The organism is Lentibacillus sp. L22, assembly GCF_040812445.1.
GTDB classification, from domain to species: Bacteria; Bacillota; Bacilli; order Bacillales; family Amphibacillaceae; genus Lentibacillus_C; species Lentibacillus_C daqui.
Genome location: NZ_JBFNXI010000021.1, coordinates 1 through 53,332, shown reverse-complemented (window position 1 = coordinate 53,332; position 53,332 = coordinate 1). Strand labels below are relative to the sequence as shown.

Below are 53,332 nucleotides of genomic sequence, written 5' to 3'. Positions count from 1 at the left end.
GCTACCTTTAAACCCTCGTTGTTCTTTTTTAATTTTATAGAAGGAATATATGACAGAATATTCACCCGATTAAGTCGGGTAGCTAATCAAGATGATTGACTTTCAGAAATGGTTTTAATGCAACGCTAGTGAGGAAATTATAAATATTAAATGCTGTGAATAACTTTGTAATCGGATGAGCCCCGTCCGGCTCCAGCGCCTGAGCGCAAGCCCGTTTTTAGTCGGCCTTCATTTAAAGAACTCGTTGGCTTGCTTTTCCGCTCCTCATGTACCTCTTACGTACACTCCGGTGCTCAAAGCTACGCCGCCTAGAACTTCGACGCACTCAGACATGCTAGTGCCGGCGTTGCAACAGGACGTTGCGAACTTAGCCGACCTCGGTCCTTTTTATCCTCCTTTTGAACACGCACTTTTAAAATGGCAAGATAATGGCGGAAACTTTTTTGCAACTGACATGTTTACTGTTTAAAACATGTGACAATTTAGGTAACTTTTTTTAATACTCCCATATAGAAGTTTTAGCCCGGAGAAATAGGGTAACATTTTTATAAAGGGAGGCTAACCATGGAACGAAAAACATACTTTGTAACAGTTGATACGGGGGAAATCCGCGATGTTTCGCTGCCTAAAAACGGTATTGAATATGAAATATATGCTACACCAGAAGAGGTAGAAGAAATCGAAATTCTATTTACAAAAAAAGGTGAAAATGCAAATGATGCAGTTAAATTTTTGGGGAAACCATTTGATGAGTGGGGTGTCGATGCGAAACGAAATAACTATGATGCGTATCTGGTTGCCATTTATCGCAAATTATACGAACTAGGCACCGATGAAACGAAGAAAAAAATAAAAAAACTACATCTGTTTTAAAAGACAAGCTGATTACATTCAATGCTGATTTTGTGGCAAATAAGTGTAAATTTGCGTCTTTCATACTTGTTTGTTGACTATTCGATTCGTAACAGCTATAATTATCACTTGGTAAGCTAAATTACTTGACAGTACTATCAACCAGGATTATGATTCATTAGGCAGGACTAAGCTCAATTCAGAATCTTGCTGCTATTTTGTTAAATCTATTGCTTTCCAGAATGTTATATGATATGATTTATTCGCTGTTCAGAAATGATGGAATCATGGGCTTGTATGACTAACAATTTCGCGCTTTTCGTTTTTGATAGAGGGTGAAGTTTTGAATAGGTTTTCCGAAAGTAGCGAGGCATTTGTCGAGTATTTGCAAATTGAGAAAAATGCCTCGCCATATACTGTGAAGTATTATCTGAATGATCTGGAAACGTTTTTTCAATTTTTACATCGCGAAGGAATAGATAACCTGAGCGACGTCGATACTCAAATTGTACGACTTTTTCTAACCATGCTGTATGATAGCAATTTGAGCCGACGATCTGTGTCCAGAATAATATCCGGTTTGCGCACGTTTTATAAATTTTTGGATCGTGAAGAGGAAGTGGAAGATAACCCCTTTATCCATGTTTCCTTGCCAAAAGCAGCCAAACCCATTCCGGATTTTTTGTATGAAGAAGAACTGGAAAAGTTATTTGCAGTCAATGATACAACAGACCCATTGGGCCAACGCAATCAGGCACTGCTTGAGTTGCTTTATGCAACTGGAATGCGGGTTAGCGAGTGCCAGCAGTTACGAATACAAGATATCGACTTTTCTTTGGGGACTGCATTTGTCAAAGGCAAGGGTCGAAAAGAACGCTATATTCCTTTTGGGCGATTTGCCGAAATCGCGTTGGAGACGTATATCAGCGAGGGGCGAATAGTACTTCTTGACAAAGCGAAGACAAACACCGATCGCATTTTTTTAAATGCTAGAGGAGCCCCGATAACTACGCGAGGCATCCGAACTGTTCTGGATAAAATGATGAACAAAACGGCGTTAACTGTAAATATTCACCCGCATAAACTCAGGCATACTTTTGCTACACATATGCTAAACGCAGGGGCAGATCTTCGTACTGTACAGGAACTGTTAGGACATGAAAATTTATCGACGACACAGATTTATACACACGTTACCAAGGAACAGTTGCGTAACGTGTATATGAACAGCCACCCTAGAGCTTCTGAACGAAAATTAAAGTCAAGAGGTGATGATCGTGAATCATGAGATGCATGCAACAACAATATTTGCTATCATCCATAATGGCCAATGTGCGATGAGTGGTGATGGGCAAGTAACGTTAGGGAATGCGGTAGTCATGAAACATAACGCCAAAAAAGTTCGCACATTATACAAGGGTCAAGTATTGGCTGGATTTGCCGGATCTGTCGCTGATGCGTTTACATTGTATGAAAAATTCGAGGGAAAGCTGGAGACATTTGACGGAAATCTGCAGCGTGCAGCCGTGGAGTTGGCTCAGGAATGGCGGAGTGATAAGGTACTGCGCAAATTGGAAGCGATGCTGATTGTCATGGATAAGGAGAAGATGTTTTTGCTTTCAGGTACCGGAGAAGTGATAGAACCGGACGATGGGATGCTGGCAATCGGCTCAGGCGGTAATTATGCATTAAGTGCCGGTCGGGCATTACGCAAACATGCAAGTAATCTGACGGCTAAAGAAATCGCACAGTCGGCATTGGAAATTGCAGGTGAAATATGCGTTTATACGAATGATCATATCACATTGGAAGTACTTGACTAATGAGGAGGCCGCTTTATGGGAATCGATTTAACCCCTAAGCAAATTGTTGACCAGCTGAATAACTATATCATCGGACAGCGTCAGGCTAAAAAGTCGGTTGCAGTTGCACTCCGAAATCGTTATCGCCGCATGAAGCTCGATGAATCGATTAAAGACGAAATTGTACCAAAAAATATCCTGATGATTGGTCCAACAGGGGTTGGGAAAACAGAAATTGCCAGAAGACTGGCGAAACTTGTCGGGGCACCGTTTGTCAAAGTGGAAGCAACAAAGTTTACCGAAGTGGGTTATGTTGGCCGTGATGTGGAATCCATGGTTCGTGATTTGGTAGAAATGTCAGTAAGGATGGTAAAAGAAGAAAAAATGGCTGAGGTAAAGGGCAAGGCTGAGGTTGAAGCAAATAAGAAGCTTGTTCAGTTATTAATGCCCCAGGCCAAGAAACAATCAGGGGTGAAAAATCCGTTCGAGATGCTGTTTGCAGGCGGGTCAGAGGATGACGATGATGAAAAGGATACGGATAAAACCGAGGAAATACACAATAAACGCAAACGAATAGAGCATCAACTCGCTTTGGGAGAGTTGGAAGATCATATCGTAACAGTAGAGATTGAAGAACCAACACCTTCCATGTTTGATATGCTGCAAGGCTCCGGAATGGAACAAATGGGAATGAACATGCAGGATGCGCTGGGGCAGTTCATGCCAAAGAAAAAGAAGAAGCGAAAATTGCCGGTTTCAGAAGCGAGAAATGTTTTGACCATGCAGGAAGCACAGAAACTCGTAGATATGGAAGAAGCCGCACAGGAAGCAATTGAACGTGCCGAACAATCCGGTATCCTGTTTATTGATGAGATCGATAAGGTAGCAGCCAAACAGGACAATTCCGCCAATGTATCACGAGAAGGCGTACAACGTGATATTTTGCCAATTGTCGAAGGTTCTACCGTTGTGACCAAACATGGCCCCGTAAAAACCGATCATATGCTGTTTATTGCTGCAGGGGCATTTCATATGTCAAAACCGTCAGATCTGATTCCTGAACTACAAGGAAGATTCCCGATCCGGGTGGAGCTGGAGAAATTAACAGTTGAGGATTTTCAGCGTATTTTGCAAGAGCCTTCTAATGCACTTTTGAAACAATATCGTGCATTATTAAAAACAGAAGGTATAAATGTTGAATTTACTGACAATGCTGTAATTAGGATTGCCGAAATTGCTTACCAGGTAAATCAGGAAACGGATAACATTGGAGCGCGCAGATTGCATACAATTTTGGAAAAACTCCTGGAAGACCTGTCATTTGAGGCGCCGGAAGTGATGATGGAGACTGTCGAAATCACCCAGGAATATGTCGATAAAAAATTAAGTACGATTGTAAAAGATAAAGATTTAAGTCAATTTATATTGTAATACAAACAATTGAATGGAGGATTATCATGGAACTTTTAGATCGAGCAAGAAAAATCAATGCAATGTTACAGAAAGCTGGAGCAAAACCGGTAAACTTCAACGACATGTCTGCAACTTTACGGGATGTGATCAACAGTAACGTATTTATCGTAAGCAGGCGTGGTAAGTTATTAGGAATTGCAATCAACCAGGAAATTGAAAACGACCGAATGAAATCAATGTTGGAGGAACGTCAATTTCCGGAAGAGTACACGCAAGGGCTATTTGCAATTTCTGAAACAACATCAAACCTGGATATTGACAGTCAGTTCTCTGCATTCCCTGTTGAGAATAAGGACTTGTTCCAAAATGGCTTAACAACGATTGTACCGATTGTTGGCGGTGGTGATCGTCTCGGAACACTCGTTTTAAGTAGATTAAGTGATCGTTTTAACAATGACGATCTTTTGCTGGCTGAATATGGTGCCACTGTTGTCGGTATGGAAATTCTTCATGAGAAGTCTGAAGAAATTGAAACAGAGGCCAGAAGTAAGGCAGTAGTTCAGATGGCCATCAGTTCCCTTTCCTATAGTGAACTGGAAGCAATCGATCATATCTTTGAAGAACTTAATGGCAAGGAAGGTTTACTTGTAGCAAGTAAGATTGCTGACCGGGTTGGAATTACCAGATCGGTTATTGTTAATGCGCTACGTAAATTGGAAAGTGCTGGTGTAATTGAATCACGCTCATTAGGAATGAAAGGGACATATATTAAAGTCCTTAATGATAAATTCCTGGTAGAACTTGATAAGTTACGTTCAAGATAAGATATGAACTTTTGCCCAGGAAATAAAACATGAACAACATAGATTGTTCATTAAATCGAAAGACCTAGCATGTTATTTGTTAGGTCTTTTTATCGTGGATTTAACATATCTTTGTCGAAATATGTATTCAGCCTTTTAAAATAAGGATACATACCCGATAAATTAACTTTAAAATGAAAATAACGGCATGAAAATAGGCATAAAGAGATAGGGAACTTGAGTTTTTAAATATTTTTCAGGATATTTTGTCAAAAACGGATCGAAACATCATACATCATATAACCATAATCATAACAATGTTGATATGGAGAAAGAAATGACGAAACTTGCGAAAAATCAACTCTATTATCAAGGGTTGCCAGATCTTATCAATAATAAAAGAGAGGGTTGATTTAATGAGTGCAACCAGATCATACGAAGCATTAGTTTTATATTACATCTCGTTACCCTAATTGCATCTATCAACTCGTAAAACAGATGAAATCCTCACACCAAAACAATACAGAGGACGTAATGGAACTTTTGGAAACTTATTTACAGGAAATCAAACAGGAAAACCGTATGTTAGAGGATAGATTTGCCAATACTGGTACAACAGAGCCTGCCGCTGAAAAGAAAACGAAACAGAAAACAAAGACAAATCAGGAGAAGGATAATATCCTGTTACCAGATGTGGCTCTGAAAAATATCAATGATACCTTTGAAACATCGATGCAAGCAAGAATTCTTGAACTTTACAAAAAGGGATTTTCCTATGAACATATTGCCAGTACAATTCATTGTGGAAAAACCGAGGTCGAGCTTGCCATAAAAATTCATGAAAAAACATATATTAACGCTTGATTGCTTGGGTACCATATGATATATTTATTTTTGGTGTAAGGTCATGGTTAACGACACGTAATCATGTTTTATCACACACGTTTGCTGATTTGCCAAAGTGGTGCCATAGTAGAGGTTGAATGTAAGAATTCTGAGGTTGGTTCGAACATTTCCACTTTTGCGATGGTCCTTGTGCAAAGAGGATGCAAACGGAGGAAAAAACCATAGGAGGTAATTTTAATGTCAGTAATTTCAATGAAGCAGTTACTTGAAGCTGGTGTGCATTTTGGCCATCAGACTCGCCGTTGGAACCCAAAGATGAAAAAATATATCTTTACAGAGCGTAACGGCATCTACATCATCGACTTACAAAAAACGGTGAAAAAAGTTGATGAAGCATACAAATATGTGAAAGATCTTGTTGCAGATGGCGGAACGATTCTGTTCGTCGGTACCAAAAAACAAGCACAGGATTCTGTCCGTGATGAAGCAACACGTTCAGGCATGTTCTATGTTAACCAACGCTGGTTAGGTGGTACATTAACCAACTTCCAAACAATCCGTAAACGTATCAACCGGTTAAAAGATATTGAGCGTATGGAAGAAGATGGAACGTTCGATGTACTTCCAAAAAAAGAAGTAGTTGGACTGTTGAAAGAAAAAGACCGTCTGGTGAAATTCCTTGGCGGTATTAAGGAAATGAACAAGCTTCCAGATGCAATGTTTGTTATTGACCCTCGTAAAGAACGAATTGCTATTGCTGAAGCGCACAAATTGAACATTCCGATCATCGGGATTGTTGATACGAACTGTGATCCGGATGAAATTGATCATGTCATTCCGGCAAATGATGATGCAATCCGCGCAGTTAAACTGCTAACGTCAAAAATGGCTGACGCTGTCCTTGAAGTAAAACAAGGAGAAGAAGTTGAAGAAATCGGCGAAGTGGAAGCAGAAGAAAACGTAAAAGTAGAAGAAACTGCAGACACAATCGAGGAATAATTTTTTAAAAAGGACAGGTGATAAGAGGATAAGCCTTTTATCACCTTTTTTAGAGAATAGGAAATATTTCAGGAAGATAACGTTATAAGGAGGATGTAACATGGCAATTTCTGCAAAAATGGTTAAAGAACTTCGTGAAAAAACGGGTGCAGGTATGATGGATTGTAAAAAAGCACTCCAGGAAACTGATGGTGACATCGATAAAGCAATCGACTATTTACGTGAAAAAGGGATTTCCAAAGCTGCCAAAAAAGCTGACCGTATTGCTGCTGAAGGCTCGACATACATCGCAATGGATGGAAATACAGCAGCTCTATTGGAAGTGAACTGTGAAACAGACTTTGTAACAAAAAACGACCAGTTTAAACAGCTGCTAGCTGAACTTGGAAAACATATTGTTGAAGCAAAACCGGCAGCTGTTGAGGAAGCATTACAACAAAAGTTACATGGCGAAGGTGACACAGTGGAAACTTACATTAACTCGGCCATTGCAAAAATTGGTGAAAAAATTTCTTTGCGCCGTTTTACACTGCTGGAAAAAACAGATAACGATGTGTTTGGCGCTTACCTTCATATGGGCGGACGCATTGGTGTGTTAACCCTGTTGGAAGGTACAAACGATGAAACAGTGGCAAAAGGTATTGCCATGCATGCTGCTGCTGTCAGCCCTCGTTATGTTTCCCGTGATGATGTCGCAAAAGCAGATGTCGATCACGAACGAGAAGTATTGAAATCACAAGCATTAAACGAAGGAAAACCAGAAAAAATTGTAGAAAAAATGGTAGAAGGTCGTTTAGGAAAGTTCTTCCAGGAAATTTGCTTGCTGGAACAAGATTTTGTTAAAGATCCAGACCAAAAAGTGGGAAAATATGTTGCCGATAAAGGTGCAACCGTTAAAACTTTTGTTCGTTATGAAGTTGGCGAAGGAATGGAAAAACGGGAAGAAAACTTTGCTGAAGAAGTTATGAGCCAAATCAAAAAATAACCAATGGGCTAGTGCAATTGGTTTTAAAAGGGGACACAGCTGTTGTTCCCTTTCTCATAACTTTAAGTGTGTGTTCAAAAAGGAGGATAAAAAGGACCGAGAAGTTCTAGGCGGCGTAGCTTTGAGCACCGGAGTGTACATAAAAGGTACATGAGGAGCGGAAAAACAAGCCAACGAGTTCTTCAAACGAAGGCCGACTAAAAACGGGCTTGCGCTCAGGCGTCGGCATACCCCTTTTGCAGGGACATGTCATTTTTACCGGACTTTTTGAACATCCTCTTTAAAGCAAATCCGGCAAACTAATTTCTATGGAGGTTACTATGACAACAGCACGTTACCGTCGAGTAGTATTAAAATTAAGCGGTGAAGCATTAAGTGGCAAACAAGGCTATGGTATTGAACCGGCAGTAATCCAATCTATAGCATCACAAGTAAAAGAAGTCGCCGAGTTAGGTGTTGAAGTCGCCGTTGTTGTTGGCGGTGGAAACATCTGGCGTGGCAAGGTTGGCAGTGAAATGGGCATGGATCGTGCAACTGCTGACTATATGGGGATGCTGGCAACGATTATGAATTCTCTTGCACTTCAAGACAGCTTAGAAAATATTGGCATACCAACTCGTGTGCAAACATCGATCGAGATGCGTCAGGTTGCTGAGCCTTATATACGGCGTAAAGCAATTCGCCATTTGGAGAAAAAACGTGTTGTGATCTTTGCTGCGGGAACCGGGAATCCTTACTTTTCAACGGATACAACAGCAGCTTTACGTGCGGCTGAGATTGAAGCAGAAGTAATTTTAATGGCAAAAAATAATGTCGATGGCGTATATACGGATGACCCAAAAGTAAATAAAGATGCCGAAAAATATGAAATTCTTTCCTATCTTGAAATGTTAAATGCCGGACTCGGAGTAATGGATTCCACTGCGTCTTCGCTATGTATGGATAACGATATACCATTAATTGTATTCTCGATAACTGAGGAAGGAAACATAAAAAGGGTTGTTCTTGGTGAAACCATTGGTACAACAATAAGGGGGAAATAAGTGATGTCAGATGATGTTCTAAAGGAAATGCGTGAGAAAATGGTCCAGGCTGTCCAGGCTTTTTCAAAAAGTTTGGCTACAGTACGTGCCGGCCGTGCCAATCCATCTTTGTTAGATAGTATTTATGTCGATTATTATGGAGCTTCAACACCGTTGAACCAATTAGCTTCCATTTCCGCACCAGAGGCTAGATTGCTGGTGATTTCACCATTTGATAAATCATCTGTTGGCGATGTGGAAAAAGCCATTCAAAAGGCTGATTTAGGTCTGTCTCCGTCCAATGATGGTCAAGTTATCCGGATTAATATCCCGGCACTTACGGAAGAACGACGCAAGGAATTGGTTAAAGTAGTTGGAAAGTATTTGGAAGATGCCCGTGTGCAGGTTCGTAACATTCGTCGTGATGCCAATGATCAATTAAAAAAAGCAGAAAAAAATGGTGATCTAACCGAAGATGAACTGCGCGCAGAACAAGATAAAGTCCAAAAGGAAACAGACAAGCATATAGCTAAATTGGATCAGCTTGCGAAAAAGAAAGAAGAAGAGATCATGGAAGTTTAAGTCAATTATTGGCTATCGATTTTTTGAACCAATAAGAAGCATTGCCCTCTTGTTTAAGGGGGTTTTTGTTTTTTGGAAGGGAATGTCTCACCTGTCCTGTTCCCCGTTTCTAAACAATACGAATCAAATTCGTGATATAATGAATGCATCGATAAAATAAACAACCATAAAGTACCATTTTGAACGTCTGCACAATCATATAATTCTTTTTTCCTTCTATTGATTATAGTTGAAGAACGTGTTCAAAAAGGGGGACAACTGTGCGATGTTTCATTTTTACCGGACTTTTTGAACATCCTCTTGAAAGGATTGTATAAGATATTCAACATACGCGGAGGACAAAAAATGTCATTGAAACTTCCTTTTTTTAAAAGTAAACAAAACGATGCAAATGAACAATATAGGACCGAACAAGAAAATATACCAAAACATGTTGCCATCATCATGGACGGAAATGGAAGATGGGCAAAAAAACGAGGGCTTCCCCGGATAGCTGGCCATAAAGAAGGGATGGATGTCGTAAAGGAAATCGTTAAAGTTGCCAGCGCATGTAAGGTAGAAATCTTAACATTATATGCATTCTCAACAGAAAACTGGAAACGCCCAAAATCAGAAGTCGACTTTTTAATGAAACTGCCAAAGGAATTTTTACATATTTATTTACCCGAGTTGATGGAAAATAACGTAAGAATTGAAACGATTGGTAATTTTGATGGACTTCCTGATCATACAAAAAAAGCTATTCAATATGCCAAAAAGAAAACGTGTAACAATAATGGATTATTATTAAATTTTGCTTTAAACTATGGTAGCAGAAATGAAATTATGCGGGCAATTAAGGACATTATGACAGATATTGACGATAAGAAGATATCGATTGATTCCCTGGACGAACAGATCTTTTCCGATTATCTATACACAAACGGTTTAACCGATCCTGATTTATTAATTCGTACAAGTGGTGAACAACGGCTGAGTAATTTTCTGCTTTGGCAAGTTGCCTATTCCGAGTTCTGGTTTACAGATGTGCTTTGGCCCGACTTCAATGAGGAAATATTTCGAAAGGCTCTCCATGACTATCAGCAGCGCAAACGACGCTATGGAGGTATATAGGTGTTGAGACGAAAATGAAACAACGAATTTTGACAGCGATAGTTGCATTAATTATATTTGTGCCCTTTGTCTTATATGGTAAACTGCCATTCACCTTTTTGGTCTATTTATTGGCTGCCATTGGTATAGCAGAACTGGTTAAGATGCGAAAAATGGAGAAAAAACTTATTCCGGCTATTCTCGCTGTTCTTTATGTTTGGGCAGTATTGGCAGACTTTATTATCGGAGAAACGGGATTAATTGGCTTGACAAAACATGCGTTGACCATAATTTTTGTTATACTATTATTAACATATATTGTATTGGTGAAGAATAAGTTTAATTTTGATGATGCTGCGTTTGTCGTACTGACAGCCATTTATGTAGGTATGGGTTTTTACTTCCTGATCGCTGCCAGAGAAAATGGTCTGGATTACATCCTTTACGTATTGTTTGTCATTTGGGCGACGGATACAGGGGCCTATTTTGTTGGCCGGGCATTGGGAAAGCATAAATTGTGGCCGAAAATCAGTCCTAACAAAACGATCGAAGGGGCTGTCGGTGGAATTGTTCTTGCCTGTATTGTCGGGATCATTTTTCAACTGGCTCATCCGTTCCCGTTTGCGATGATCGCCATGATTGGGATTACGATCCTCGTGTCTGTTTTTGGACAAATTGGTGATCTGGTTGAATCTGCCTACAAACGCCATTATGATGTAAAAGACTCGGGTAATATCCTGCCGGGTCATGGCGGAATTTTAGACAGGCTGGATAGTTTATTGTTTGTTCTGCCCATCTTGTACTTGCTCGGATTCATATAAGCATTAGATGATTTGAATTGGCGGTATGAACAGAGTAGAATAATGACAGTGAATAACTAAAAAGGCGTGTTCAAAAGGAGGATAAAAAGGATCGAGAAGTTCGAGGCGGCGTAGCTTTGAGCACCGGAGTGTACATAAAAGGTACATGAGGAGCGGAAAAGCAAGCCAACGAAGAAATTCGAAGTGTTATTTTTACCGGACTTTTTGAACATCCTCTAAAACGACGCTTCACTTATATAAAGGAAGGTGCCTCATTTGACGACAGTTATTGCGTTTATAATCATGTTTGGCTTACTTGTATTCATTCACGAATTTGGTCATTTGATTTTTGCCAAACGTGCAGGAATGTTAGCACGGGAATTTGCCATTGGTTTTGGACCAAAGATATTTGACTTTACGAGGAATGAAACAGTCTATACAATCCGTCTGCTTCCTATTGGCGGATACGTCCGGGTTGCCGGTGACGATCCGGAAATGGTTGAACTTAAGCCAGGTCATCATATTGGTCTGGAGTTTAATGATGCCGGTAAAGTAAACAAAATTATCGTTAATAACAAGTCCAAACATCCAAACGCGCGTGTGATTGAGGTGGAACATGCGGATCTCGATCATGAGTTAGTGATTAAAGGCTACGAACTTGACGATGAAGATCATCAATTGCAGTTTGCTGTTGATGAAAAAGCGTTGATGGTTGTTGATGAAAAAGCGACACAAATCGCCCCATATGATCGGCAGTTTGCATCCAAGAGTGTTGGTAAACGGGCAATGCAATTGTTTGCTGGGCCGATGATGAATTTTGTGTTGGCGATCGTGATCTTCATTATTCTTGGTTTGATTCAAGGTGTGCCAACCGAGCAGGCAATCATTGATGAAGCACAACCGAATTCGCCTGCTGCAGAAGCCGGGTTGCAGCATGGTGATGAAATTATCCAAATCGAAGGGAAGACCATCTCGACATGGGAAGATTTTACAAAAACTATCCAGGATCACCCGGAAGAAGAGTTAAGCATGAAGGTGAAACGAGAAAACGGGAACACGGACGATATTACAGTAACACCGGCAAAACAGGAAGAACGGGGAATAACATTCGGACAGCTGGGTGTTACCCATTTGTTTGAAAAATCGTTCTTTGGAACATTTAAATATGGATTTATGGAAACGTACCATACTACCCAAACAATCTTAACCAACTTGTTTATGTTGATTACCGGTCAGCTTTCAATTGAGATGTTATCTGGGCCGGTTGGCATTTATGATGTAACCAATCAAGCAGTTCAGAACGGATTCAACACCTTTTTGATGTGGACGGCAATGCTTAGTGTAAACTTGGGAATCGTGAACCTTGTCCCACTGCCCGCGCTTGATGGTGGCCGACTGCTGTTTGTCGGCATTGAAGCAGTACGTGGCAAGCCGGTTGATCCGCAAAAAGAAGGAATTGTGCATTTCATTGGCTTTGCACTACTGATGCTATTAATGATTGTTGTAACATGGAATGATATTCAGCGGTTGTTTTTATAATAAAAAGAATCAGTAGTCTGTAAAATAACTAAGAACCCTTGGCATTGTCTGAGGGTTCTTAGTATAATTGTATAAGAAGATGTTACGTACAATAGGTTATTTTTAGTTACGGGAGAGAGAGTCATGGCTATTACCAGCGCTGAAAAAATGAATGTATTATTAAACCAGCTTGACATGCCTGCAGAATATATGGATTATTTTCAGGATAGTGAACTGCTAAGGCTTGAAGTGTATAAAAAAACGCAAACATGGCACTTTCACATCCAAATTAAACAGGTATTGCCCAGTCAGGTGTATCAATTAATGACCGTCAAATTGCAGGACGCATTTAAGCAAATTGCCAATGTTGATATGACTTTGTATGCAACTGATAAACAATGTGATGACCAAACAATATGTGGATACTGGAAACACTTTATTCAATCACAAACCAACTTATCTCCAGCATACCGGGATTTAGTACATAAACAAACACCAAGGGTTAACAATAATAATATTATGTTAACTGCAAGAAATGAAGCAGAGGCCAATGCACTGAAACGACGTCTTGAAGAAGGATTCCGGGCCTATTGCAAAAAAATCGGTGCTCCCGCCTATACACTGGCTATCGATGTAAAAACTGAAGAACTGGATATGCAAAAATTCCGTGAACAAAAAGCACTGGAAGATCAGCAAATCATTATGAAAACCGTTCAGGAGAAGGAAAAACGAGAGAAAAATAAGGGACAAGCAGAAACCAATCAACCGTTTGCGATCGGATATCCGATTAAGGATGAAGCTTTAAGCATGGAAGACATCCTGGAAGAAGAACGTCGGGTCACTGTCCAGGGTTATGTTTTTGCAGTAGAGGTTCGTAAACTGCGATCAGGCAGAAGTCTATTAATTGCTAAAGCTACCGATTATACCGATTCCTTACAGATTAAAATGTTTTCCAAAGGTGACGAAGATGCACTCATTTTTGAGCAATTAAAACAAGGCATGTGGATTAAAGCCAGAGGCAGTATCCAAACCGACATGTATACGAACGAACTAGCGATGATGGCCAATGACATGCATGAAGTCCAGGTAGAAACCCGAAAAGATACTGCACCTGAGGATGAAAAACGGGTTGAATTGCATGCCCATACAACGATGAGCCAGATGGATGCGGTTGTATCGCCCACCCGCTTGGTGGAACAAGCAGCGAAATGGGGGCATAAAGCCATTACAATCACCGATCATGCAGGTGTTCAGGGCTTTCCTGAAGCACATCTGGCAGGGCAAAAGCATGGCATTAAAGTATTGTATGGGGTAGAGGCAAATCTTGTCGATGATGGTGTACCGATAGCATATAATGAACAGGATCGGGATCTGGCTGATGGGACATATATTGTGTTTGATGTGGAAACAACTGGTCTCTCCGCGGTGTATGATACCATTATCGAACTGGCAGCTGTTAAGGTGCACCAGGGAGAAATTGTCGATCGTTTTGAATCGTTTGCCAATCCACATCATCCATTATCGCAAACAACGACCGATTTAACTGGAATCACGGACGAAATGGTAGAAAATGCGCCAGAAATTGGTGATGTGCTGAAAGATTTTTATACCTGGTGCGAAGATGGAATACTCGTCGCTCATAATGCAAGTTTTGATATCGGGTTTCTAAATGCTGGTTATAAGCGGATTGATTATCCTAAGGTTATCAATCCTGTTATCGATACGCTGGAACTGGCGCGGTTCTTGTTTCCGCAGTTGAAGAATCATCGTTTAAATACGATGTGTAAACATTTGGATATTGAGTTAACCCAGCATCACCGGGCGATCTATGATGCTGAAGCGACAGGATATTTACTCTGGAAACTTGTCCAGCGTCTACTAAAACAAGATATTACGAATCATGCCCATTTAAATAATCATATGGGTGAAGGAAATGCCTACCAGCGGTCACGTCCTTTTCATTGCACACTACTTGCCCAAAATCAGGAAGGGTTGAAAAATATCTATAAAATTGTTTCCCTGGCACATGTAGATTATTTTTACCGGGCTCCCCGTGTTCCACGCTCGAAATTGCAAAAGTATCGTGATGGTATTTTAGTAGGAACAGCCTGTGACCAAGGGGAAGTTTTCGAAACGATGATGCAAAAGTCGGAGGAAGAGGCAGAAAAAGTCGCGGAATTCTATGATTATATAGAAGTCCAGCCACCAACCAATTATGTTCATTTAATTGAAAAGGAGCTTGTGCAAAATGAAGCACAAGTATTAGATATTATTTCGAAATTGGTAGCTTTGGGCAAACGAATGGGAAAACCAGTGGTGGCAACTGGTAACGTGCATTATATTGAAGATCATGAAAAATTGTACCGGCAAATATTGATTGCTTCACAGGCAGGTAATCCGTTAAATCGGCAAACACTGCCGGATACACCATTTAGAACAACAACTGAAATGCTTACGTGCTTTCAATTTTTGGGTGAAGAAACGGCCCGGGAAATCGTTGTCACAAACACCCAAAAACTTGCTGATGAAATAGACGAGGTTTCCCCAGTAAAAGATGGATTGTTCACCCCGACGATTGAAGGGGCTGAAGAGGAAATGCGCAGTCTCTGTTACACTAAAGCAGAGCAAATCTATGGCAATCCGATTCCGGAAATCGTTACGGAACGGTTGGAAAAGGAATTGAGCAGTATTATTGGGCATGGTTTTGCTGTTATTTATTTAATTGCCCATAAACTGGTTAAAAAATCCCTGGATGATGGTTACTTGGTTGGTTCAAGGGGTTCTGTCGGTTCTTCTCTGGTTGCAACGATGTCTGATATAACCGAGGTTAACCCATTACCACCGCACTATGTTTGTTTGAACTGTCATTACCACGAATTTATAACGGATGGTTCTGTCGGCAGTGGCTTTGATTTACCTGACAAACAATGTCCAAACTGTGATACGCCCTTAACAAAGGATGGACAGGACATTCCGTTTGAAACATTCCTTGGTTTTAAAGGGGACAAGGTACCAGACATTGATTTGAACTTCTCTGGTGACTATCAGCCAAAGGCTCATAATTATACGAAAGTATTGTTTGGTGAAGATAACGTATATCGTGCGGGAACCATTGGCACGATCGCGGACAAAACAGCTTATGGATATGTGAAGGGGTATGCCTCCGATAAGTCGCTCGTGTTTAAAAATGCCGAGGTGGACCGGCTTGTTCAAGGATGTACGGGTGTGAAGCGGACGACCGGGCAGCATCCAGGTGGGATTATTGTCGTTCCTGATGATAAGGAAATTTATGATTTCACACCAATTCAATTCCCGGCGGATGATCGAAATAGTGAATGGCGAACCACCCATTTTGACTTCCATTCGATTCATGATAACTTATTGAAGCTGGATATCCTTGGTCACGATGATCCAACCGTTATCCGGATGTTGCAGGATTTAAGCGGGATTGATCCGAAAACAGTTCCGACTGATGATGATGAAGTGATGAAAATCTTTTCTGGTCCCGAACCACTTGGGGTTACCGCAGAGCAAATCAATTGTAAAACCGGAACATTAGGTGTACCTGAATTTGGAACAAAATTTGTTCGCCAAATGCTGGAGGATACGAAACCGACAACGTTTGCCGAGCTCGTGATTATTTCCGGTCTTTCCCATGGAACCGATGTCTGGCTGGGTAACGCCCAAGAACTAATCAATGACGGTATTTGCGAACTGCCCGATGTTATTGGCTGCCGGGACGATATTATGGTCTATCTGATGCACAAAGGTTTAGAGGCATCACTGGCATTTAAAATTATGGAGTTTGTCCGTAAAGGCAAAGGGCTGCAGGATGAATGGATCGTGGAAATGAAGAAACATGATGTGCCAGACTGGTATATTGAATCATGTAAAAAGATCAAATATATGTTTCCGAAAGCACACGCCGCGGCTTATGTATTAATGGCAATCCGGATCGCTTATTTCAAAGTTCATCATCCGATTCTTTTTTATGCCGCATACTTCTCGGTTCGAGCGGATGATTTTGAGCTGGACACGATGATTAAAGGGTCAAATGCGATTAGGAAGCGGATCGAAGGCATTGTGGCTAAAGGAAACGATGCATCACCAAAAGAAAAAAGTTTATTAACCGTATTGGAACTCTCGCTGGAAATGTGTGAACGTGGATTTTCGTTTGAAAAGGTTGATCTTTATCAATCTAGTGCAACTGATTTTATCGTAAATGGTGATTCATTAATTCCGCCGTTTAATGCAGTCGATGGTTTGGGGACAAACGCTGCACTAAATATTGTCAAAGCACGTGAGGAAGGCGAGTTTCTTTCAAAAGAAGATCTTCGCGAACGCAGCAAGATCTCGAAAACGGTTTTGGAATATCTGGATAATCACGGATGTTTAGAAGGAATGGCAGCAGAAAATCAGTTGTCTTTGTTCTAGAATAGGAAGCGGCTGACACGATTGTTTTGCCAGCCGCTTTTTTAGGTTCATACATTGTGATACTAATACAAAAATAATAATCGCTCATTTTTAAATTTTAGTTGATTTGAACCCCACGATCCGCATCATTTTCAAGTGATATACGATGGACTATATATGAAAATAGGTTGAAATGGAATTCATATCCTTGCAAGAATATTTTTCTTATGGTATAGTTTTACTGGTAAGTCATGATACGAACGGTCAAAAGAGTGGGTCTTCCCACTCTTTCTTCTTACTGGAAAATCTTTTTCACCAACTTCTCCCTTGCCACAACTCCCGGCAAGGGTTTTATATTGATGGAAAAGCGCAGGCGATCAGGGGATTGTTCGACTACGAATGCCCTGTGGCAACATTGAATTGATCTGCATCCAGCATGCCTAATGGAAATGAAAATAATTGACTATAATAAGGAAAAAGGATAATCGAATAAAGGAGGATATGGCTTGAGTTCACAGGTAGTAAAAACAACTGAAGAATTGATTCAGCCAATCTTGCAAGAAAATAATCTTGAACTGGTCGATATTGAATATGTAAAAGAAGGAAAAGACTGGTTTTTGCGTGTGTATATTGATAAGGATGGCGGTGTAGATATTGATGAGTGTGGAAAAGTGTCGGAACAGTTAAGTGGGAAATTGGATAAACTGGATCCGATCAAAGAGGCTTATTTTCTTGAGGTATCATCGCCTGGTGTGGAGCGTCCGTTAAAAACAATTGAAGATTTTACGAAGCATATTAATCATAATGTTTATGTGAAACTCTATGAACCGATTGACGGGGAAAAAGAGTACGAAGGTATTTTAACAGCATTTCAGGACGATACTGCAACGATCGAGTACAAGGTTAAAACACGAAAAAAACAGGTGGAAATTCCATACAAAAAAATAGCGAAGGCAAGGCTCGCTGTAACACTATAAAGGGGGAGAAGACGTGAGCAGTCAGTTGTTTGACGCCATAAATTATTTGGAAAAAGAAAAAGGTATCGATAAGGACATATTGTTGGAGGCTTTGGAAGCAGCACTGATTTCTGCGTATAAGAAAAATTTCAAGTCAGCTACGAATGTCCGGGTTGATCTTGACGAAGATGCTGGTACAATGCGTGTCTTTGCCAGAAAGACGATCGTTGATGATGTGGAAGATTCCCAACAGGAAATAGGGTTGGAAGAAGCCAAAAAAATTGATCCGAATTATGAAGTCGATGATGTTATTGAGGTTGAGGTTACACCGAAAAACTTTGGCCGGATTGCTGCACAGGCAGCCAAACAGGTAGTTACACAACGAATCCGCGAGGCAGAACGCGGTGTTATTTTTAACGAATATGTTGACAGGGAAGACGATGTCATGACCGGGATTATTCAGCGTATGGATTCCCGCTTCATCTATGTTAATGTTGGCAAGATTGAAGCAAAATTATCAGAACAGGAACAAATGGCTGCAGATGATTACCATGTTCACGATCGTTTGAAGGTATACGTTACAAAGGTTGAAAATACAAGTAAAGGCCCACAGGTTTATGTATCACGATCCCATCCAGGCCTGTTGAAACGGTTGTTCGAAATGGAAGTTCCAGAAATTTATGATGGCATTGTAGAAATCAAATCCGTTTCTCGTGAAGCTGGTGACCGTTCGAAAATTTCAGTTCATGCAGAGGATCCGGAAATTGACCCTGTTGGCTCTTGTGTCGGTCAAAAAGGGCAACGGGTTCAGGCGATTGTCAATGAGCTAAAAGGCGAAAAAATTGATATCGTTGAATGGTCGGAGGATCCGGTTATCTACGTCTCCAATGCATTAAGTCCGTCAAAAGTAATTGATGTGCTTGTTGATGAAGAGGATAAAGCAACAACGGTAATTGTTCCGGATTATCAATTATCGCTGGCTATCGGAAAACGCGGGCAGAATGCAAGACTTGCTGCCAAACTTACCGGCTGGAAAATTGATATTAAGAGTGAATCCGAAGCAAGGGATGAAGGGTTGATTACTGATAATTTCACTCTGGATGATGATGAAGACAATGATACTTTTGAAACCTATTCCGACAATGTCGATGATTTGTTTGAATAAGGGGGACACACCTGATGGCACAAAAAAGGAAAATTCCGCAACGAAAATGTATTGTAACAAATGAAATGCGACCTAAAAAAGAATTGATTCGGATTGTCCGCACCAAAGATGGTGATGTGTTTGTCGATGAAACCGGCAAGAAAAACGGGCGTGGTGCATATTTATCCAGGGACAAAAGCGTTATTGACAAAGCGGAGAAAACAAATGCACTAAGTCGTCAATTTAATGGTGAAGTAGGACCAGAAATCTATGATCAACTAAGACAAATCGTTGATGGTAAGCAACATGAAAAAAAGTAATTATTTAAATATCATCGGTTTGGCTTACCGGGCGAGAAAATGCTCTCTAGGTGAAGACACAATTGTCAAGGATATTCAGCAAAAACGAGCGAAACTGGTTCTTTTGGCCAATGATACGGGTCCGCAAACAAGAAAAAAAATAATGAATAAATGTAAAACCTATGATATACCTTTTCGAATAGTTGACGACCGTCAAACATTGTCACATGCTATTGGAAAAACACAAAGAGTAGCAATTGCCATCTTAGATGCAGGATTTGCCGCTAAGATTGAATCGTTACTCGGGTAAATAAATTCGGGGGTGAACGTATGACGAAAATGCGTATATATGAATATGCCAAAAAAAATAATACAACTAGCAAAGATGTGATCGGACACTTGAAAAAACTGAATATAGAAGTTTCGAATCATATGTCAACAATATCTGATGATGTAATTGCCAAACTGGATTCACGATTTTCTGCAAAGCCGGCAACAGGTAAGAAAAAGATGAATAAACCTAATCAAAAATCAAATCAAAACCCAAATCAAAATCAAAAACAAAATGAAACTGCAAATAAACAAACAAGCACTACGAACAATAAGAAGGATGCAAATAGGAAACCCAACAGAAACCAGGGGCATAACAATGGGAATCGATCACATGCTTCACAGACAAAACCAAATAAGAAAAACACGCAAATGAGACAACAAAAAAATAAAAAAGGAAGACCTAATCAGAAACCTGCGCATGTGCAACCAACCCAAAAACAGCCGGTAAAGGAAACGCCAAAAGAAATTAAATATAGTGGAACATTGACGGTGAGTGACCTTGCCGAAAAATTGCATAAAGAGTCATCCGAAGTCATTAAAAAGCTGATGTTTCTCGGGGTTATGGCGACGAAAAACCAGGATCTTGACGACGAGGCTGTGGAATTGATTTGCGATGAATATAATGTGGCAGTTGAAAAAGAGGTTATTTTAGAAGATACGGATTTTGATAAATACCGGAAAGAAGACAGTGAGAAGGATCTGATCGAACGTCCTGCTGTGGTAACGATTATGGGACATGTTGATCACGGAAAAACAACATTGCTTGATTCGATTCGTCATACCAAGGTACAGGCTGGAGAAGCCGGTGGTATTACCCAGCATATCGGTGCCTATCAAGTAGAGAATAATGGTAAGAAAATCACTTTCCTTGATACACCTGGTCATGCTGCATTTACAAGCATGCGCTCAAGAGGTGCTCAAGTTACTGATATCGCTGTTTTAGTTGTTGCTGCTGATGATGGTGTTATGCCACAAACAGTTGAGGCGATCAATCATGCGAAGGCTGCAGAAGTTCCAATCATCGTTGCCGTCAATAAAATTGATAAAGAAGGTGCCAACCCCGACCGGGTTATGCAGGAACTGACCGAATATGAGTTGATTCCTGAGGATTGGGGCGGCGATACAATTTTCGTGCACCTGTCTGCCTTTAAGAATGAGGGTATTGATGACCTGCTGGAAATGATTTTACTTGTTTCTGAAGTAGAGGAACTAAAAGCAAATCCAGATACAGATGCGTTTGGTACGGTAATTGATGCCCAGCTTGATAAAGGAAAAGGACCGGTTGCCACCTTACTTGTTCAAAATGGCACACTGCATGTCAGTGATTCAGTTGTTGTAGGTAATACATTTGGGCGTGTTCGGGCAATGGTAAACGATATCGGTAAACGTGTAAAACAAGCAGGACCTTCTACACCAGTGGAAATTACCGGCCTACACGATGTACCACAAGCAGGCGATCAGTTCTTGGTATTTGCCGATGAGAAAAAAGCACGGCAAATCGGGGAAGCACGCCAGCAAAAACACATTCAGGAGAATCGATCCGAACAAACAAAAGTAAGTCTTGATGACTTGTTTGAGAAAATTAAACAAGGGGAAATGAAAGAAATTAATATCATTATCAAGGCTGATGTGCAAGGATCCGCCGAGGCATTGGCATCCTCTTTACGTAAGATAGAAGTAGAAGGGGTAAAAATTAAAATCATCCATACGGGTGTTGGCGCTATTACGGAATCGGATATTATTTTAGCGTCCGCTTCAAACGCGATTGTCATTGGATTTAATGTCCGGCCTGATGCAAATGCCAAGAAAGCCGCTGAATCGGAAAAGGTGGATGTTCGTTTGCATCGAGTAATTTACAAGGTAATTGAGGAAATTGAAGCAGCAATGAAAGGTATGCTTGACCCGGAATATGAAGAAAAAATCATTGGTCAGGCCGAGGTACGTGAAACCTTCAAAGTATCACGAATTGGTACAATTGCTGGTTCGTATGTAACCGACGGGAAAATCACTCGTAATGCCGGTGTTCGGCTAATACGGGAAGGCATTGTCCAATTTGAAGGGGAAATCGATACCTTAAAACGCTATAAAGACGATGTGAAGGAAGTCGCCCAAGGTTATGAATGTGGGATAACAATTGTAAATTTCAATGATATTAAGGAAGGCGATACAATCGAAGCGTTTGTTATGGAGGAAATTGAGCGCAAATGATTGTCTATGCAGAAGTTGAATGTATGCTGTATGATGGGCATTCACTGAAACAAAAGCGTTCGGTTCTAAAACGATTGATCAAGAGGCTCCAACAGGATTTTAATGTCGCTGTGACAGAATTAGACTACCATGATCTGTGGCAGCGGACAAAACTGGGAATTGTGACTATTTCCAGGGAAACGGCATATGCGGAACAAGTCATTCAAGCCGTATTAAAAGTAATCGATACATTTACGGAACTGGAGCGAACCATAACAAATGTTGACCATCGATAGTTGTTCTCGCAAAGAGGTGAAAATGAATGAGTGATTTACGAGCAAATCGTGTTGCAGAACAAATGAAGAAGGAACTTGGCGATATTCTCAGTCGCAAGATAAAGGACCCGCGCGTTGGTTTTGTAACAGTTACAGATGTTGAGGTAACAGGGGATCTGCAACAGGCGAAAATATTTATATCCGTCCTTGGCGGTGAACAGCAAAAACATGATACACTTGTTGGTCTTGCCAAAGCAAAAGGATTTATCCGAACAGAAATTGGACACCGAATTCGTCTGCGCAAAACACCAGAAATAGCATTTGAGTTCGATAAAGCCTTAGAAAAAGGTAATCGGATCGAAACGATTTTGCGCGACTTAAATAACAAGTAATAGAGAGGTAAAAAATCTGACCCGGAAGAATGATGGAGTCGGATTTTTTACCATATGTTTACATATAATTTGTTCAAAAAAAGGATCGAGGTCAAGGTGCATTGTTTTGAACTTCCTCTTTAATAACAAGATTATAGGTTGGAGGCAACAGGTATGGACGGAATCATTCCATTATGGAAGCCAAAAGGGTTAACCTCACATGATTGTGTCATTAAAATAAGAAAGCTGCTACGCACAAAAAAAGCGGGTCATACTGGCACACTTGACCCGGAGGCGGAAGGGGTGTTGCCAATCTGTCTTGGGAAAGCGACAAAGATTGTTCCATTTTTAACAGAAACAACTAAAACATATATCGCTGAAGTATCTTTGGGCACAGCAACGGAAACAGAGGATGCAACAGGTCATGTAGTGGAGCAGCGACCAGTTAACAACCGTCCGTCCCAACAGGAAGTTGAAACTGTATTGTCTTCATTTACCGGTGACATTACGCAAATTCCGCCAATGTATTCGGCTGTGAAAGTTAACGGCAAGAAATTGTATGAATATGCACGGGCCAATCAACCGGTCGAACGCCCGGAGCGAACTATAACGATTATCAAATTGGACTTTTTGGGTTTTACCGGGGAGAGTTCATTCCGAATTCGGGTTATTTGTTCCAAGGGGACGTATATCCGGACTTTGTGTGTTGACATTGGAAAGCAATTGGGCTATCCGGCACATATGTCTGATCTAACCAGAACAGCAACAGGTTCGATTGAAAAACAGGACACGGTTACATTTCAGGACATTGCCAATGCAGCCGAAAAAAAAGAGATTGAAAAAATATTATTGCCTATTACTAGGGGATTGACCCATTTGGATAGTATAATAGTAGATGGCAAAATGAAAGAACGCGTATTGTTTGGACAAAAGCTGGCAAAACCGGATAACAAACCTAAAACAGACCCGTTTGTGATGATGTACCAGGGGCAGGTTTTAGCCATTTATCAAATCCATCCGGAAAATGATAAACAAATCAAACCAGTTCGTGTTTTCTCGTAAAATTAGCAGAAAAAAGTGTAGGTGAAAAATGTTGCGAACAATTGAATTAACGTACCCTCATTCTTTAACAATGGATCAACTTCCTGAAACGGTAGCCGCAATTGGTTTTTTTGACGGTATCCATCTGGGACATCAAAAAGTGATTAACCATGCCATATCAGAGGCGAAAAAGCGAGATATGGAAAGTGCTGTTATTACGTTTCATCCGCATCCTTCTGTTGTGTTGAAAAAGGATGTACAACATGTGCAATATATCACACCATTAAAAGAAAAGCAGGAAATATTAGAAAAACTTGATGTTGATCGACTATACATTATTACGTTTAACAAGGAGTTATCATCGCTGTCACCACAACAGTTTATCGATGATTTTATCATTGGACTGAATATCAAGCATTTGGTAGCAGGATTTGATTACTCGTTTGGTTTCAAAGGAAAAGGAAACATGAAAAATATAGCCGAATATACCAGGGACAAATTTACTTTTACGACGATTGACAAGGTAGAAATGGATAATGAAAAGGTTAGTTCAACGAAAATTAGAGGATTGCTTCAAGTCGGAAATGTCGAAGAAGTTCAAAGACTACTTGGAAGGCCTTTAATAGTAAGCGGCACAGTAGTAGAAGGAGACAAACGTGGCAAAAAACTTGGCTATCCGACTGCTAACTTACATATCCATCCGGATGCATTATTACCGAAACCGGGTATTTATGCGGTTAAGGTTAGGTATAAACAGGAATACCTAGAAGGGATGGCAAGTTTAGGCTATAATTCTACGTTTACAGCAGATCGATCTGATTTGTCGATGGAAGTAAACATTTTTGATTATAAAAATAATTTATATGGTCAACAATTACAAGTAGAATGGTGGAAATATGTGCGGGAAGAGATCAAATTTGACCATGTAGAGGCACTAATTGATCAAATGGCTGATGACGAACGTGAGATTCGCGAATTTTTCTCTAACACAAAATAGGATTCAAGCAGAATGATGATTATCAATAATCCTTGCAATTCAGCACAGAAAGTAGTATTCTTGTAAACGTAAAACCATCGCTTGGCAAATCGAGACTCCGACGTTTGCTAGGGGATAGGGGTTTTGAATAAAATAGGAGGTGAACAGGATGGCTATCACAAAAGAACGTAAAAATGAAATTATTTCCGAGTTCAAGGTTCATGATACAGATACCGGATCACCGGAAGTACAAATTGCTGTCCTTACAGAGGAAATCACGAAGTTAAATGAGCATTTACGCGTTCATAAAAAAGACCATCATTCTCGTCGCGGTCTATTAAAAATGGTTGGTAAACGCCGTAATTTGCTTAACTATTTACGTAACAAAGATGTTACACGCTATCGTGACTTGATTAAGAAACTCGGTTTACGCCGATAATTGCCAGAAAAAAGCAGGAGTAATCCTGCTTTTTTTGCAGTTAAGAAAGGAGAACGTTGGCCTGTTTCGATTGCAATAAAAAGGTTCGTATCCGGCCCAGTACCTGCTTATCTGCAGCAAAAATTTACATTTACCACCATAAATTATAAAATGAAGGTAGTTGTGCATATGCAAGTGGTTCTGTTAATGGGTAATGATAAAGAAAGTCCCCATATATGGTTATGCCACTAGCATGTGATTGAAAGGAGTACTAGTACTAATGGCAGAAGAAAAACAAGTTTTCTCCACGGAAATAGCCGGTAAACCATTTATCGTAGAAGTTGGAGAATTAGCGAAACAGGCCAATGGTGCATGTATGATTCGCTACGGGGATACCTCAGTATTGTCTGTAGCAACTGCATCACAAGAGCCAAAAGATTTACCGTTCTTTCCGTTGACTGTTAATTATGAAGAACGGTTGTACGCAGTCGGGAAAATTCCCGGAGGCTTTATCAAACGTGAAGGCCGGCCAAGTGAAAAGGCAATCCTTGCTTCCCGGTTAATTGACCGGCCTATCCGGCCACTGTTTCCGGATGGCTTCCGTAATGAAGTACAGGTAATCAGCACTGTTATGAGTGTTGATCAGGATTGTTCCACAGAAATTGCTGCCATGATTGGTTCATCCATCGCCTTGAGCGTATCTGATATTCCCTTTGAAGAACCAATAGCCGGTGTTCACGTTGGCCGGGTCGATGGTGAATTTGTTATTAATCCATCTGTTGAACAGGAAGAAAAAAGTGATATTGATCTGACAGTTGCGGGTACGAAGGATGCCATCAATATGGTAGAGGCAGGTGCCAATGAAGTACCGGAAGAAGTAATGCTTGAAGCAATTATGTTCGGTCATGAAGAAATTAAACGGCTGGTACAGTTTCAAGAGGAAATTGTAAAAGCTGCCGGCATGGAAAAGAAAGAAGTTGCATTATTTCAGATTGATGAGTCACTGGCAGAACAAGTTACTAACCAGGCGAAAGATAAATTAATTGCCGCCATTCAGGTTAAAGAAAAACTTGCCCGGGAACAAGCCATTGATCAGGTGAAAGAAGAAATTACCGCTTTGTATGAGGAAGAAGACGAAGAAGTTGTAAAACAAGTGAAGTCTATGCTTGACAAAATGGTTAAAGAGGAAGTACGCCGTTTAATCACTAAAGAAAAAGTGCGTCCGGATGGTCGTAAAATTGATGAAATCAGGCCACTGTCATCTCGCATTGGTGTACTGCCAAGAACACATGGATCCGGATTGTTCACCCGTGGACAAACACAGGCTCTAAGCATTTGTACCCTTGGTGCATTAGGAGATGTACAAATTTTGGATGGACTTGATTTGGAAGAGTCGAAACGATTCATGCATCACTACAACTTTCCACAATACAGTGTCGGTGCAACAGGGCCGATTCGTGGACCTGGACGCCGGGAAATTGGTCACGGAGCATTGGGTGAACGGGCATTGGAAAAAGTGGTTCCATCAGAAAAAGTATTCCCATACACCATTCGCCTTGTCTCCGAGGTATTGGAGTCAAATGGCTCAACATCACAGGCAAGTATTTGTGCAAGTACAATGGCCATGATGGATGCTGGAGTACCAATTAAAGCACCAGTTGCCGGAATTGCCATGGGACTTGTGAAATCTGGTGATGACTATACGATCTTAACGGATATTCAAGGAATGGAAGATGCCTTGGGCGACATGGACTTTAAAGTTGCTGGCACAGAACAAGGGGTTACTGCCCTGCAAATGGATATCAAAATTGATGGATTATCACGGGAAATTCTTTCAGAAGCATTAACACAAGCGAAAAAAGGGCGCATGCAAATATTGGATCACATGCTCGCGACAATCAAAGAACCAAAACAGGAGCTTTCCGAATACGCACCGAAAATTGTAACCATGAAAATTAACCCGGATAAAATTCGTGATGTGATTGGTCCAAGTGGTAAACAAATCAATCAAATTATTGATGAAACAGGTGTTAAAATCGATATCGAACAAGATGGCAGTGTATTTATTTCATCGACTGATATGAAGATGAATGAGCGTGCTAAACAAATTATAGAAGATCTTGTTCGGGAAGTCGAAGTAGGACAAATTTATTTGGGGACTGTAAAACGGATTGAGAAATTTGGCGCGTTTGTGGAATTATTTAAAGGAAAAGACGGGCTTGTGCATATTTCCGAATTGGCGGAAGAACGGACCAATAAAGTGGAAGACGTGGTATCAATCGGTGATCAAATCATGGTGAAGGTAAAAGAAATTGATAATCATGGCCGCATTAACCTTTCCCGAAAAGCGGTGTTAAAAGAAGAACGGGAAAAAGCAAAATCGAAATAAAACACAAGAAGCTGGAAAAACCAGTTTCTTTTTTTATCCTTCAAAAACAGAAATCACCTGTTAACTTTTTCTGAGCATACCTTGTCCTTGCCGGTCATATAGATGATTGAGGAGGGATTTGGATGTATCGGAAGCAGCTTATCCATGTCATTGTATTTGTCATCATCGTGGCAATTTCCTTTCAAAATAGCTATAATCCATTTGAAACGAATGATGTTACGACTTTTTCTAATGAAGTTCAGCAAGTATCGAAAAAAGAAGACGCACTCTATAGGGAGATCCAAACAAAAAGCGCTCAATTTGCAAAGGATCCGCAGAATGCTGTGATTGACCGAGTTTGGAAGAAAACCCCCGGAAGAAATGGATTAAAAGTGAACGTGGACAAATCCTATGAGCAAATGAAGAAAAAAGGGGCATTTGACAAAACATTACTTGTATATGATGAAATTGCCCCCGAGGTCACGTTAGCCGATTTGCCCCCAGCTCCAATATACCGTGGTCATCCGGAAAAACAAATGACTGCATTAATGATAAATGTTTCCTGGGGAACGGAATATATCCCGACTATTTTAAACGTATTGAAAGAAAATAATGTCAAAGCAACCTTTTTCATTGAAGGAAAGTGGGCAAAAGAAAATAGTGATTTCGTGAAAATGATTGCTGAACAAGGGCATGTTATTGGTAATCATGCATATAACCATCCAGACATGGCTCATCTCTCAAAAACAGAAATGACAGAACAAATTCAAAAGACCAATGATATTATTAAAGCCATTACAGGTAAAGCGCCAACACTTTTTGCACCACCCAGCGGAAGTTTTAATGATCAGGTGGTAGATGTTGCTGATGAAATGGACATGGAAACAATCCTATGGACAGTGGATACAATTGATTGGCAGAATCCGACTGTTTCTGTTATGGTGAATAGGGTGAGTAGCAAGATTCATCCTGGTGCAATGGTACTCATGCATCCAACCTCACCGACAGCCCAGGGACTCGACTCGTTGATAACTGTTATCAAAGATAAGGGATATAAACTTGGCACTGTTGATACATTATTAAGTGAGGAACGATAAAACGCATCAGTCGCTAAACGTTGGATTTGAACAGGGAACATAGGAGGATTAAAACTTGATTGATAAACATACATGCAAGAATGGATTAAGGGTTGTTATGGAACAGGTTCCCGCCGTCCGTTCCGTAACAATCGGGATTTGGGTGTTAACCGGATCCCGCAATGAAAATGAACAAAATAACGGGATTTCCCACTTTTTAGAGCATATGTTTTTTAAAGGTACCAGGGAGCGTTCGGCTAAAGATATTGCCGAAGCATTTGATGCAATTGGCGGACAGGTTAATGCCTTTACGTCCAAAGAGTATACCTGTTTTTATGCAAAGGTATTGGATACACATAAAGAATTGGCACTAGACATTTTAGCTGATATGTTCTTTAACTCTTCTTTCGATAAAGAAGAAATGGAACGTGAGAAAAAGGTAGTGCTGGAAGAAATAAAAATGTACGAGGATACACCAGATGATATTGTCCATGATTTATTGGCGCGCGCTTCATACGGAAACCATCCATTGGGTTATCCTATCCTGGGAACGCAAGAACATCTAGCATCATTTACCCCGGAAACACTGCGGGATTATATACAGGAACAGTATACACCAGATAATGTTGTTGTCTCGGTTGCCGGGAATGTGGATCAAGCTTTTGTCAACAAAGTGGATCATTATTTTGGTACATACGGGTCTGCAAATAAACGGGAAACGATAGAGAAACCAGTCTTTATTGCCGATAGTATTGAACGGAACAAGGATACGGAACAAGCGCATTTATGCTTGGGTTTCGATGGATTAGCGATCGATGATGAACATATGTACAGTTTAATTATTATGAACAATGTTCTTGGCGGCAGCATGAGTTCACGTCTGTTTCAGGATGTTCGCGAACAGCAAGGATTGGCCTATGCTGTGTTTTCGTACCATTCTTCTTTTCTGGATAATGGCTTATTAACAATCTATGCTGGCACCGGAAAGGAACAGCTGCCACAGTTGCAGGATACAATGCAAAAAACAATCGATACATTGGTTACAGGCGGGCTGACGGATAAAGAATTAACAAATAGCAAGGAACAATTAAAGGGTAATCTGGTACTTGGTTTGGAAAGTACGAATAGCCGTATGAGTCGTAATGGAAGAAATGAGTTATTATTGCATCGTCACCGTTCACTGGATGAAATGATTCGGGAAATTGATGCTGTCAATCATGACTCTATAAAAACCGTTATTGATCGGGTTTTTAAACAATCAACTTCCAAGGCACTTATCGCACCCAAGATCATGTAGGTCACTTTCGTATTGTTTTCTTACGTTATACGTTTATGAACATCAGTTAGCATATCCGGTTATCTAAGGCATAGGATGACAATACGGAGGTGGTGTGATGCGTTATAAGGATATAAGCAGCAAAGAGATCGTTAACATCAGCCAAGGGTCAAGACTTGGTGTTCTTGGTCAAACCGATTTGGAAATTAATGAACACACAGGTCAAATTGAAGCATTTATTATTCCGAATTACAAATGGTTTGGTTTAAAAAAAGAAGGAGCAGAAACAAAAATCCACTGGAAATCCATCAAAAAAATTGGCGAAGATATGATTATGATTGAATGGAATGAATAAAGTGAGCCGGTGAAAGTTTCAGGAAAGAGCGCACCTTACTTGGAAGACAACAACAAGAAGTCAATCCATTTACTTGAAAATAACGTCGGGAAATCAAAGTGATATAAAAAGCCAGCATTATTATTAAAATAGTGCTGGCTTTTTTGTGTTTTACACGAAACACTTATCACTAAGATACATTACCTACATAAGCTGTAAAAGGAAGTATTAAATAGCGTGTATTTATATGATGAGGGGTGTAGAACTTACATGGATCAATTCATAGCCGTATTGGGTGGAGATGGCAGGTATTTGGAGTTGATACGTCAATTACAGCAATTGCCCGATACAACCATTTCTTTGGTGGGTTTTGACAAACTGGAACAAGGATTCACCGGCTTAAAGCAAGTGGATTTTAACGAATTGGAACCAAAAAATTTGGATGTGGTAATTTTACCAATTACGGGTACTAATCCTGAAGGTGAGATAGAAACTGTGTTTTCCGATCAGCAAATCACACTATCAAGAGATTGGTTTGCACAGTTACGACCAAACACGCTCGTTTTCACCGGGATCACCAATGATTATTTGACGAAAATGGCAAATGAACTGAATTTGGTAGCCTTGTTTGATCGTGATGATGTAGCTATTTATAATTCAATTCCAACCGCAGAAGGCACGATAATGATGGCCATTGAACATACTGATTATACGATTCATTCATCGCGGGTCATTGTTGTTGGTTTTGGCCGGGTCGGCAGTACTGTAGCAAATAAATTTTCTGCATTGGGGGCAAAAGTTTCTGTTTGTGCCCGCAGTATTAAAGACCTCGCCCGGATAACCGAAATGGGGCTGACGGCAATCCCTTTGGATGAACTTGCCTATCATACAGAAGACTGTGATTTACTCATTAATACCATTCCAGCGTTTGTTATTAAAAAGGAATCCATTCAACAATTACCGTCCCACGCGCTAATCTATGATTTGGCTTCCAAGCCCGGTGGAACCGACTTTGATTACGCGGAAAAACGTGGAATTAAAGCAATATTGGCTCGCAGTTTGCCTGGAATTGTTGCACCGAAAACATCGGGAAAAATTCTGGCAGATGTAATTAAACAATTTTTACAAGAAAGAAAGGAGCAAGCATAAAATGACACTGGAAGGAAAGCGAATCGGATTCGGCATCACCGCCTCACATTGTACGTATGAAAAGGTATTCCCCCAATTGGAAAAACTAATGGAAGAAAAGGCCGACGTTATTCCAATTGTGACATATACTGTAAGAACAACCGACACAAAATTCGGCAAGGCAGCTGATCATATAGACAGGATTGAGTCAATCACCGGTAAACAAGTAATTACAACAATGCCGGAAGCGGAGCCGCTTGGCCCAAAAGAACCACTGGATTGTATGGTGATTGCACCGCTAACAGGCAATTCGTTAAGTAAGCTCGCCAATGGACTGACAGATTCTCCCGTTTTAATGGCCGCAAAAGCAACGATGCGAAACCAATCGCCGGTCGTATTGGGTATTTCCACAAATGATGCACTTGGATTGAATGGCGTCAATTTAATGCGGCTGATGGCAAGCAAATTTATTTATTTCATTCCATATGGCCAGGATGACCCCTACAAAAAACCAAATTCTCTTGTTGCAAATATGGATTATTTATCCGCTACCATCGAAAAAGCACTCGATTATCAGCAGATTCAACCGGTAATTATACCTTATGAGGGTTAAAGTGTGTTAAAATAAATAACAATAATAGAGGTTATACAGGAGGTACTGACTTCTGCTAAAGTCGCCCACAGGACGTGGGCAACTTTAGCAGAAGATCCCCTATCTGAGGTCATTTTACCGGACTTTTTGAACATCCTCTAGCTTTAAAGAAATGAAGGGAGAACTTTAAATGGCTAAGAAAACAGTTTATAATGTAGCAGTGGTAGGAGCAACAGGAGCCGTTGGTCAAAAAATAGTAAAGTTGCTGGAAGATAAAAACTTTCCGGTAGAACAATTAAAGCTATTATCATCGTCAAGATCAGCTGGTAAGAAAGTGTTATTTCATGATCAGGAAGTAACTGTAGAGGAAGCAACTCCGGATAGTTTCGCTGGTGTTGATATTGCTTTGTTTTCGGCTGGTGGATCTGTTTCAAAAAAACTTGCACCAGAGGCAGTGAAGCACGGTGCAGTTGTGATAGATAACACGAGTGCATTTCGCATGGCAGAAGATGTTCCGCTTGTTGTTCCGGAAGTTAATGAAGCAGACTTGCAACAACATCAAGGCATCATTGCCAACCCAAATTGTTCGACCATCCAAATGGTTGCAGCCTTAAAACCGATTCAGGAGGCATTCGGTCTTCGTCGGGTGATTGTTTCCACCTATCAGGCAGTTTCCGGGTCTGGTACAAAAGCATGCGATGAATTGGAGCAGCAAACGAAACAATTTATCGAAAACAAGGAAATGACGGCGGAAATTTTGCCGGTAAAAAGTGAACAAAAACATTATCCAATTGCTTTTAATGCCTTACCACAAATTGATGTGTTCCAAGAGAATGGCTATACATTTGAAGAAATGAAAATGATTAACGAAACCAAAAAAATCATGCATACACCTGAATTACCTGTTGCAGCAACGTGTGTACGCCTCCCGTTTTTCACATCCCATGCCGAGAGTGTATACGTTGAAGTGGAACAGGACGGTGTAGAAGTGGCTGACCTGTGGAAGGCATTGGATCAAGCTGATGGTGTCATACTGGAGGACGATCCAAATACACAAACTTACCCAACTCCGCTAAGTGCTTCTGATAAAGAAGATGTGTTTGTCGGCCGGGTCAGAAAAGACTTGGACACACCGAATGGCTTTCATTTATGGGTTGTTTCCGACAATTTACTAAAAGGCGCTGCATGGAATACTGTACAAATTGCTAAATGTTTGATTCAGCATAACTTAATTGGAAAGTAATTAATTTGATCTTATGTAAGAGGTGTAATAATTGCAGATATTAGTTCAAAAGTTTGGCGGCACATCTGTTCAAACAAAAGAAAATAGAAACTATGTTATCCGACATATTAAAGAAGCACTAATAAATGATTATAAACTAGTTGTTGTTGTATCTGCATTAGGGAGGAAACCGGATCCATATGCAACAGATACACTCCTGGATCTTGTCGGGTTCCCGGCTAATCATAATTCTGCCCAGGAGTTGGATTTATTAATGTCATGCGGGGAAACAATTGCGTCGGTGGTTTTATCGAATGAGTTGCAGCGTCATCATATTTCTGCCACGGCCTTGACTGGTGCACAGGCTGGCTTTGTTACAAACAATGACTTTACCCAAGCCAAGATTAAAAAAGTCAACCCCAAACGTATCCTGGAAGAGTTCGAGCAGAATGATGTCGTGGTTATCGCAGGATTTCAAGGACAAACGGAAACCGGGGAAGTCACTACAATTGGCAGAGGTGGTAGTGATACCAGTGCAGCGGCATTAGGTGCAGCACTCCAAGCGGATGAAATACAAATTTTTACCGATGTTAATGGTATTATGACCGCAGATCCTCGTGTTGTTAAGGGTGCACGTCCATTAGATGTTGTCACTTATACGGAAATTTGCAATTTAGCCTATCAGGGAGCAAAGGTTGTTCATCCCCGTGCGGTAGAAATTGCGATGCAGGCAAAAATTCCAATGCGGGTCAGATCTACCTATTCCAATGGCCAGGGTACATTGGTGACGACATCAAGAATCCAGGAATTAGGAAGTGACATTCCTGACCGGCTGATTACCGGAATAGCCCATATGGACAGGATAACCCAGATCAGGGTACAAACAAAAGAAGAGGCAATACGCCTTCATTCCGAAGTTTTTAAAGCGATGGCTGAATCAGGTATTTCCGTTGACTTTATTAATATATCGCCAAATGGTGTATTGTATACTGTTCCAGAGGCATTTACGAAGAAAGCTGTTCGTGTGTTGCAGACGCTTGGTTTTCAACCGGAAATAACGGAGAATTGTGCAAAGGTTTCGGCTGTTGGTGCGGGAATGACCGGCGTTCCTGGTGTGGCATCAAAAATTGTGCAGGCATTAACCAATCGGAATGTGCAAATTTTGCAATCAGCAGACAGTCATACGACTATCTGGGTACTTATTCATGAGAAAGACTTAGTCACCGCCGTCAACGCTTTACACGATGCATTTGAATTAAGCCGGACGAAGGAAACGGTATGATATGCAGATCAGGGAAAGAAAGGAAGTAAGATCATGAACTTTGGCAGTGTTTTGACCGCAATGGTAACACCGTTCAATGCAGAGGGAAATATTGATTATGAACAGACAACAGTTTTAATTGAATATTTGTTGAATCATGGAACACAAGGTTTGGTCGTAGCTGGCACAACAGGGGAATCTCCAACATTAACCGAGGATGAAAAAGTCAATTTGTTTACCCATGTTGTTCAAGTTGTTAATAAACGTGTACCAGTGATAGCGGGAACGGGGAGTAATAATACGCAAAGCTCCATAGCTTTAACAAAAAAAGCAGAAAACTGTGGTGTGGATGGGATTATGCTTGTCGCTCCATACTATAACAAACCGAATCAAACTGGTATGTATGAACATTTTAAAGCAGTTGCGAGTGTTACATCCTTACCGATTATCCTTTACGATATACCAGGTCGTTCAGTCGTAACGATTAGTGCGGAAACGATTATTAAACTGAGTAAACTGGATAATATTGTTTCTGTAAAAGCGGCAAGCGGTGACTTGGATCAAATCGCGGAAATTATTGAACAAACAGACGATGATTTTACTGTTTATTCCGGTGAGGATGGTGTAACCCTGCCAATGCTTGCTATTGGTGCAACCGGTGTGATATCAGTGGCATCTCATATTATTGGTAATGATTTAAACGAAATGATTCAAGCATTTCAACATGGCGAAGTGAAAAAAGCAGCATCCATTCACCGTCGGATGTTGCCGGTTATGAATGCCCTGTTTAAAGCACCGTCACCGGCACCCGTTAAGGCAGCTTTGCAAATGAAAGGGATTGACACAGGATCGGTACGGTTACCACTCGTACCGCTTTCTGAAACAGAACAACAACAATTAAAACAATACATTGACAGGTAAATCGGTCACATCCGGTTTACCTTTTCTTATTGCATGGTTCTTCCTCCTTTTGTTCATACTATGTATAGTGTGATGTAAAGAAAGGAGTGCTCGGAAATGAACCAAAATGATTCAAATAATGAACAACAGCCACAGGAAGACCAAAATAAAAGTTCGGAGTTAGTTGAAAAAATTCAACATCTTGGGCAATCTAATCTGCCACAAGCACCGGATTCCAATATCCATGTGCTGTCTATTATTGGCCAAGTTGAAGGGCATGTTCAGTTGCCGCCGCAGAATAAGACAACCAAATATGAGCATTTACTGCCACAATTGATTGCTATTGAACAAAATCCTAAAATTGAAGGACTAGTTGTCCTGTTAAACACTGTTGGCGGGGATGTTGAAGCGGGACTGGCCTTATCCGAAATGATTGCTTCGCTTTCCAAACCGACTATTTCTGTTGTGCTCGGTGGAGGACATTCGATCGGAGTACCGATTTCTGTAGCCACCACCTATTCGTTTATTGTTCCAACAGCGACCATGACAATCCATCCAATCCGTCTAAATGGAATGGTGATTGGTGTTCCGCAAACGTTTGAATATATGGAAAAAATGCAGGAGCGTGTGATCAATTTTGTTGTTAATCATTCTAATATTAAAGAGGAAAAGTTTAAAGAGCTAATGTTTGCAAAAGGAAATCTGACACGCGATATCGGCACAAATGTTGTTGGGACTGACGCTGTAGAATACGGATTAATTGATGGAGTTGGTGGTGTGAAGGAAGCCATGGGAAAATTAAATGAGTTAATCAAAGAGAATAAAAATGAAGATGAGCAGGTGATTCAATAATGCTATATACACCACTTTCAGAATTGGATATCTTCCCTAGCTCTGAGAAACATTACGCAAAACGTCAGTGTGTTTCCTATAAGGGGCGGGCACTTTATGTTGAACAACAAGATGATGGATCTTATCAGCTATTACAGCTGATATCCTCCGACCCACAGGATTTTTTGGACGGAACATTAACCCCTGGCACTATTTTACGCTAAACTGGTAATATCTTTCATCCATTTATGCTATAATTGTTGATAAATGACAGCTAACCCTTGTCGCTTTCATGGCAGGGGTTTCTCCATTAAACATTGGGCGAATGGAGGCGAAAATGAATGGCTAAGAAACGAAAAAAACGAAAAAAACAGCTGAAAAAGCAAGTGAAATTCGAATTGCTCGGGTTATTGTTTATTTTTATTGCGATCTTTGGAAGCGGTGCTGCTTCGATTAGTGATGGAGCAATACCTGGTTTCCTGGAAAATATATTCCGTTTTTTCTTTGGAATCTGGTATTTTATTGCTTCTATTGTTCTATTAATCATTGGGATATTTTTACTAGTGAAGCGAAAATATCCGGATTTCACCCACAAAAAAATGATCGGATTTTATATTATTCTGGCGGGTGGATTGCTGTTGACCCACATTCAAACGTTTGAACGGATGTTATTACTGATTGGGGATACATCCATTCTTAAAGCAACATGGGACAATTTCTTTCACTATGCAAATGGAGAGGGAACTGCAGCACAAACAGGTGGCGGAATGATTGGTGCGATTCTATTAGCCTTTTGTTACTACCTGTTTTCTGCGGTTGGAGCCAAGATTGTGGCGGTATTTTCCATATTGATCGGGATTATTTTTATGACAGAGTTTTCTATGGGCGATTTTTTTTCCAAGCAAAGCAAAAAGCTTGGATCAAGCTGGAAAAAACTGAAAGAACGCTGGGGAAATCATCGCGAACAGAAACAGGCTGCAAAAGAAGAACAGCGAATTCTTGATGAAGTGGATGCCGATAAAGACACGATAAAAAATGAGGAACCGGTTATTCAGGATTTCCCGGATGTGCAATATTCATTTGAAGCAACTCCATCGGCAAATCCAGCGAGTGAACAGCACGAGCAAATATCCGAACCTGCACCAACGGACAGCAAATCCTCTGCTGATGATATTGATCTCTCTGCAATGCCAATGACCGAGGTGGAAAACTATGAATATATCTTACCATCTCCTAACTTATTGGCCGAACCAGCACACAATTCACAGCAACAGGAAAAATCACAGATTCAGGCAACCGTACGAAAACTGGAACGTACTTTTCAAAGTTTCGGGGTCAAGGCCCGTATCACGAAAGTAAATGTAGGCCCGGCGGTAACCAAATATGAAATATCGCCGGAAGCGGGAGTTAAGGTTAGTAAAATAGTTGGTTTGCACGACGATTTGGCCCTTGCCTTGGCTGCAAAGGATATCCGTATTGAAGCACCAATTCCCGGAAAATCAGCTGTAGGAATTGAAGTGCCAAATCAGGAGGTCGCCATGGTGTCATTACGTGAGGTTTTGGATACAACCATGAAGCAGTCAAGTAAACTGTTATTTGCATTAGGACGAGATATATCTGGTGATGCGGTCGTTGGGGAATTAAACAAGATGCCCCATTTGTTAATTGCCGGGGCAACAGGCAGCGGGAAAAGTGTCTGTGTGAACGGGATCATTACGACCATTTTAATGCGAGCCAAACCACATGAGGTTAAAATGATGATGATTGATCCGAAAAAGGTGGAATTAAATGTCTATAATGGCATACCACACTTATTAGCACCGGTTGTGACCGATCCGAAAAAAGCATCACAAGCATTGAAAAAAGTAGTCGCTGAAATGGAACGGCGGTATGATTTATTTTCGGAGACAGGTACCCGAAATATTGAAGGGTATAACGAGTTCATCCATAAATATAATCAAACTAATGCCGAAGAAGACCAACAACCGAGTCTGCCGTATATAGTTGTTTTAGTTGACGAATTGGCCGATCTGATGATGGTTGCATCAAATGATGTAGAGGATTCTATTACACGGCTTGCCCAGATGGCCAGAGCGGCAGGAATTCATTTGATTATCGCTACGCAAAGGCCGTCTGTTGATGTCATTACCGGAGTGATCAAAGCAAATATTCCATCCCGAATTGCTTTTAGTGTTTCCTCGGCAACAGATTCAAGAACCATTCTGGATACCGGCGGTGCAGAAAAACTGCTTGGACGGGGGGACATGCTGTACGTTCCTGTCGGTGCATCAAAACCGACCAGGGTGCAGGGGGCTTTTCTTTCCGACGAGGAAGTCGAGCGCGTTGTGGATCATTGTATCGATCAACAAAAAGCCACCTACCAAGAAGAAATGATACCGGAAGATAACCCGGAAGTTTCTTCTGAAGTTGATGATGACTTGTATGATGACGCGGTCCAACTGATTACTGAAATGCAGAGTGCCAGTGTATCGATGTTGCAGCGGCGTTTCAGGATTGGTTATACTCGGGCGGCAAGACTCATTGATGCAATGGAAGATCGGGGGATTGTTGGTCCTTATGAAGGAAGCAAACCGAGAAAGGTACTTGTGTCGCAAAACGCCGAGGAAAGATCCTCATAAAAACTTGGGAAAGGCAATATTACTTTTTGCAGTAATATTGCTTTTTTATAATTCAAATGGGTTGGTTTTTTGTTTTTTGGCATAAATAGCCTATAATAATTAAGAGAACAGCATAACCTATATGTAGATAATAAATAAGATAGTACATAAATGGGAGGTTAATCAATGAATAAATTAAAGGAACAAGTCTTTTGGGAAAATGGATTTCATTTGCATGTGATTCCCAATCAAAAATACAAAACAATCGCATTTGCGGCGAAATTTAAAGCTCCTTTAAACAAACAAACCATTACCAAACGTGCGCTCATGCCATTTGTCCTAAAACAAGGTACAAAAACATATCCAACAAGAAGTAAATTGCAGGAGCAGCTGGATCAACTATATGGAGCGGTTTTATCAATTGACAGTATGAAAAAGGGAAATCAGCATATTCTCAGTGTCCGGCTGGAGGTTGCTAACGATAAATTTATATCTGGTGAGTCTGCTGTTATGGAAGATGCACTTGATTTATTAAATGAAGTGATTTTTCATCCCCATACTGCAAATGGGTCGTTTGATAAATCCATTGTCGACCGGGAGAAGGAAACATTGCTGCAAAGAATCCACGCGCTTATTGATGACAAAATGAGTTATGCCAATATGAGGTTAGTGGATGAAATGTGTGCAGATGAAATCTATCGTTTGCATGTACACGGATATGAAGAGGATCTCAATAATATCACCCCTGATAATCTGTATCAGTACTATCAGGAGATGTTAACCGATGATCAGCTGGATATTTATGTATCAGGTGACGTGGATAGCGAGCTTATCAAAGATAAATTGACGCAATACATGGAGCGTAACACTACGAGTGCACAGCGTGGAAATGACATTGATGCAGCAGATGTCGCCAAGGAACATGGCAACCCACGTACGGTTGTTGAAAAGCAGGATGTTCAGCAAGCTAAATTACACTTGGGTTACCGGACGAATATTACCTACCGTGACAATGATTATTTTGCACTTCAGGTATTTAACGGAATGTTTGGCGGTTTTCCTAACTCCAAGTTATTTCTGAATGTACGGGAGAAACACAGTTTAGCTTATTATGCATCATCACGGATTGAAAGTCACAAGGGTCTGTTGTTTGTGTTTAGCGGGATTGCACCTGGTGATTATGAACAGGCAAGAGAAATCATTGAACTGCAAATGCAGGCGATGAAACAAGGGGACTTTACCGAGGAGCAAATCGAAGAAACCAAAGGATTAATCGTGAACCAATTACTGGAAACAATGGATAATCAACAAGGAATTATTGAGCTGCTCTATCAACAAGTGGCAGGTAAGCGTGAATTATCACCTGATCAGCTTATTGAGGGAATTAAGCAGGTTACCAAGGATGAGATTATTCGGGTTGCCCAAAAAATTGAATTGGATACGGTTTACTTATTAACCACAAATGGGGGGAAGTCCGATGAATAAACAAACCTATCAAGATATTAAGGAAACCTTATATTCAGAAAAACTTGATAACGGGTTAACCGTATTTTTGTTACCAAAGCCGGAGATGGCCAAAACATATGCCATTTTTTCAACCAACTATGGGTCAATTGATCAGACCTTTGTCCCGATTCAGCAAGATGAAGAAATCACAGTTCCAGAAGGGGTTGCGCATTTTCTGGAACATAAAATGTTTGAAAAAAAAGATCGTGACGTGTTTGCTGATTTTGGTAAACAAGGGGCTTCAGCCAATGCCTATACATCATTTACGAAAACGGCGTATTTGTTTACCGCTACTACAAATGTGGAAACAAATGTAGAGACATTGCTTAATTTTGTGCAGGATCCTTATTTTTCCGAACAGTCGGTGGAGAAAGAAAAGGGGATTATTGGTCAGGAAATTAAAATGTATGATGATCAGCCGGATTGGCAGGCATTTATGGGTGCAATAAAAGGGATGTTTCAAAAACATGCCGTGAAAATCGATATTGCCGGTACAGTCGAGTCCATTAGTGCGATTACCAAAGATGATTTGTATACATGTTATAACACATTTTATCATCCTGAGAATATGACTCTGTTTATCGCGGGTAATTTTGATCCAGAGAAAATGATGCAATTAATTAAACAAAATCAGGCACAAAAGGATTTTCAAAAAATGGATGAAATCGAGCGTAATTATCCAGCAGAACCCCGGGAAGTCGCAACAGCTGAACATACCATAACCATGCCAGTTTCCGTCCCCAAATGCACCATTGGTATAAAAGAATCCGCAACCGAATTAAACGGCGATGCATTTTTAAAAAAAGATCTGTTGCAAGGCATGATTTTGGATCATTTCTTTTCAACAGGCGGCCCATTTTATCAAAAGCTGTATGAAGAAAAGTTGATCGATTCCAGCTTCTTTTATGAAACCAGCCTGGAGAAAAATTTTGGTTATTCTTTGATTGGCAGTAATACACACGATCCAAAACGATTTGCCGAAACAGTGAAACAGCTGTTAATCAGCACCAATGACATGAATTTAACAGAGGAAGAATTCACTCGAATGAAAAAGAAAAAAATTGGTCAATTATTGCGTGGCATGAATTCGTTAGAGTATGTTGCCAATAAATTTATCCATTACCATACAGTCGGAGCTGATTTATTTGACCTCATTCCAACGATCCAATCGTTTACATTGGATGAGGTTAACCAGTTTATTCAAAATTGGATTCATCAAGAACAGTTAACCGTATGCAACATTGCAGGAGCATAGGAAACTATTATGGAAAAAAATGTGCTCATTATCGGAGCGAGTGGTGCCATCGGGAGGGCGATTGCAACAACCCTTGCCGACGATGGCTGCCAGCTAATGCTCCATTACAATCAGAATAAACAGGCAATCGAACATTTACGGAATCATGTCTTGCCAGAAAAGATATTGCTGGAGGTACAGGCGGATCTTACCACCACTGATGGACTAACAACACTTTTGGATCATTTGGTGTTTCCGGTTGATGCACTTATTTTTGCCAGTGGTACCGCTTATTATGGATTGTTCCAGCAAGCAAGTTCTGCTGAGATGGATGACATGCTGCATTTGCATGTAAAGGCACCATGGCTGATAACGAAATCCATATTACCAAAAATGATTGCCAGACATGCAGGATCGATCATTTTTATTACGTCTATTTGGGGGCGCACAGGAGCAAGTAATGAGGTAATGTATTCATCAGTTAAGGGTGCCCAAAACAGTTTTGTAAAAGCATTAGCCAAAGAAGTTGCCATCAGTGGTGTTTCGGTCAATGCTGTTAGTCCGGGATTTATTGATACCAAAATGAATAATTCCCTGACCGAACAAGAAAAAGAAGCTGTTGTGGAACAAATCCCCATTAACCGGGCAGGTAAACCCGAGGAGATCGCCAATGTTGTCCGTTTTTTGCTTGATGAGAAGTCAGCCTATATTCAGGGAGAAATTATCGAAGTAAATGGCGGGTGGTAAGCTTTTCAGCATTTCTTTATTTTTTTCATGTATAGACTAAAGATGATGCTAAATACTAAATATGAAAAAAAGGAGGGCTGGACCAATGTCCGTTTTAAACAACTTCGACAATTGGAAAGACTTTTTAGCGAATCGTTTGCAACAGGCCAAACAAAATGGCATGAGTCAGGAAACCATTGATAATTTAGCGTATGAAGTAGGCGACTATCTTGCGGATCACGTAGATGCTAAAAATGATGAAGAAGCAGTATTACATGAATTATGGAACGCCGCTTCCGAAGATGAGCAACATGCGATTGCCAGCTCAATGGTTAAGCTTGTTGAACAACAAGGAAATTCACATTAAATGTTTCATGAAAAGAAGCTGGAGGAATAGTCATTCAGCTTCTTTTTTCCGTCTGCAGGATACAGGTGAGTCAACGTTAGCCAACTGGGAAAGAGCAACCCTCTAAATTATCTATGAATCTTATATAATTTGCTTTTCAGATGGCGAAAAATCATTTATTATAGAGTAGAATGTGCTTTACAGTTTTGTAACAAAGGAGCAGACTATGGAAAAAAAAGAATGGTATTTTGAGTATGAAATTCAAGACAACCGCCCTGGATTATTGGGAGACATCTCCTCTTTATTGGGAATGCTATCGATTAACATTGTCTCGATAAATGGTGTGGAAAATTCCCGGCGCGGAATGCTGCTTCTATCAGAAAGTGATGAAGAAATAACCCGTTTAAAAACAATTTTACAAACAATGGATACCATAAATTTAACGAAATTGAGGAAACCTAAGTTACGTGATAAGTTGGCGGTAAGACATGGCCGATATATTCACAGTGATATCGATGACCGTAAAACATTTCGATTTGTTCGAAATGAATTAGGCTTATTGGTCGATTTTATGGCTGAATTATATAAAAAAGAAGGCCATAAATTAATTGGAATCCGGGGAATGCCACGTGTTGGAAAGACTGAGTCAGTAGTTGCGGCAAGCGTTTGTGCGAATAAACGCTGGTTATTTGTTTCAAGTACATTACTTAAGCAAACCATCCGGAATCAATTAATCCAAGATGAATATGGCAGTGATCATTTATATATTATTGATGGTATTGTTTCAACGAGAAGAGCCAATGAAAAACACTGGCAATTAATCCGGGAAATTATGCGGATCCCCGCTGTCAAGGTTGTGGAACATCCAGATATTTTTATTCAATCGACTGAATATGAACTTGATGATTTTGATTACATCATTGAACTGCGCAGCAATCATGATGAGGAAATTACATATGACCCGGTGGAAAATAAGCAATTTGGTCAGGGGAATGGTTTTTCTATGTTTGATTTTTAAAATGGATGGTGTTATGTATGGAAATAGGCGAAAGATTAAGAGAGGCGAGAATCGGGAAGAATTTATCATTGGAAAGTATACAAGAAACAACGAAGATCCAAAAGCGGTATTTAACGGCCATTGAGGAAGGGAAATTTGATATACTTCCAGGTAAATTTTATGCACGGGCATTTATCAAAGAATATGCTGCCGCTGTGGGGTTGGATCCCAATGAACTATTAGATGAATTTCAAGAGGAGATTCCGCAAACGGAGGAAGATGACAACGTACAGTATACGCGGATTCAACGTTCAAGAAGAGAAAACGCAGCAACAAAAAGTCCAACATTTTTATCCTTTTTACCAACGATTATTGTTATTGTATTAGTCGTAGGTATTGTGTTTGCAGCCTGGTATTTTTATAAAGAAGCAACTGCAGGGGGCAGCGGTGAACCAGTTGATAGTCCGGACGATAATGAAATAACCTTCAATTCCGATGACAATGACGAGGGAAACAAAGAAACAGATGATGCGGACGATGATTCCGATGAAGATCAAGATAATGCCGACAAGAAGGAAAAAAGCGATACTGATGAGCCGAAGCTGACCGTAGTGGAAAAAGGGACAGGTGCAAGCCCTGAATCGACTATGAAACTGGAAAACGCGGACGACAAAGTCAAAATACAGTTGAAAGCGGATGAGGCGACCTATTTGGGTGTGCAAAATAGTGATGGGGAATCATATTTTGAACAAGAACTGTCAGCGGACAATTCACCACAGGAATTTGATGTCTCAGATGATGGCCGGATCCACTTGAATGTTGGCAATGCGCCTGCGCTTACAATTACTGTAAATGGCACAGAATTGGAATATCCGGTTGATCCGGAGCAATATGTCCATCAAAAAATATGGATTGATTTAAACCCGGATTCGGAATAATTGGAGATGCGGTCTATGATACGTATCGAACTAAAGACCGCATCCATCCCGTGATTTGTTAACCCTTCCCTTCAATCAAAGCGGAAGGGTCTTTACAAGCAACGGTCGATTCATACATAGGAGGCGAACATAATCATGAATATACCCAATCGAATTACCCTTTCCCGGATTTGTCTGATTCCGATTTTTATCATCTTGCTTAGTGTCCCATTCCATTGGGGTGAATGGCAAATGGGTGAGACGGTTTTACCGGTTGTGGATTTTGTTGCGGCATTGTTATTTATTGTTGCATCGACAACTGACTGGATTGATGGAAATTATGCAAGGAAGCATCATTTGGTTACTAATTTAGGAAAGTTTCTTGATCCATTAGCGGATAAATTGTTGGTATCGGCAGCACTTATTTTATTGGTGGAAATGGATCTTGCCCCTGCATGGGTGGTCATTATTATTATCAGCAGGGAGTTTGCGGTAACGGGATTACGACTGGTGGCAGCAGGCGAAGGGATTGTGCTTGCGGCAAGTAAGCTTGGTAAATTAAAAACAGTTACCCAACTTGTGGCCATTATTCTATTGCTCCTGCATAATTTCCCATTTGCATTTGTCAACTTCCCATTTGATATGGTGATGTTATATGTAGCATTATTCTTTACGATTCTTTCAGGATATGATTATTTTGCTAAAAATTGGAATGTAATGAGGGATTCGAAATGAGTAAACAGATCAAATCAGAAATTATTGCAGTTGGAACAGAATTATTACTTGGTCAGATTGCCAATACAAATGCACAATGGATTTCCCAGCAGTTGGCACTGGCGGGAATGGATATTTATCATCATTCGGTTGTTGGTGATAATCTTGACCGTGTACGGGCGCAATTTGCCCAGGCACAAAGCCGCTCGGATGTCATCATTGTGACGGGCGGTTTGGGGCCAACAGATGATGATTTAACAAGAGAAGCATTTCAAAGCCTGACACATTTGGAAATGGTGGAACATAAACCATCAATGGATAAGATTACCGCTTTTTTTCAAAAACAACATAGCAGTATGACACCGAATAATACAAAACAGGCACGCGTTTTTGCCGGAGCGGAAGTGATTCCAAATCGTGTCGGGATGGCACCAGGAATGATCGTTTCCCATGAAGGCAAGATGTGGGTATTCACACCAGGTGTCCCAAGGGAAATGAAACCTATGATAACGGATCATGTGCTCCCGGCTATTTTAAAGCAGACAGGAGAACGTACGGTTATTCAATCCATTATGCTGCGGTTTATCGGGATTGGTGAATCTCAGTTGGAGCATGAGCTAAAAACAATTATTGAACAGCAGACAAATCCAACCATTGCGCCGTTAGCCCAAGACCCCGGTGTTTCCATAAGGATTACAGCTAAAGCAGACACAACTAAATCGGCAGCACGTTTAATCGAAGAAACCAAAAAACAGATCATGCAAAAAGTTGGTACGTATTGTTATGGTGTGGATGACGACACATTGGAAGGTAATGTGTTTCAACGGCTTAAGCAAAAAGGATGGACACTGGCAGCAGCCGAAAGCTTGACTGGCGGCAAATTTTCTGACCAGCTTGTTGCAGTAGAAGGGGCATCTGCCGCTTTTGCCGGTGGTATCGTCTGTTATGATACGCAAGTGAAAGAAAAAGTATTGCACGTTTCTCATCATACCATTCAGGAAAAAGGGACAGTCAGTGAGGAATGTGCCTTGGAAATGGCTTTGAATGCCAGCAATCAATTGGATGCAACGGTTGGTATCAGTTTCACCGGGGTTGCCGGACCCGATACAATTGAAGGGAAAGAGGCTGGTACCGTTTATATTGCATTGATTAACCGTGATGGATATCGACAGGTAAAAAAATACACTTTTGCTGGTAATCGTCAAGCAGTAAGAAAAAAATCAGTTATCAAAGGCTATGAACTTCTTTTTCACTATCTAAAATAGTAAAATGAAGGCATTAGATAGGGTGAAAATCTTATTTTTAAGCCAACTGTTACATTAAAATATGTTTTTCGTGCAAAAAAGTCGGATAAAACACAAGAACGTTTATTCGACTTTTTTGTTGGCAAAACCCGAAAAACAAGTTATGATAGATATAGTTGATTTTAAGGGGAGGTACGACCATTGAGCGATAGAAAACAAGCTTTAGATATGGCATTACGTCAAATCGAAAAGCAATTTGGAAAAGGCTCGATTATGAAGCTGGGTGAAGAACCGATACGAAAGATTGAAACCATTCCAAGCGGTTCACTTGCATTGGACGTAGCATTAGGGATTGGCGGTTACCCACGTGGACGGGTAGTCGAAATTTACGGGCCGGAATCATCAGGGAAGACAACTGTAGCACTTCATGCAATCGCTGAGGCACAGAAAAAAGGCGGACAAGCAGCGTTTATAGACGCGGAACATGCACTCGATCCTACCTATGCCCGTGCCTTAGGCGTTGACATTGATGAGCTGCTGCTATCCCAGCCAGACACTGGTGAACAGGCGCTGGAGATTGCCGAAGCACTGGTAAGAAGTGGTGCAGTAGACATACTTGTAATAGATTCGGTTGCCGCTTTAGTTCCGAAAGCTGAAATCGAAGGCGAAATGGGAGATTCCCATGTTGGTTTGCAGGCACGGCTTATGTCACAAGCACTGAGAAAGTTATCCGGTGCAATTAATAAGTCAAAATCAACAGCAATCTTTATTAACCAAATACGCGAAAAAGTTGGCGTGATGTTCGGTAATCCGGAGACAACTCCCGGTGGCCGCGCATTAAAGTTTTATTCATCTGTACGATTGGAAGTCCGCCGTGCCGAAACGCTGAAGCAAGGTAATGATATGGTAGGTAATAAAGCCAGAATCAAAGTAGTTAAAAATAAGGTGGCACCACCGTTTAAACAGGCGGAAGTAGATATCATGTATGGCGAAGGAATTTCCAAAGAAGGTGAAATCCTAGATATTGGTTCCGATTTGGATATCGTCAAAAAGAGTGGTGCATGGTATTCGTATAATGAGGAACGTCTTGGTCAGGGACGAGAAAATGCCAAGCAATTTTTAAACGAAAACGAAGATATGGCTGCAGAGATTCATCATGCGATCCGGGAACACTATCATTTGGACGAAATAGATGAAGAATCTGCTGATGCTGAACAAGAGCAAGGCACATTGGATGTTTAATGTCAATCTAAAGTTTGCTTGAGGGAATATAGGTATGATCAAATAAGTCCTTTGTCCATTTTAGTGGCAAGGGGCTTGTTTTTTGCAGCCCCATTTTTACCATACCAAATATATTGTGACGTTTCCTTGACATAGGCTGTTATGACGCTTAAAATTAGTATGTATAATTTTATATCTTATATTATACAATTTCTGTTATTTATTTATTGAACATGGTACATGCCGACAATAATGAATAGTAGAGCGTGTTCAAAAAGAGGATAAAAAAGTCGAGGCCGGCTAACGTCTCAGGCGCCCTGTTGCAATTCCGATTTTCCACAGGACGTCAGCACTTAGTCGAGGTTTCCCCTATCTCGAAGCGTTATTTTTACCAGGATTTTTGAACATCCTCTAGTACAACTTTATAGCAAGGGGAGGTGAAATTATGGACATCACTTACATTATCATCTCCATTTTGCTTGCCCTAATCTTTGGTATTGTTGGTTATTGGATTCGTAAATCGATTGCTGAAGCCAAAATTTCCAGTGCGGAAAATCTGGCTAATCAAATCGTTGATGAAGCACACCGAAATGCGGATGCCGCCAAGAAAGAAGCACTTCTTGAGGCGAAGGATGAAAATCATAAACTTCGTCAGCAGACAGAGGATGAGTTAAGAGAAAGAAGAAACGAAATACAAAAGCAGGAAAACCGTCTGACACAAAAAGAAGAAAATCTGGACAGAAAGAGTGAAACACTGGACAAGCGAGAACTCTTGTTAGAGAAGAAGGAACAATCGCTTACCGAAAAACAACAACAAATTGAAGAAATGGAAAGCAAAGTGGAAGCTATGATTCATGAGCAGCAAACGGAGCTTGAACGCATTTCAGGATACACTACCGACCAGGCAAGGCAGGTTATTTTAGAGCGGATTGAACAAGAGGTATCACACGAAACAGCTTTAATGGTAAAAGAAGCGGAAAATCGTGCGAAAGAAGAAGCTGATAAAAAAGCAAAAAGTATTCTTTCCCTTGCGTTACAACGTTGTGCTGCAGACCACGTTGCTGAAACCACTGTATCTGTTGTAAACCTTCCCAATGATGAAATGAAAGGCCGTATCATCGGACGTGAAGGCCGAAATATACGTACGTTAGAAACATTGACAGGGATCGATTTAATCATCGATGATACTCCAGAAGCAGTTATTTTATCAGGGTTCGATCCAATTCGGAGAGAAACCGCTCGTATGGCATTGGAGAAACTCGTACAGGATGGCAGAATCCATCCAGCCAGAATTGAAGAAATGGTGGACAAAGCCAGACGCGAAGTTGATGAATATATACGAGAAGTTGGTGAGGAAACAACATTTGAGGTCGGGGTGCATGGCCTGCATCCGGATTTGGTAAAAATACTTGGTCGTCTAAAATACCGTACAAGTTATGGTCAAAATGTGTTAAAGCATTCCACAGAAGTGGCATATTTAACTGGGCTGTTAGCCGCTGAGCTAGGAGAAGATGAAACACTGGCAAGACGGGCCGGATTACTTCATGATATTGGTAAAGCAATCGATCATGAAGTAGAAGGCAGCCATGTGGAAATTGGCAAAGAACTGGCCATCAAGTATAAAGAACATGACGTGGTGATCAATTCCATTGCTTCCCATCACGGTGATGAAGAACCGACATCAATCATTGCTGTACTTGTGGCGGCAGCCGATGCACTATCTGCTGCACGTCCAGGCGCCCGAAGCGAGACACTCGAAAATTATATTAAACGTTTGGAAAAACTGGAAGAGATTTCTGAATCCTTCACTGGAGTAGAAAAATCATTTGCTATCCAGGCGGGAAGAGAAATTCGTATTATCGTAAAACCGGATGAAGTTGACGATATTGAGTCGGTACGGATTGCCCGGGAGATCCGGAAACAAATTGAGGGTGAACTTGACTATCCGGGACACATTAAAGTGACCGTGATACGGGAAACAAGGGCAGTGGAATATGCGAAATAGGATTTTATATAAAAGCGGTCGATCTGACCGCTTTTATTGTATTTTCAGGGTTAAGAAACGTAAAATTCATGGCTATATTGGTTATACCAGAGAAAGCCTCGTCCGGCTCCAGCGCCCAGCGACTAGCAAACCAGCACTTACGCCTTTGTTTTGACAAGTACATTTTTAGTATGAAACACTTATAATATAATATTGGATAGGATGAGTAGGAAGAATGAAAATTTTGTTTATTGGTGATGTTGTTGGATCACCAGGACGTGATATGGTACAGGAATATTTACCCAAGTTGAAAGAAAAGTACCGTCCCCACATGATTATTGTCAATGGTGAGAATGCTGCATCCGGAAAAGGAATTACTGAAAAAATTTATAAGCAATTTTTGGAATGGGGTGCCCAGGTAATTACGATGGGCAATCATACATGGGATAAAAAAGATATTTTTGCATTTATCGATGATGCCAAATATATGATCCGCCCAGCCAACTTTCCTGAGGGAACACCTGGAAAAGGGATCGTGTATTATCATTTAAACGGGATTAAGGTTGCAGTGCTTAATCTGCAAGGGCGAACCTTTCTACCAGCTTTGGATGATCCGTTTCGAAAAGTGGATCAATTAATTGCTGAAGCTAAACAACAGACAAATCTCATTTTTCTGGACTTCCATGCTGAAGCTACCAGTGAAAAACAAGCAATGGGCTGGTATGTGGATGGGCGGGTTAGTGCGATTGTTGGTACCCATACACATACGCAAACAGCAGATGAGCGTATTCTGCCACAGGGAACCGCATACATTACAGATGCAGGTATGACAGGACCTTATGATGCGATACTGGGCACGGATAAGGAAGCAGTGTTGAAGAAATTTTTAACCAGCTTGCCAGTACGTTTCGAAGTGGATAAAAAGGGAAGAACACAGTTAAATGGTGTCATTACGACCATTGACGAAAAAACAGGGCAAGCATCCCGTGTAGAGCGAATTTTGATTAATGATGATCATCCGTTCTTTGGTTAATATTTGAATTATTTGAATCATTCCTGCATAATAAAGGTAATAAGCTATCAACTCCGGGAATATAGTTACAATAGGACGACATTAGTAAATGAAGGAGGTACTAGTAATGGAAATATTAAAAGTGTCAGCCAAATCAAGTCCAAATTCAGTAGCAGGTGCACTCGCGAATGTTTTACGAGAACGTGGTTCAGCAGAGATTCAGGCAATCGGGGCGGGAGCATTAAATCAAGCTGTGAAAGCGGTAGCAATAGCCAGAGGGTTTGTAGCACCCAGTGGAGTTGATCTGATTTGCATTCCAGCCTTTACCGATATTATGATTGATAACGAGGAACGTACAGCGATCAAGTTAATTGTTGAGCCCAGATAATAATACGGTTTTATTTTTGTAATTTATGGATGACGATAAGTGTTACGTAACAAATGCGTAACACTATTTTTATGAGGAAATACAAAGGCACCAAAACGATGGAAAGTTTTCATTTGCGGTTTATCTGCTTATGTTGTTTAATGTGGATATAGGTATTATACTGTAATAATGAATGCACAAGTTTAGAATCAACTTTTAGTTTAAAAGGAGCATCGTTATGAACGAACAACAGCGAAAAGAACAATCGCAAATCAAGCAGGTGAATACTGCGGACAGAAAATCCGGACAGGATAAACCGCTTAGTGAAAAAACGAGCGCCGATTTCGCAAAATACTTTGAAACAACCTATGAACCACCAAATTTGAATAAAGCCAGAAAACGCGGACGTGATGAAGTAACCGTACATTACGATTTTTCGATTCCTGAGGATATGGAAAATATTGGAGAGGGCAAAAAGTTTCTTATTCGCACATATGGCTGTCAAATGAATGAGCACGATACAGAAGTGATAGCAGGTATTTTAACGGATATGGGGTATGAATCCACATCAGACACCAATGAAGCCGACATCATTTTATTGAATACATGTGCGATTCGTGAAAACGCCGAAAATAAAGTGTTTGGCGAAATTGGTCATCTGAAACCATTGAAGCTGGAGAAACCCGATTTAATTCTGGGTGTTTGTGGTTGTATGTCCCAGGAAGAATCAGTTGTTAACCGGATCATGAAGAAACATCCGCAAGTGGATCTTATTTTTGGTACTCATAATATCCACCGATTACCACAGTTATTGAAAGAAGCCATGTTTGGTAAGGAAAAGGTTGTTGAAGTGTGGTCCAAGGAAGGCGACATTATTGAAAATCTGCCAAAAGCACGAAAAGGTAAAATAAAAGCATGGGTAAACATAATGTATGGCTGTGACAAGTTTTGTACGTATTGTATTGTACCGATGACGCGCGGGAAAGAACGCAGTCGCCGACCGGAAGATATTATTCAGGAGATCCGGCATCTTGCAGCACAAGGCTATCAGGAAGTAACGCTGCTTGGACAAAATGTGAATGCTTATGGAAAAGATTTCACCGATATTACTTATGGCCTTGGTGATCTGATGGATGACATTCATAAGATTGATATTCCGAGGGTTCGATTCACCACTTCCCATCCGCGTGATTTCGATGACCGGCTGATTGAAGTACTGGCAAAGGGAGGTAATTTGCTTGATCATATTCATTTGCCAGTCCAATCTGGAAGCAGTCAGATATTGAAAAAAATGAATCGTAAGTATACCCGGGAAGAATATTTGGAACTGGTGCGCAAAATTCGCCAGGCAATGCCAAATGCTACGCTGACAACGGATATTATTGTTGGATTTCCGAATGAAACAGATGAACAATTTGAAGAAACGATGTCACTTGTAGAAGAAGTCGGGTTTGAGTCCGCCTATACATTTATTTATTCACCGCGGGAAGGTACACCGGCAGCACGAAAAAAAGACGATGTAACGGAAGAAGTCAAAAAACAACGCCTGTATCGTTTAAATGAACTGGTAAACAAACAGTCGGCGGAAGCAATGAAAAAGTATGCCGGAAAAACAGTGAAAGTGCTGGTGGAAGGGGAAAGTAAGAAAGACCCTGATGTACTTGCCGGATATACAGAAAAAAATAAACTGGTTAATTTTAAAGGACCAAAGTCGGCAATTGGCAGTATTGTTGATGTGAAAATAACAGAAGCAAAGACATGGTCATTGGATGGCGTGATGGCAGAAAATACGGTCGAGGTGAAATAAATGGCGGAATATACACGTTCACAAGTATTGGATCAGGCAAAAAAACTGGCAAACATGCTGGCCAGTACAGAAGAAATTGATCGTTTTAAACAAGTTGAGGCGAAGATAAACGAGAATCAAAAAGTACAGCAGTTAATTACACGAATTAAAGCATTGCAAAAACAAGCGGTTAATTTTCAAGCCTACGAAAAGAAAGAGGCGTTGAAAAAGGTTGAAGCCGAAATTGACCGATTGCAGCAGGAAATTGATGCTATTCCAGTTGTTCAGGAATTCAAAGAAACGCAAATTGTTGTAAATGATGTACTACAACTCGTAACCGGCACAATTGCCCGTGAAGTAACCAATGAAGTTATTGAGTCGACTGGAGGGGACCTATTGTCAGGAGAAACGGGTTCAAAAGTCAGAAACAGTCCGGCTTGCAATCATTAAAAAAGGATGCAAACCAGCGTGCGCCGGAACACAAACATACTAAGATTAGTGGGTAAGGTCATCGACGGGTGACTTTACCCACTATTTCTTTTTTT

Annotated in this window: 50 protein-coding genes; all 50 read left to right on the top strand. The window is 40.6% G+C overall.

Annotated elements, in window-relative coordinates:
* The first annotated feature begins 564 nt into the window (after window positions 1-564).
* Entirely contained in the window at window positions 565-873 is a 309-nt protein-coding gene (locus ABRT01_RS10965) for a hypothetical protein (RefSeq protein ID WP_269409247.1), read from the top strand.
* Between the two features lie 322 nt (window positions 874-1,195).
* Window positions 1,196-2,140 carry a tyrosine recombinase XerC gene (gene xerC, locus ABRT01_RS10960; RefSeq protein WP_269409246.1) on the top strand — a complete coding sequence of 315 codons (945 nt, stop codon included), beginning with the start codon at window positions 1,196-1,198 and terminating at the stop codon, window positions 2,138-2,140.
* The gene (hslV, locus tag ABRT01_RS10955; RefSeq protein ID WP_269409245.1) at window positions 2,130-2,675 is read left to right on the top strand and encodes an ATP-dependent protease subunit HslV; all 546 of its coding nucleotides are present in this window, start codon (window positions 2,130-2,132) and stop codon (window positions 2,673-2,675) included. The genes xerC and hslV overlap by 11 nt, the downstream gene beginning before the upstream one ends.
* Before the next feature lie 15 nt (window positions 2,676-2,690).
* Entirely contained in the window at window positions 2,691-4,085 is a 1,395-nt protein-coding gene (hslU, locus tag ABRT01_RS10950; RefSeq protein ID WP_367747137.1) for an ATP-dependent protease ATPase subunit HslU, read from the top strand.
* Window positions 4,086-4,111: 26 nt separating this feature from the next.
* Entirely contained in the window at window positions 4,112-4,891 is a 780-nt protein-coding gene (codY, locus tag ABRT01_RS10945) for a GTP-sensing pleiotropic transcriptional regulator CodY (protein WP_269409243.1), read from the top strand.
* A 513-nt stretch (window positions 4,892-5,404) separates the two neighbouring features.
* Window positions 5,405-5,734, top strand: coding sequence for a DUF6115 domain-containing protein (locus tag ABRT01_RS10935; protein WP_367747134.1), 330 nt, complete (start codon window positions 5,405-5,407; stop codon window positions 5,732-5,734).
* 219 nt (window positions 5,735-5,953) lie between these two features.
* Entirely contained in the window at window positions 5,954-6,715 is a 762-nt protein-coding gene (gene rpsB, locus ABRT01_RS10930; RefSeq protein WP_269409241.1) for a 30S ribosomal protein S2, read from the top strand.
* Window positions 6,716-6,815: 100 nt separating this feature from the next.
* Window positions 6,816-7,700, top strand: a complete 885-nt coding sequence (gene tsf / locus ABRT01_RS10925) for a translation elongation factor Ts (protein WP_367747131.1) — start codon at window positions 6,816-6,818, stop codon at window positions 7,698-7,700.
* A gap of 320 nt (window positions 7,701-8,020) precedes the next feature.
* Complete coding sequence (pyrH, locus tag ABRT01_RS10920) at window positions 8,021-8,743, top strand: UMP kinase (RefSeq protein WP_269409239.1); 723 nt, start codon at window positions 8,021-8,023, stop codon at window positions 8,741-8,743.
* 3 nt (window positions 8,744-8,746) lie between these two features.
* Complete coding sequence (gene frr, locus ABRT01_RS10915) at window positions 8,747-9,304, top strand: ribosome recycling factor (RefSeq protein ID WP_269409238.1); 558 nt, start codon at window positions 8,747-8,749, stop codon at window positions 9,302-9,304.
* 345 nt (window positions 9,305-9,649) lie between these two features.
* Window positions 9,650-10,417: an undecaprenyl pyrophosphate synthase gene (locus ABRT01_RS10910; protein WP_269409237.1), complete on the top strand. Its 768-nt coding sequence runs from the start codon at window positions 9,650-9,652 to the stop codon at window positions 10,415-10,417.
* A 14-nt stretch (window positions 10,418-10,431) separates the two neighbouring features.
* A complete protein-coding gene (locus ABRT01_RS10905) occupies window positions 10,432-11,217 on the top strand; it encodes a phosphatidate cytidylyltransferase (RefSeq protein ID WP_367747128.1) in 786 nt (261 codons plus the stop codon).
* Between the two features lie 255 nt (window positions 11,218-11,472).
* Window positions 11,473-12,735 (top strand): RIP metalloprotease RseP, encoded by a 1,263-nt coding sequence (gene rseP, locus ABRT01_RS10900; protein WP_367747126.1) that lies wholly within the window; start codon window positions 11,473-11,475, stop codon window positions 12,733-12,735.
* A gap of 123 nt (window positions 12,736-12,858) precedes the next feature.
* Entirely contained in the window at window positions 12,859-17,148 is a 4,290-nt protein-coding gene (locus tag ABRT01_RS10895) for a PolC-type DNA polymerase III (protein WP_367747124.1), read from the top strand.
* 485 nt (window positions 17,149-17,633) lie between these two features.
* Window positions 17,634-18,104: a ribosome maturation factor RimP gene (gene rimP / locus ABRT01_RS10890; RefSeq protein WP_269409233.1), complete on the top strand. Its 471-nt coding sequence runs from the start codon at window positions 17,634-17,636 to the stop codon at window positions 18,102-18,104.
* Window positions 18,105-18,117: 13 nt separating this feature from the next.
* Window positions 18,118-19,248, top strand: a complete 1,131-nt coding sequence (gene nusA / locus ABRT01_RS10885) for a transcription termination factor NusA (RefSeq protein WP_269409232.1) — start codon at window positions 18,118-18,120, stop codon at window positions 19,246-19,248.
* A 14-nt stretch (window positions 19,249-19,262) separates the two neighbouring features.
* Window positions 19,263-19,547, top strand: coding sequence for an RNase P modulator RnpM (rnpM, locus tag ABRT01_RS10880; protein WP_269409231.1), 285 nt, complete (start codon window positions 19,263-19,265; stop codon window positions 19,545-19,547).
* Window positions 19,534-19,836 (top strand): YlxQ family RNA-binding protein, encoded by a 303-nt coding sequence (locus ABRT01_RS10875; protein WP_269409230.1) that lies wholly within the window; start codon window positions 19,534-19,536, stop codon window positions 19,834-19,836. The genes rnpM and ABRT01_RS10875 overlap by 14 nt, the downstream gene beginning before the upstream one ends.
* A 20-nt stretch (window positions 19,837-19,856) precedes the next feature.
* A complete protein-coding gene (gene infB / locus ABRT01_RS10870) occupies window positions 19,857-22,067 on the top strand; it encodes a translation initiation factor IF-2 (RefSeq protein ID WP_367747121.1) in 2,211 nt (736 codons plus the stop codon).
* The gene (locus ABRT01_RS10865) at window positions 22,064-22,342 is read left to right on the top strand and encodes a DUF503 domain-containing protein (protein WP_269409228.1); all 279 of its coding nucleotides are present in this window, start codon (window positions 22,064-22,066) and stop codon (window positions 22,340-22,342) included. Before infB ends, ABRT01_RS10865 begins: the two co-directional genes overlap by 4 nt.
* Window positions 22,343-22,368: 26 nt before the next feature.
* Window positions 22,369-22,713, top strand: coding sequence for a 30S ribosome-binding factor RbfA (gene rbfA / locus ABRT01_RS10860; RefSeq protein ID WP_269409227.1), 345 nt, complete (start codon window positions 22,369-22,371; stop codon window positions 22,711-22,713).
* A gap of 153 nt (window positions 22,714-22,866) precedes the next feature.
* On the top strand, window positions 22,867-23,754 hold the full coding sequence (gene truB / locus ABRT01_RS10855; protein ID WP_367747118.1) for a tRNA pseudouridine(55) synthase TruB: 888 nt from the start codon (window positions 22,867-22,869) through the stop codon (window positions 23,752-23,754).
* A gap of 31 nt (window positions 23,755-23,785) precedes the next feature.
* Window positions 23,786-24,730 carry a riboflavin biosynthesis protein RibF gene (ribF, locus tag ABRT01_RS10850; RefSeq protein WP_367747116.1) on the top strand — a complete coding sequence of 315 codons (945 nt, stop codon included), beginning with the start codon at window positions 23,786-23,788 and terminating at the stop codon, window positions 24,728-24,730.
* 148 nt (window positions 24,731-24,878) lie between these two features.
* Window positions 24,879-25,148, top strand: coding sequence for a 30S ribosomal protein S15 (rpsO, locus tag ABRT01_RS10845; RefSeq protein ID WP_269409225.1), 270 nt, complete (start codon window positions 24,879-24,881; stop codon window positions 25,146-25,148).
* Window positions 25,149-25,407: 259 nt separating this feature from the next.
* The gene (gene pnp, locus ABRT01_RS10840) at window positions 25,408-27,516 is read left to right on the top strand and encodes a polyribonucleotide nucleotidyltransferase (RefSeq protein ID WP_269409224.1); all 2,109 of its coding nucleotides are present in this window, start codon (window positions 25,408-25,410) and stop codon (window positions 27,514-27,516) included.
* Window positions 27,517-27,638: 122 nt separating this feature from the next.
* Window positions 27,639-28,592, top strand: coding sequence for a polysaccharide deacetylase family protein (locus ABRT01_RS10835; protein ID WP_367747113.1), 954 nt, complete (start codon window positions 27,639-27,641; stop codon window positions 28,590-28,592).
* Between the two features lie 55 nt (window positions 28,593-28,647).
* Window positions 28,648-29,868, top strand: a complete 1,221-nt coding sequence (locus ABRT01_RS10830) for a M16 family metallopeptidase (RefSeq protein ID WP_269409222.1) — start codon at window positions 28,648-28,650, stop codon at window positions 29,866-29,868.
* Between the two features lie 97 nt (window positions 29,869-29,965).
* Window positions 29,966-30,202: a YlmC/YmxH family sporulation protein gene (locus ABRT01_RS10825; RefSeq protein ID WP_269409221.1), complete on the top strand. Its 237-nt coding sequence runs from the start codon at window positions 29,966-29,968 to the stop codon at window positions 30,200-30,202.
* Between the two features lie 249 nt (window positions 30,203-30,451).
* Window positions 30,452-31,330 (top strand): dipicolinic acid synthetase subunit A, encoded by an 879-nt coding sequence (dpaA, locus tag ABRT01_RS10820; RefSeq protein WP_367747110.1) that lies wholly within the window; start codon window positions 30,452-30,454, stop codon window positions 31,328-31,330.
* A 1-nt stretch (window position 31,331) separates the two neighbouring features.
* On the top strand, window positions 31,332-31,922 hold the full coding sequence (gene dpaB / locus ABRT01_RS10815; RefSeq protein WP_269409219.1) for a dipicolinate synthase subunit B: 591 nt from the start codon (window positions 31,332-31,334) through the stop codon (window positions 31,920-31,922).
* A 169-nt stretch (window positions 31,923-32,091) separates the two neighbouring features.
* On the top strand, window positions 32,092-33,144 hold the full coding sequence (gene asd, locus ABRT01_RS10810) for an aspartate-semialdehyde dehydrogenase (RefSeq protein WP_269409218.1): 1,053 nt from the start codon (window positions 32,092-32,094) through the stop codon (window positions 33,142-33,144).
* Window positions 33,145-33,175: 31 nt separating this feature from the next.
* The gene (gene dapG, locus ABRT01_RS10805) at window positions 33,176-34,405 is read left to right on the top strand and encodes an aspartate kinase (RefSeq protein ID WP_367747107.1); all 1,230 of its coding nucleotides are present in this window, start codon (window positions 33,176-33,178) and stop codon (window positions 34,403-34,405) included.
* Window positions 34,406-34,435: 30 nt separating this feature from the next.
* Window positions 34,436-35,305, top strand: a complete 870-nt coding sequence (dapA, locus tag ABRT01_RS10800) for a 4-hydroxy-tetrahydrodipicolinate synthase (RefSeq protein WP_269412545.1) — start codon at window positions 34,436-34,438, stop codon at window positions 35,303-35,305.
* A gap of 96 nt (window positions 35,306-35,401) precedes the next feature.
* Window positions 35,402-36,136 (top strand): ClpP family protease, encoded by a 735-nt coding sequence (locus ABRT01_RS10795; RefSeq protein WP_269409216.1) that lies wholly within the window; start codon window positions 35,402-35,404, stop codon window positions 36,134-36,136.
* Window positions 36,136-36,339 carry a YlzJ-like family protein gene (locus ABRT01_RS10790; protein WP_269409215.1) on the top strand — a complete coding sequence of 68 codons (204 nt, stop codon included), beginning with the start codon at window positions 36,136-36,138 and terminating at the stop codon, window positions 36,337-36,339. Before ABRT01_RS10795 ends, ABRT01_RS10790 begins: the two co-directional genes overlap by 1 nt.
* Before the next feature lie 117 nt (window positions 36,340-36,456).
* On the top strand, window positions 36,457-38,754 hold the full coding sequence (locus ABRT01_RS10785) for an FtsK/SpoIIIE family DNA translocase (protein WP_269409214.1): 2,298 nt from the start codon (window positions 36,457-36,459) through the stop codon (window positions 38,752-38,754).
* A gap of 165 nt (window positions 38,755-38,919) precedes the next feature.
* A complete protein-coding gene (gene yfmF, locus ABRT01_RS10780) occupies window positions 38,920-40,218 on the top strand; it encodes an EF-P 5-aminopentanol modification-associated protein YfmF (RefSeq protein ID WP_269409213.1) in 1,299 nt (432 codons plus the stop codon).
* Window positions 40,211-41,494 carry an EF-P 5-aminopentanol modification-associated protein YfmH gene (gene yfmH, locus ABRT01_RS10775; RefSeq protein WP_269409212.1) on the top strand — a complete coding sequence of 428 codons (1,284 nt, stop codon included), beginning with the start codon at window positions 40,211-40,213 and terminating at the stop codon, window positions 41,492-41,494. Before yfmF ends, yfmH begins: the two co-directional genes overlap by 8 nt.
* Window positions 41,495-41,503: 9 nt before the next feature.
* On the top strand, window positions 41,504-42,220 hold the full coding sequence (gene ymfI, locus ABRT01_RS10770; protein ID WP_269409211.1) for an elongation factor P 5-aminopentanone reductase: 717 nt from the start codon (window positions 41,504-41,506) through the stop codon (window positions 42,218-42,220).
* Window positions 42,221-42,305: 85 nt separating this feature from the next.
* Window positions 42,306-42,566 carry a DUF3243 domain-containing protein gene (locus ABRT01_RS10765; protein ID WP_269409210.1) on the top strand — a complete coding sequence of 87 codons (261 nt, stop codon included), beginning with the start codon at window positions 42,306-42,308 and terminating at the stop codon, window positions 42,564-42,566.
* A 205-nt stretch (window positions 42,567-42,771) separates the two neighbouring features.
* On the top strand, window positions 42,772-43,563 hold the full coding sequence (locus ABRT01_RS10760) for a DUF3388 domain-containing protein (RefSeq protein ID WP_269409209.1): 792 nt from the start codon (window positions 42,772-42,774) through the stop codon (window positions 43,561-43,563).
* 17 nt (window positions 43,564-43,580) lie between these two features.
* Entirely contained in the window at window positions 43,581-44,480 is a 900-nt protein-coding gene (locus tag ABRT01_RS10755; protein WP_269409208.1) for a helix-turn-helix domain-containing protein, read from the top strand.
* 135 nt (window positions 44,481-44,615) lie between these two features.
* The gene (pgsA, locus tag ABRT01_RS10750; protein ID WP_269409207.1) at window positions 44,616-45,194 is read left to right on the top strand and encodes a CDP-diacylglycerol--glycerol-3-phosphate 3-phosphatidyltransferase; all 579 of its coding nucleotides are present in this window, start codon (window positions 44,616-44,618) and stop codon (window positions 45,192-45,194) included.
* Entirely contained in the window at window positions 45,191-46,438 is a 1,248-nt protein-coding gene (locus ABRT01_RS10745) for a competence/damage-inducible protein A (protein WP_269409206.1), read from the top strand. Before pgsA ends, ABRT01_RS10745 begins: the two co-directional genes overlap by 4 nt.
* A gap of 180 nt (window positions 46,439-46,618) precedes the next feature.
* Window positions 46,619-47,659, top strand: a complete 1,041-nt coding sequence (gene recA, locus ABRT01_RS10740; protein ID WP_269409205.1) for a recombinase RecA — start codon at window positions 46,619-46,621, stop codon at window positions 47,657-47,659.
* Between the two features lie 424 nt (window positions 47,660-48,083).
* Complete coding sequence (gene rny, locus ABRT01_RS10735; RefSeq protein WP_269409204.1) at window positions 48,084-49,643, top strand: ribonuclease Y; 1,560 nt, start codon at window positions 48,084-48,086, stop codon at window positions 49,641-49,643.
* Window positions 49,644-49,857: 214 nt separating this feature from the next.
* The gene (locus tag ABRT01_RS10730; protein ID WP_367747100.1) at window positions 49,858-50,655 is read left to right on the top strand and encodes a TIGR00282 family metallophosphoesterase; all 798 of its coding nucleotides are present in this window, start codon (window positions 49,858-49,860) and stop codon (window positions 50,653-50,655) included.
* Between the two features lie 106 nt (window positions 50,656-50,761).
* Window positions 50,762-51,022 carry a stage V sporulation protein SpoVS gene (gene spoVS, locus ABRT01_RS10725; RefSeq protein WP_028782854.1) on the top strand — a complete coding sequence of 87 codons (261 nt, stop codon included), beginning with the start codon at window positions 50,762-50,764 and terminating at the stop codon, window positions 51,020-51,022.
* A gap of 217 nt (window positions 51,023-51,239) precedes the next feature.
* The gene (miaB, locus tag ABRT01_RS10720) at window positions 51,240-52,808 is read left to right on the top strand and encodes a tRNA (N6-isopentenyl adenosine(37)-C2)-methylthiotransferase MiaB (RefSeq protein ID WP_269409202.1); all 1,569 of its coding nucleotides are present in this window, start codon (window positions 51,240-51,242) and stop codon (window positions 52,806-52,808) included.
* Window positions 52,809-53,237: a YlbF/YmcA family competence regulator gene (locus ABRT01_RS10715; RefSeq protein ID WP_269409201.1), complete on the top strand. Its 429-nt coding sequence runs from the start codon at window positions 52,809-52,811 to the stop codon at window positions 53,235-53,237.
* Window positions 53,238-53,332: the final 95 nt, after the last annotated feature.

Excerpts from the sequence above, each read along its gene's own strand:
- ABRT01_RS10965 (WP_269409247.1), top strand. The coding sequence starts at position 565 with ATGGAACGAAAAACATACTTTGTAACAGTTGATACGGGGGAAATCCGC.
- hslU (WP_367747137.1), top strand. The coding sequence starts at position 2,691 with ATGGGAATCGATTTAACCCCTAAGCAAATTGTTGACCAGCTGAATAAC.
- codY (WP_269409243.1), top strand. The coding sequence starts at position 4,112 with ATGGAACTTTTAGATCGAGCAAGAAAAATCAATGCAATGTTACAGAAA.
- ABRT01_RS10935 (WP_367747134.1), top strand. The coding sequence starts at position 5,405 with ATGGAACTTTTGGAAACTTATTTACAGGAAATCAAACAGGAAAACCGT.
- rpsB (WP_269409241.1), top strand. The coding sequence starts at position 5,954 with ATGTCAGTAATTTCAATGAAGCAGTTACTTGAAGCTGGTGTGCATTTT.
- tsf (WP_367747131.1), top strand. The coding sequence starts at position 6,816 with ATGGCAATTTCTGCAAAAATGGTTAAAGAACTTCGTGAAAAAACGGGT.
- pyrH (WP_269409239.1), top strand. The coding sequence starts at position 8,021 with ATGACAACAGCACGTTACCGTCGAGTAGTATTAAAATTAAGCGGTGAA.
- frr (WP_269409238.1), top strand. The coding sequence starts at position 8,747 with ATGTCAGATGATGTTCTAAAGGAAATGCGTGAGAAAATGGTCCAGGCT.
- ABRT01_RS10910 (WP_269409237.1), top strand. The coding sequence starts at position 9,650 with ATGTCATTGAAACTTCCTTTTTTTAAAAGTAAACAAAACGATGCAAAT.
- ABRT01_RS10905 (WP_367747128.1), top strand. The coding sequence starts at position 10,432 with ATGAAACAACGAATTTTGACAGCGATAGTTGCATTAATTATATTTGTG.
- ABRT01_RS10895 (WP_367747124.1), top strand. The coding sequence starts at position 12,859 with ATGGCTATTACCAGCGCTGAAAAAATGAATGTATTATTAAACCAGCTT.
- rnpM (WP_269409231.1), top strand. The coding sequence starts at position 19,263 with ATGGCACAAAAAAGGAAAATTCCGCAACGAAAATGTATTGTAACAAAT.
- ABRT01_RS10875 (WP_269409230.1), top strand. The coding sequence starts at position 19,534 with ATGAAAAAAAGTAATTATTTAAATATCATCGGTTTGGCTTACCGGGCG.
- infB (WP_367747121.1), top strand. The coding sequence starts at position 19,857 with ATGACGAAAATGCGTATATATGAATATGCCAAAAAAAATAATACAACT.
- ABRT01_RS10865 (WP_269409228.1), top strand. The coding sequence starts at position 22,064 with ATGATTGTCTATGCAGAAGTTGAATGTATGCTGTATGATGGGCATTCA.
- rbfA (WP_269409227.1), top strand. The coding sequence starts at position 22,369 with ATGAGTGATTTACGAGCAAATCGTGTTGCAGAACAAATGAAGAAGGAA.
- truB (WP_367747118.1), top strand. The coding sequence starts at position 22,867 with ATGGACGGAATCATTCCATTATGGAAGCCAAAAGGGTTAACCTCACAT.
- rpsO (WP_269409225.1), top strand. The coding sequence starts at position 24,879 with ATGGCTATCACAAAAGAACGTAAAAATGAAATTATTTCCGAGTTCAAG.
- pnp (WP_269409224.1), top strand. The coding sequence starts at position 25,408 with ATGGCAGAAGAAAAACAAGTTTTCTCCACGGAAATAGCCGGTAAACCA.
- ABRT01_RS10835 (WP_367747113.1), top strand. The coding sequence starts at position 27,639 with ATGTATCGGAAGCAGCTTATCCATGTCATTGTATTTGTCATCATCGTG.
- ABRT01_RS10825 (WP_269409221.1), top strand. The coding sequence starts at position 29,966 with ATGCGTTATAAGGATATAAGCAGCAAAGAGATCGTTAACATCAGCCAA.
- dpaA (WP_367747110.1), top strand. The coding sequence starts at position 30,452 with ATGGATCAATTCATAGCCGTATTGGGTGGAGATGGCAGGTATTTGGAG.
- dpaB (WP_269409219.1), top strand. The coding sequence starts at position 31,332 with ATGACACTGGAAGGAAAGCGAATCGGATTCGGCATCACCGCCTCACAT.
- asd (WP_269409218.1), top strand. The coding sequence starts at position 32,092 with ATGGCTAAGAAAACAGTTTATAATGTAGCAGTGGTAGGAGCAACAGGA.
- ABRT01_RS10795 (WP_269409216.1), top strand. The coding sequence starts at position 35,402 with ATGAACCAAAATGATTCAAATAATGAACAACAGCCACAGGAAGACCAA.
- ABRT01_RS10790 (WP_269409215.1), top strand. The coding sequence starts at position 36,136 with ATGCTATATACACCACTTTCAGAATTGGATATCTTCCCTAGCTCTGAG.
- ABRT01_RS10785 (WP_269409214.1), top strand. The coding sequence starts at position 36,457 with ATGGCTAAGAAACGAAAAAAACGAAAAAAACAGCTGAAAAAGCAAGTG.
- yfmF (WP_269409213.1), top strand. The coding sequence starts at position 38,920 with ATGAATAAATTAAAGGAACAAGTCTTTTGGGAAAATGGATTTCATTTG.
- yfmH (WP_269409212.1), top strand. The coding sequence starts at position 40,211 with ATGAATAAACAAACCTATCAAGATATTAAGGAAACCTTATATTCAGAA.
- ymfI (WP_269409211.1), top strand. The coding sequence starts at position 41,504 with ATGGAAAAAAATGTGCTCATTATCGGAGCGAGTGGTGCCATCGGGAGG.
- ABRT01_RS10765 (WP_269409210.1), top strand. The coding sequence starts at position 42,306 with ATGTCCGTTTTAAACAACTTCGACAATTGGAAAGACTTTTTAGCGAAT.
- ABRT01_RS10760 (WP_269409209.1), top strand. The coding sequence starts at position 42,772 with ATGGAAAAAAAAGAATGGTATTTTGAGTATGAAATTCAAGACAACCGC.
- ABRT01_RS10755 (WP_269409208.1), top strand. The coding sequence starts at position 43,581 with ATGGAAATAGGCGAAAGATTAAGAGAGGCGAGAATCGGGAAGAATTTA.
- pgsA (WP_269409207.1), top strand. The coding sequence starts at position 44,616 with ATGAATATACCCAATCGAATTACCCTTTCCCGGATTTGTCTGATTCCG.
- ABRT01_RS10745 (WP_269409206.1), top strand. The coding sequence starts at position 45,191 with ATGAGTAAACAGATCAAATCAGAAATTATTGCAGTTGGAACAGAATTA.
- rny (WP_269409204.1), top strand. The coding sequence starts at position 48,084 with ATGGACATCACTTACATTATCATCTCCATTTTGCTTGCCCTAATCTTT.
- ABRT01_RS10730 (WP_367747100.1), top strand. The coding sequence starts at position 49,858 with ATGAAAATTTTGTTTATTGGTGATGTTGTTGGATCACCAGGACGTGAT.
- spoVS (WP_028782854.1), top strand. The coding sequence starts at position 50,762 with ATGGAAATATTAAAAGTGTCAGCCAAATCAAGTCCAAATTCAGTAGCA.
- miaB (WP_269409202.1), top strand. The coding sequence starts at position 51,240 with ATGAACGAACAACAGCGAAAAGAACAATCGCAAATCAAGCAGGTGAAT.
- ABRT01_RS10715 (WP_269409201.1), top strand. The coding sequence starts at position 52,809 with ATGGCGGAATATACACGTTCACAAGTATTGGATCAGGCAAAAAAACTG.